This window comes from Comamonas sp. GB3 AK4-5, from assembly GCF_041320665.1.
In the GTDB taxonomy this organism is placed as follows: Bacteria; Pseudomonadota; Gammaproteobacteria; order Burkholderiales; family Burkholderiaceae_C; genus Comamonas.
Window position 1 is genome coordinate 228,997 of sequence record NZ_CP166730.1, and the last position, 55,337, is coordinate 284,333.

Below are 55,337 nucleotides of genomic sequence, written 5' to 3' on the forward strand. Positions count from 1 at the left end.
AGGCCGTTCCCTGCTGCGCCGCATTGCACACGCCATCGGCTTTGAAGGCGGTATTGCCGCCATGCTGATCCCGCTGATGGCCTGGTGGTTCGATATTTCGCTGTGGGAAGCCACGGTGCTGGAAGCCGGCCTGCTGGTGTTCTTCATGCTCTACACCTTTGTCTTCAACTGGGCGTTTGACCGCATCTTTGGCCTGCCGGCGTCGGCCCAGAACCTGCAGCCCTGATGCGCAGGCCGACCGCCGGGCATCTGCACGCATTCCCCGCGCCGGCACATTCCGGCGGCACGCCGTAAAATTGCCGGCTTCGCCCCGAGGAGCGCTGCAGCGGGCCGGTGTGTACCTGCAGGTACACGATCGGCCGGTCAGGCTCGGGGTCCGCAGATGCCTGGCCCCGCCCGCCTCTGCCCGCTCTTGCAACGGCGCTCACCTGTCTTCGATTCTGCTTTTTGGTTTTACACAGGTGAGCTGATGTCTGTTGCTGCTGCTTCTTCCATTGCCATTCCCCCCATGCGCCTGTCGGGCCTGGAGCCCGTGTTCATCGGCGAGGGCACGCTGTTCGTCAACGTGGGCGAGCGCACCAACGTCACCGGCTCCAAGGCCTTTGCCCGCCTGATCCTGAACGAGCAGTACGAGGAAGCCCTGGCCGTGGCGCGCCAGCAGGTGGAAAACGGGGCGCAAATCATCGACGTGAACATGGACGAGGCCATGCTGGACAGCAAGGCCGCCATGGTGCGCTTTCTGAACCTGATTGCCTCCGAGCCCGACATCGCCAAGGTGCCGGTGATGGTGGACAGCTCCAAGTGGGAAGTGATCGAGGCCGGCCTGCAATGCCTGCAGGGCAAGGGCATCGTGAACTCCATCTCCATGAAGGAAGGGCTGGAGAAGTTCAAGCATGAGGCCAAGCTCATCCAGCGCTATGGCGCGGCCGCCGTGGTCATGGCCTTTGATGAAAAAGGCCAGGCCGACACCTACGCGCGCAAGATCGAAATCTGCGAGCGTGCCTACCGCGTGCTGGTGGATGAGGTGGGTTTTGCGCCCGAGGACATCATCTTCGACCCGAATATCTTTGCCGTGGCCACCGGCATTGAAGAGCACAACAACTACGCCGTCGACTTCATCGAGGCCGTGCGCTGGATCAAGCAGAACCTGCCCGGCGCCAAGATCAGCGGCGGCGTTTCGAACGTGAGCTTCTCCTTCCGCGGCAACGACCCGGTGCGCGAGGCTATACACACCGTCTTCCTCTACCACGCGATTGCGGCCGGCATGGACATGGGCATCGTCAACGCTGGCATGGTGGGCGTGTACGACGATCTGGAGCCGGATCTGCGCGAGCGCGTGGAGGACGTGGTACTCAACCGCCGCCCCGACGCGGCCGAGCGCCTGCTGGAGATCGCCGACAGCGCCAAGGGCGCTGCCAAGGACGAGAGCAAGAAGCTGGAATGGCGCGGCACGCCCGAGCATCCCAAGACCGTGGGCGAGCGCCTCTCGCATGCCCTGGTGCACGGCATCACCGACTTCATCACCGAGGACACGGAAGAGGCCTACCAGCAGATCGTGGTGCAGGGCGGGGGTCGCCCGCTGCATGTGATCGAAGGCCCGCTCATGGACGGCATGAACGTGGTGGGCGACCTGTTTGGCGCCGGCAAGATGTTCCTGCCCCAGGTGGTGAAGTCCGCCCGCGTGATGAAGCAGGCCGTGGCCCATCTGGTGCCCTATATCGAAGAGGAAAAGCGCCAGCAGGAAGCGGCCGGCCTGGACGTGTCCAGCAAGGGCAAGATCGTCATTGCCACCGTCAAGGGCGATGTGCATGACATCGGCAAGAACATCGTCACCGTGGTGCTTCAGTGCAACAACTTCGAGGTCATCAACATGGGCGTGATGGTGCCCTGCCACGAGATCCTGGCCCGTGCCAAGGCCGAGGGCGCGGACATCATCGGCCTGTCCGGCCTGATCACGCCCAGCCTGGAGGAGATGCAGTACGTGGCCGGCGAGATGCACAAGGACGACTACTTCCGCATCAAGAAGATTCCGCTCTTGATTGGTGGCGCCACCTGCTCGCGTGTGCACACGGCCGTGAAGATCGCGCCCAAGTACGAGGGCCCGGTGGTCTATGTGCCCGATGCCTCGCGCAGCGTGAGCGTGGCGCAAAGCCTGCTGGGCGAGAACAAGGACCAGTACCTGGCCGGGGTGCAGGCCGACTACGACAAGGTGCGTACCCAGCACGCCAACAAAAAGGCCACGCCGCTGTGGCCGCTGGACAAGGCCCGCGCCAATGCCACGCCGGTGGACTTTGCCCACCATGCGCCCGTGGTGCCGCGTGTGCTGGGCCGGCGCGTGTTCAAGAACTTCGACCTTGGCGAGCTGGCCCAGTACATCGACTGGGGCCCGTTCTTCCAGACCTGGGATCTGGCCGGACCCTACCCCGCCATCCTCGACGACGAAATCGTGGGCGAGCAGGCGCGCAAGGTGCAGGCCGATGCCAAGGCCATGCTCAAGAAAATCGTCGAAGGCCGCTGGCTGCAGGCCAATGGCGTGATGGGCCTGTTCCCTGCCAACCGCGTGGGCGATGACATCGTGTTCTACACCGATGAATCGCGTACCCAGGTACTGAGCACCTGGTATGGCATGCGCCAGCAGACCGAAAAGCAAATCATCGATGGCGTCATGCGCCCCAGCCGCTGCCTGTCCGACTTTGTGGCCACCCAGGACAGCGGCATCGCGGACTACGCCGGCATGTTTGCCGTCACCGCAGGCATTGGAGCCGAGAAGAAGGACAAGGAATTCGAAGCCGCGCTGGACGACTACAACGGCATCATGTTCAAGGCTCTGGCCGACCGCCTGGCCGAGGCCTTTGCCGAATGCCTGCACCAGCGCGTGCGCCAGGATCTGTGGGGCTATGCCGAGGACGAGCAGCTCTCCAACGAGCAGTTGATCAAAGAGGAATACAAGGGTGTTCGCCCGGCGCCCGGTTATCCGGCCTGTCCGGACCACACGGCCAAGACCGATCTGTTCAAGGTGTTGAACGCGGCCGACATCGGCATGCACCTGACGGAAAGTCTGGCCATGTTTCCGGCCTCCAGCGTCAGCGGCTTCTATCTGGGCCACCTCGAAGCCGTCTACTTCAACGTGGGCCAGATTGGTGAAGACCAGCTGGCCGATATGGCCGAACGCCGTGGCATGGACATCGAAGAACTGCGCCGCGCCTTGGCGCCGAACCTGGGGTGATGCGCTCCTGCGCAGACCCCACCCTGGCAAAGAGAGAGCCCTATGGCTGCCCCCACTTTCAGATCTGCCGTTCCTGAAGACGCGGCCATGTGCATTGAGATTCGTGGCCTGACGCGCGAAAACGCCTTCTCTACAGAAGCGCTGCAGGCCCTGGGCATTACGGTGGACACCTGGAGCGCAGGCATCCGGGACGGTAGCTGCCCCGGTGTTGTGGCCTGCGTGGACGGACAGATGGCGGGTTACTGCTTTGGCGACCGGCACAGCGGCGAGATCGTGGTGCTGGCGCTGCGGCCGGAGCATGAAGGCAAGGGCCTTGGCAAGGCCTTGCTGCAACGCGTCGTCGAGGATTTTCGGCGCCTTGGAATGCAACGACTGTTTCTGGGCTGCTCCAGCGACCCCGGCGTGCGCTCCCATGGCTTTTACCGCCATCTGGGCTGGCGGCCCACGGGAGAGGTGGACGACCTGGGCGACGAGGTGCTGGAGCTGAGATTGGCCTGAATGGCCCGGCGCGGTCTTGTTGCGGCTTTGTAGCCGTAACTATCTATTCATTTTTTGCGTTGAATCGATTCATCTCCCACCCATTAAACCCGCTAGTGCTTTGAATTTATTGGGTTTTTGTGCTTGAATATCTATTCATAAATCTATTCATAAATTTATTCAGCACCTTGCCCCATGGACCATCTCACACTGAGCGCTGAGTCGCTGTTGCAGCACATGCGCCTCCAGGGCCGCCCGGTGCGCAGTACGGACTTGCAGCAGGTGTTTGGTGTCAGCCAACCCACCATGTCACGCGCGCTGGCAGCCCTGGTGCAAGCAGGGCAGGTGTGCAAGCTGGGCGCTGCGCGCCAGCAGCATTACGGCCTGCCGCGCGCTATTGCTGGCGTGGGGCAGCGCATACCTGTGGCCATGGTGGATGTGCAAGGCAGCTTCCAGCCTTGGGGCGTGCTGCATGCACTGGCAGGCGATGGTTTCTGGGTGGAAGGCGTTGTGGTGCAGCAGATGCTGGGCGCTGAGGCCTACCACCCAGGCTTGCCCTGGCTGATTCAGGACATGCGCCCCCAGGGTTTTCTGGGGCGCAGCTTTGCCAAGCTGCACATGGAACAAGCGCTTTCGCCAGACCCGCGCCAGTGGAGTGACGACGATGTGCTGCGCGCTATCACACGGTTCGGTGATGATTTGCCAGGCAATCTGGTGGTGGGGGAGGCCGCTTTGCAGCGCCTGCAGGCGCAAGCCGGAACGCCCTTGCCCGTGGCCGAGCCACAGGACTATCCCCGGCTGGCCGCTGCCGCTATGGCGGGGGCCATGCCTGGCTCCAGTGCAGGGGGCGAGCAGCCCAAATTTTGCTGTCTGGATGCAGCGGGCAGCAGCTGGATCGTGAAGTTCTCGCCCGCCGATGCCAATCCAGTGGCTGACCGCGTGCGTGCCCTGCTGCGCTGCGAACACTTGGCGTTGCAGCTGCTGCGCGAAGCGGGCCTGCCTGCGGCCCACACCCGTTGCTACGAAGGGGAGGGGCGAGTCTTTATGGCTGCCGAGCGGTTTGACCGCACCGTACCGGACTTATCGGGACAGAGACCTGGACGCATCGCCATGGTGTCTTTGGCGTCTTTCAATGCGGAATTCGCGGGCCCGGTGGATGGCTGGGTCCAGACGGCACAGCGTTTGCAAGGCCTAGGGCTGATGACGGCGAATGAGGTCCGTACGCTGCAGCTATGGGAGGCTGTTGGCCAGCTGATTGCCAACACCGATCGGCACTATGGCAATGTGTCCCTGTTGTGGAATGGCCGGCGCTGGGCCCTGGCGCCTTGCTACGACATGCTGCCCATGCGCTTTATGCCGGTGCAGGGCGAGGTGCCGCCGTGGGAATGGGAGATGGACGCCGTCCAACCCACAGCAGCGTTGCTGCCGGTATGGTCCGAAGCGCAGGCGCTGGCGCGCAGTTTCTGGGCCGAGGCCGCGCAGCACATGGCATAGCCCAGGTCATTGGCGCCCACAAAAAAGCCAAGGCATGGCCTTGGCTTTGAGGGAGGCAGCGGCCGCATACAGCGGCTGGGCGCTCAGGCTTTCTTGGCAGCCTGACTGCGCTTGCTCTTGCTGCCTTTGGTTTTGGTGGCCTTGTGGCCGGCCTTGGCGTGGATGGCCGTGCCCTGGCTGGTGGCGCTGGGGCTGGCCGAAGGGGCCAATGTGGCGCTGTGGGCGGCGGTGATGCTGGCGGCAGCCAGACCCAGGGCGATGAGCATGCTTTTCATGTGTTTTCTCCAGTGGTTTTTGCACAAAAGCGGGTGAACGCTTGCATTGTGTGCCTGCCATTTCGAGGCAGCAACAAGCAGAAAACAGCTTGCCCACAGGGCGTTGTGGTCGCGCGTCATCGAGGACAACGCATGGGAAAAGTCATATCCCGTTCAGCTTGGACTGCTATCTGGACCCCCGTGGTCTGGGGCCTGCAGGCCCGAGTGCGCTAGTGCGCAATATTGATATTCGCCTTGTCTTCGTTGTTGCCGCTGGTGCTCAGCAGGCGGCGGCCCTGGTCGTCGACCACGACGAATTGCATGGGGTCCTTGGGGTCACGCTTGGCGGTGACATTGATCTGCTGCACGCGCTGCCCCACGATGATGACGGCCGTGGCGTTGGGGCGATGGGGCGGGAAGATCAGGCAGGAGTGACCGGCGAGCTCGCCCTGGGAGCACTGCTCTGTGCCATACAACTTGCCTGACTTGCCCTGATATTGGACGGGGGTGCCAGGGGCGAAGTACAGGGTCTCGGGCAGCATGTCGTCGTGCTGGCAGCCGCTCAACATGCAGGCGGCAGCCAGAAGCAGGCCGCAGCGGATGGTGGGCATGTGTTTTCTCCGGAACACGTGTTTTTGAAATGGCACACCATGGACTGGCGCCTGTGCGCCGCAGGGCTGCAAAGGTGTTTTCAGATGAACGGTGGTGAGTGCTGGCGGCGAAGGTTAGCGTGTGCCGCTGCATTGGTGGATTGAAAAAATCTTTGCATTTGGGAAGTCAGTTCAATGTTTATGTAGGACTGCTTCCATTAGGTTTGTCGTTGCACGCCTGCTGAATGGGCTGAGAAAGCCATTGCAGCCAATGCCCTCATGCATCAGTTGCTACTTAATTGGTAGCATCGAACGGTGGAGGCGGCGCGCAGGCAGCCATCCGGACATTTTTCGCGCGGCAGCGCTTGTGCATCGCTGTGGGTCGGCGCAGCATGGCGGCAGCCGCGCGAGGGCGCGGCATTTTCTCCACCAGGAGTGCACCTATGCGCAACACATGGAAAATTTGGCTGCTCTCGGCCCTGATGGGCAGCACGGCAGCCTGGGCCGCCGGCACCAGCGCCGCAGCACCGGCTGCGGCTCCCGCGGCAGCCCCTGCCGCCATGCAGACCTTTGTCTGTAAGGACGGCACCTCGGTCAGTGCCGCTACCTCCAAGGGGGCCTGCAAGGGCCACAAGGGCATAGACAAATCGGCCCCTGCACCGGCCGCAGCTGCACCGGCTCCCGTCGCTGCCGCGCCTGCCAAGGCAACCGCTGTTGCAGCCCCTGCCAAGGCTGCTCCTGCCCAGGCGGTTGCCACCAAGGCGGGCGCCACGCCAGCCCCTGGCGGCGGCCCCGGCCAGGTCTGGGTGAACGAAACCAGCAAGGTCTACCACTGCCAGGGTGACCGCTATTACGGCACCACCAAGAACGGCAAATACATGACGGAGGCCAATGCCAAGGCCGCGGGCATGCATGGCGCCAGGAACAAGTCCTGCACCTGAGCCTGGTACCCAGAGCGCCAACGCAACGCCTGCACGGTGCAAGCCGGCAGGCGTTTTTTTATGCCAAAGATTCCGATGATGCAGGCTGGATCTGCAGATGTGGCTATGTATTCGGGAGTGAGGGTCTTGCCTGGGGGTAGATGGCCTGCACACAGTCCAGCCAGGCGCGGGCGGCGCGCGACAGATAGCCGGGGCGCCACATCAGCACCACATCCCAGGCCATTTCCGGCGCCACCAGCGGACGGCTGGCCACCAGGGCAGGATCGTATTTGGCGATCACATGCTCGAACATCACGGCCACGCCCACATCCTGGGCCACCAGGTCGCCGATGAAGTCCCAATAACGGCTTTGCAGCAGCACGCGGGGGGTGAAGCCGGCATCGGCGCAGTGCTGCAGCACTGCCTCGTGCAGGGCGAAGTCGCTGGTGTAGAGCAAAAACGGCAGCGCGGCCAACTCGTCCCAGCGCACGGGGGCCTGCGGGTCGCTCACGCGGTGCTGGGCAAAGGCCACGCGGGTTTTCTGGTGGGCGATGGTGTAGCTGGCCAGCTGTGCGTCGGCCGCATCGAACAGGCCCAGGGCCATGTCCAGCTTGCCCTCCAGCACCAGCTGGCGCTGGGCGCGGGCGCCTTGCTCGTTGACCTGCAGATCCACGCCGGGGTAGAGGGCGTGAAAGTGCGCCACCACCGGCGCCATATAGTGGCCGGCCGTAGGCATGATGCCCACGCTCAGCTGGCCGCGCGCCATGCCGTCCACCTCGGCCACCTCCTGGCGCAGCAACTGGGATTGGGCCAGCAGCTGCTGGCCCCGGTCGTAGACCACCTGGCCGGCATCGGTCAGCTGCACGCCCCGGCCCTCGCGCAGCAGCAGCGGGCCGCCCAGTTCGTCCTCCAGCGCCTTGACCATCTTGCTGATGGTGGGCTGGGTCACATGCAGGCTGTCGGCCGCGCGGGTGAAGCCGTTCAGACGCACCACCTCGATGAAGTAGCGCAGGGCACGCAGATCCATGGGATTCCTTTAGGGCATTTCTTTCATGGGAATTATTCATTTTACGAATACAAGGGTAAACCCTAGACTTGCTGCCATGTCCAAGATGTCGTCCGTGTTTTCGCCATTCCGCAGCGCCCGCGCGGGTCAGGCCCTGTGGAGGTCTCTGTGGCACGGGGCCAAAGTGGTGCTGCAGGTGGGTCTGCTCAGTGCCATCTGGGTGGCCATGGATGCGGCGCGCCAGCATTTCGGCTGGAGCATGCCGGCCGGCCTGATCGGCTTCGGTCTGCTGGCCGTGGGCCTGTTCACCGGCCTGGTCAAGGTGCAGTGGCTGCAGGGCGGCACCAACTGGTTGCTGGCCGAGATGCTGCTGTTCTTTGTGCCTGCGATGTTGGTGGTGACCGAATACACCGACTTGATCCGCAGCGAAGGCCTGCGCATTCTGGCCGTCATCGTGGCCAGCACCGCCTGCGTCATGGCCGTGACCGCGCTGGCGGTGGACCGGGTGTACCGCTTCGAGCTCTGGCTGGCGCGGCGCAAATCCTCCCGAGAAGCCCGCAGCGAAGCCGCCGCCCCTGCCGCACAGGACCAGGAATAAGCCATGTTGTCGAATGAAGTGATTGGCCTGCTGTCGCTGCTGGCCACGGTGGTCTGCTACGGCATGAACAAGCGCCTGTACCGCAAGCTCCCCCACCCGCTGCTGATGCCCATTGTGGCCACGCCCATGATGCTCATAGGCCTGGCCATGCTCACCCATGTCAGCTATCCGCAGTACATCGCCCAGACGCACTGGCTGGTGTGGCTGCTGGGCCCCACCACGGTGGCCTTTGCCCTGCCGCTGTATGAGCACCGCAGCCTGCTGCGCAAACACTGGATGTCGATTGGCACCGGCGTGCTCGTGGCTAGCGTGGTATCGATTTCCACCAGCCTGGCATTTGCCGATGCCTTTGGCCTGTCCGAAGCGCTGCAAAAAGGCCTGGTGGTGCGCTCCATCACCACGCCTTTTGCCATTGAGGCCGAGAAGGTGCTGGGCGGCCCCACCGACCTGGCCGCACTGTTTGTGCTGCTGACCGGGGTCAGCGCCATGCTGTTGGGCGAAACCGTGCTGCGCCTGCTGCCGCGCATTCGCAGCAAGCTGGCCACCGGTGCCAGCTGGGGCGGCGCCGCCCACGGCAGCGGCGTGGCCCGCGCCCGCCAGGCCGGCGAGGTGCAGGCCGTGATGGCCTCGCTGGTGATGATGATTGCCGGCGCCCTCAATGTGCTGGCGGCGCCCTGGGTGCGGACGCTGCTGTTTTGAACACTCCCCTGAGTCGCCTGTGGCGCCTTCCCCCCGCTCTTCGCTCGCTGCGCTCGCGGGCAGGGGGACGCTGCCAGCGCGGCGGGGCGGCCCTTGCGCGGCAGCTCTGGCAGGGGCCGCGTGCAGTGCTCAGCGCACCGGAATGGCAATCGGCCGCAGCGGTGCGGCGTCGCCGCCGCGGATCTTGAGTGGGCCGCCGATGAAGGCGAACTCATAGACCTTGTCGCGCGAGAGCGCGTCCAGGGCCACCAGCTCCATGATGGGAATGCCTTGCTGGGCCAGCAGATAGCTGTGCAGCGGCACGTAGTCGTCGTCCACCTCGGAGGGGAAGGTTTCCAGGCTCAGGTTGTCGGCGCCGACGATCATGGCGCCGCCGTCCTCGGCCAGAAAACGTGCGGCATCCAGACCCAGCCCGGGGGGCTTGGCCATATAGGCCTGGGGCTGGCCGTAGAGCTGCATGCGGCCCGTGCGGATCAGCACGATGTCGCCCTGCTGCAGCGTCACGTTCTGGCGCTCCAGCGCGTCCTTGAGGTCCTGGCGCGTGATGCGGTACTGGTCGGGCAGCATGTCCACGCCCTTGGCGGCAGCCACATCGATCAGCACGCCGCGCGCCACCAGTGGCGGGAATTTCTCTATGCCCGTGCGTTGCCAGCCGCGGTCGCCCAGGTGTTCGTCGGCGCTGAAACCGTTCCAGATCCTGCCGCGTATGCCGAAGTGGTTGAGCGCGTCGATGTGGGTGCCCGTGTGGCTGTACATGGAGAAGGCCGTGCCCGTGTAGCTGCGCGTGGCGTTCATGTCTTTGCCCATGTTCATGGGGTCGTCCACCACGGTGCCGCGCGGTGTGTGCGTCATCCAGAACTGGTAGTGCGGGTCGCCGGCGTCTTGCCAGCTGGGCATGCCCACGTAGTACTCGGTGGCCAGGTCATAGACCTGACCGCCCGTGATGCGCTGCAGGATGGCGGCGCGCGAGGCGGGCGTGATCAGGTTCAGCCGGCCGATCTCGTCGCCCGGGCCCCAGGGGCTGGTGCCCACGTCCTGGCGTGCGCCGGCCGGAGGCTCGTGGCCGCCGTGGGCATGGGTGAGGCCGGAGAAGGCGGCGGCCATGGCGAGCAGCAAAGCGGAGAGACCCTGCAAACGGGCGCGGGGGGAGGATGTCATGGATTTTCCTTGGAAGCGGTACGCCTTGCGGCGCGGGAATGAAAGCGCGAGAGACGCGAGAGGAAGAAGTGATCAGCCCAGCAGGCCACGCAGCCGCTCACGCAGTGCGGCCAGGGGTTGGGTTTGCTGCGGCGGCAGGCCCGGGGCGATCAAGGTGGGAATGGCATGCAGGCCCATGCGCTGGGCCAGTGCGCGGTCTTGGTGGACCAGATGCAGTGCCTCGGGGCTTTCCATGCAACGTGCAAAAGCATTGCGTTCAAAGCCGGTGCGGGTGGCAATGTCCAGCAGCACCTCGGCGTCGCCAATGTTGCGGTGGGCGCTCAGATGGGCGTGCTGTATGGCGTCGAACAGATCCCAGTGGGCCGCGTCGCCCTCCAGAATCTGGGCGGCCTGGCAGGCCAACGCACCGGCCATGCCGCTGGGGTATTCAAAGCTTTCGCGGCGCATGCCTGCAATGTCGATGCGCTGCGCGTCGTCATGCCGGGCGCAGGCCTCCCAGTGGCCCAGAATGGTGTGCTTGGCCTGCTCCATGGAGCCAAACGTCGCCACCATCTCGGCGCGCGAGGCCTGCAGCACAAAGCTGCGCTGGCGCACACGCAGGCCCAGCTCGCTTGCCACCTGGCGCAGGCGGGGCGACATCACATAGCACCAGCCGCAGACCACGTCATGGAAGAAATCGATGGTGGGGGCGCTCTGTGCTGCCGCAGGCAGGGCCGTGGTGGAGGCAGGTTGGGCGGCGCTTTGTGCTGGGGTTTGCGCGGGCAAAGCGCAGGCGAAATCATGGCATTGCGTCATGCTTGTGTCCTTCATGGCTGATGGACCGCAAGCGTAGGGCGCAGGCCCTGTGCGAGTAAGAGGCCTGTGCTTGAGAAACTCTTAACCCAGCGTCAAGAATCCCCGCCCATGGCAGCTGGCAGCTCCTCGGCCAGAAAGTCCACAAAGGCCCGCACCTTGGGCAGCAGGTGGCGCTGCGTGGGATAGACCGCGTAGACATGGCGTGCCGGCGTGGATTGGCCCGGAAAATCCAGTGCCACAAGCTGGCCTGCCGCTATCGCCGGCTGGGCGAGAAAGGACGGCAACGCACCAATGCCCAGGCCGGCCACCAGCAGCTCGCGCAGCATCAGGCTGTTGTTGACGCTGGCACGCGCTTCGGTCGGGGCTTCCAGGCCATCGTCGGCCTGTGCCAGGCTGTAGTGCAGCAGGGCGTGCTCACGCAGCGCGGCCACGCTGCTCGGGCGGCCGCGCTGCTGCAAATAGGCAGGCGATGCGCACAGCATTTGCGACAGCGAGGCCAGGCGCCGCGCAATCAGTGAGGAGTCGGCCAGCTCAGCGCTCAGGCGTATGGAGACATCAAAGCCCTGGCCCACGGCGTCCACCAGCCGGTCTTCCATGGACAGATCGATTTGCAACTGCGGATGGCGCTGCATAAAGCGCGCCAGCAGCGGCGCCAGCGTGCTCAGCGCAAACGACAGCGGGGCGTTCACGCGCAGCCGCCCCGCCACCTGCTGCGACTGGGCGCGCACCGATTGTTCCAGCGCGTCAAAGCCATCCAGCAGCCGGCAGCATTCGGCGTAATAGGCCTGACCGGTATCGGTCAGGCTCATGCGGCGCGTGGTGCGCTGGATCAGCACGGCGCCCAGCTGGGCTTCCAGCGCGCGCAGCTGTTTGCTGAGCGCGGCCGAGGACAGGTCCAGTGCATCGGCCGCCTTGGCAATGCTGCCCAGTTCAACAATGCGCCGAAAGGCGCGCAAAGGGGTGAGCGTATCCATGCGAGAGAAAAGCAAAAACGTGGCCCGCAGCGTAGCAGCTTGCGCAGTGGGGCCGACGCGGCCCGGGCGTATGCGCTTTGCTTCTGAAAAATGAGCTGCTCAAGCGTTTGCAGCTTGCTTGAGCGGCCCAAAACACCATGCATACGCGCCCAGCGTGTACGCCGTCTTGACCGTGGTGTAGAACTCTTGGGCATAGCGGCCTTGCTCGCGCGGGCCGTAGCTGGAGCCCTTGCGGCCGCCAAAGGGAACGTGGTAGTCCACGCCTGCCGTGGGCAGGTTCACCATCACCATGCCGGCCTGGCTGTGGCGTTTGAAGTGGGTGGCGTATTTCAGGCTGGTGGTGGCAATGCCGGCGGACAGACCGAACTCGGTGTCATTGGCCATGTGCAGGGCTTCTTCGTAGTCCCGCACGCGGACCACGCTGGCCACCGGGCCAAACACTTCTTCGCGGTTGATGCGCATCTCGGCGGTGCTGTCCACCAGCAGTGCGGGCTGCATGAAGAACCCCAGCTTGCCGCTGCCCGTGTGGCAGCCCACGCGGGTCCCGCCAGCAGCGAGCACCGCGCCCTCGGCCTGGGCAATGTCCACAGAGTGCAGGTCTTGCTCCAGCTGGGCCTGGCTCACCACGGGGCCGATGTCGGTGTTGGCGGCACGTGCATCACCGACGCGGAGGTTGGCCATGCGCGCTTGCAATGCCTGCACAAAAGCGGGGTAGATCTGATCGGTCACGATGAGGCGGCTGGAGGCCGTGCAGCGCTGGCCGGTGGAATAAAAACAGCTTTGCGCCGCTAGCTCCACGGCCTGGGGCAGATCGGCGTCGTCCAGCACCAGCTGCGGGTTTTTTCCGCCCATTTCCAGTTGCACCTTTTTGCCGTTTGCGGCGCAGGCCTTGGCAATGCCTCGGCCCACGCCGACCGAACCGGTAAAGCTGATGGCCGCGATACCCGGGTGGTGGACCAAGGCCTCGCCAATCACCCGGCCCGTTCCCATGACCAGGTTGAATACGCCGGCGGGAATGCCGCTGCGCTGGATGATGTCGGCCAGCGCCCAGGCGCTGCCGGGCACCAGCTCGGCAGGCTTGAGCACCACGCAATTGCCAAAGGCCAGGGCGGGTGCAATCTTCCAGGCCGGGATGGCCATGGGGAAGTTCCACGGCGTGATCAGGCCCACCACGCCCAGGGGCTCGCGGCTGATTTCCACCCCAACGCCGGGGCGCAGCGACGGAATCGACTCGCCCGCCAGGCGCAGGCATTCCCCGGCAAAGAACTGGAAGATCTGGCCGGCGCGCCCGACTTCGCCTATGGCCTCGGCCAGGGTCTTGCCCTCTTCGCGGGCCAGCAGATCGCCCAGTTCGGCCTTGCGGGCCAGGAGCTCGTTGCCAATCTTCAGCAGGGCGTCGTGGCGGGCCTGTATGCCCGAGAGGCTCCAGGCCGGAAAGGCCGCAGTGGCTGCGGCCACGGCGGTTTGCACATCCTCGGCCGTGCCCTGGGCGTATTCACCGACCACATCGGCCAGATCGCTGGGGTTGGTATTGGCCTGGTAGCTGGCAGCGGCCGTCCATTGGCCGTTGATGAGGTTGTCGTAGCGGGGCATCGGGGACTCCGTGAAAGAAGAAGGTCGGAAGGACAGCGTTCGGGCCGCAGCCCGCTCAGTGACGCGGCCTGGCTGTACCAAGGAGGTGCCCGCAAGGCTTTCCCTGGCGGGGAAGGCGCGCAGCAGCACAGGGCTTCATCTCGCCATGCAGGGTCGCTTGGGATCAAAGCTCCAGCCGGGGATGAGGTGTTGCATGGCCATGGCATCGTCGCGGGCGCCCAGGCCATGCTCCAGGTACAGGGCGTTGGCGCGCAGCAGGGCGGCGCGGTCCACGGTCACGCCCAGGCCCGGGGTCTTGGGCACTTCGACAAAGCCGCCCTGGATCTGCAGCGGGTTCTGCGTCAGGTATTGGCCGTCCTGCCAGATCCAGTGGGTGTCGATGGCCGTGACCTTGCCGGGAACGGCGGCCGCCACATGGGTGAACATGGCCAGCGAGATATCGAAGTGGTTGTTGGAGTGCGAGCCCCAGGTCAGCCCCCAGTCGCGGCAGGTCTGGCCCACGCGCACGGCGCCGGCCATGGTCCAGAAATGGGGGTCGGCCAGCGGGATGTCCACCGATTGCAGCGACAGCGCATGCACCATCTGGCGCCAGTCGGTGGCCACCATATTGGTGGCCGTGGGCAGGCCGGTGGCGCGGCGGAATTCCGCCATCACCTCCCGGCCAGAAAAACCGCCCTCGGCCCCGCAGGGGTCTTCGGCATAGGCCAGAGTGCCGCGCATATCGCGCATCAGGCGGATGGCGTCTTTCAGCAGCCAGCCCCCGTTGGGGTCCAGCGTGATGCGGGCCTGGGGAAAGCGCTGGGCCAGTGCGGTGACGGCTTCGATCTCCTGCTCGCCCGGCAGCACGCCACCCTTGAGCTTGAAGTCATTGAAGCCGTAGCGTGCGTAGGCGGCCTCGGCCTGGCGCACGATGGCATCGGGCGTCATGGCGGTCTGGTGGCGCACCTGTGCCCAGTCGCCCAGGTCCCATGGGTCCTGGCCAGGTTGGAGGTAGGGCAGCCGGGTCTGCGTGCTGGGGCCGACAAAGAACAGATAGCCCAGCATTTCCACGCGCTCGCGCTGCTGGCCTTCGCCCAGCAGCGCGGCTATGGGCACGCCCAGACGCTGTCCCAGCAGGTCCAGCAGCGCGCATTCGATGGCGGTGACCGCATGCACGGCGACGCGCAGGTCAAAGGTCTGCAGGCCACGCCCTGCGCTGTCACGGCCGGCCAGAAAGGCTTGCAGCCGTTGCAGCAGCTGCAGGTGCTGCCCTATGGGCTGGCCGATCAACAGCTGCTTGCTGTCTTCCAATGCCCGGCGAATAGCGTCGCCTCCCGGCACTTCGCCGACGCCGGTGTGTCCGCTGCTGTCGTGCAGCAGCACCACGTTGCGCGTGAAATAAGGCGCATGGGCACCGCTGAGGTTCATCAGCATGCCGTCGCGTCCGGCAACGGGAATGATCTCGATCTCGGTGATGGTGGGCGTGTGGTGCATGGTGGTGTGCAGCAAAGGCAAAAACATCGGGAGTGATGGGGCTGCGCCGGTGTCTGGGAGCACTGGTGAAGCCATGGCGCACCAAGGGCGGTGGGCGCCTGGGCCTTAATTGGCCGTGATCTTGCGCAGCTGGATGAGCTGCTTCCAGCGCTCGGACTCCTGGGCTTGAAAACGGGCGAACGCCGTCGGGCTGTTGCCAATGATTTCGAAGCCCTGGGCGATGAAGCGCTCCTGTACCTCGGGCAGTCGCATGGCGGAAATGGCCGCCTGGGCCAGCTTGGCCTTGATGTCGGCAGGCAGGCCCTTGGGGGCCACCATGCCCTGCCATGAATAGACTTCGGCACCCTTCACACCTGACTCGGCCAGCGTGGGCACATAAGGCAGGGCGGGAATGCGGTGACTGCCCGTGACGGCCAGGGCGACCAGCTTGCCGTTGCGCAGATGGGGGAGCACGGCATTGATGTTCTGGAAGGCATAGTCCACCTGGCCCCCCAGCAGATCGGTGATGGCCGGGGCACCGCCCTTGTAGGGCACATGGATGCCGGTGGTGCCGGTCTGCTGCCAGAACAGCTCGGCCGAGAGATGGTCGGACGAGCCGTTGCCAGAGCTGGCAAAGCTGCGCTGGCCAGGCTGGGCCTTCAGCTCTTCGATCACATCGGCCACGCTGCGCGCCTTGTGCCTGGCATTGGTCACCAGCACATTGGGCGCCTGCACGGCCATGGTGATGTAGTCAAAGTCCTGTTGTGCGTCGTAGGCGAGGTTCTTCACCAAATGGGGGGTGATCACCAAAGGCCCCAGCGAGGTCACCAGCAAGGTGTAGCCATCGGCGGGCGCGCGCTTGACGGCGCCCGCGCCCAGCGTGCCGGTTGCCCCGGGGCGGTTTTCCACCACAAAGGGCTTGCCCAGGTGCTCGCCCATGTGCAGGGCCATGGTGCGGGCCACGGTATCCGTGGAGCCGCCAGCAGGAAAGGGGACCACCACGGTCACCGCCCTTTCGGGCCAGGGCGCAGCATGTCCGGCAAGTGCCAGCGCGGCGGCCCAGGTCAGCCATATTTTTTTCATGTGTGCCTTTTTGCGTGGGCGGTGGTGGGCTTATTTCTCGACCTTGTCGATCAAGGCGGCCAGCATGTCCAGCTCTTCGGGCTGCAGCTCGGCCAGGGGCGTGCGCACCGGGCCTGCATCGTGGCCGACCAGCTTGGCGCCTGCTTTCACGATGGACACGGCATAGCCTTCGCTGCGGTTGCGGATCTGCAGATAGGGCATGAAGAAATCCCGGAGCAGCTGCTGCTGTGTCGCGTGGTCATCGGTTCTCACCGCCTCATAAAAGCGCATGGCGGTGCGGGGGATGAAGTTGAAGACGGCGGAGGAATACACCGGTGTGCCCAGCGCCTTGTAGGCTGCGGCATAGACCTCTGCCGTAGGCAGGCCGCCCAGATAAGCCAGGCGGTCCCCCATGGTCAGGTACATGGCGGTCATGGCCTCGACGTCACCCACGCCGTCCTTGAAGCCCACCAGATTCGGGTTGCGTTCGCACAGCCGGGCCACGGTCTCCGGCTTGAAACGGCTGACGCCGCGGTTGTAGATGACGACGCCGAATTGCACGTTGCGGCACACGGCTTCCACATGGGCCGCGAGACCTTGCTGGCTGGCCTCGGTCATGTAGTGGGGCATCAGCAAGATGCCATGGGCGCCTGCCGCTTCTGCCGCCTGTGCGCACTGGATGGCAAAGCGCGTGGGGCCGCCCGCGCCGGCAATGATGGGCACCTTGCCTTTGCAGGTGTTCACCGCTGTCTGGATGATCTGCGGATATTCCTCGGCAGTCAGCGAGAAAAACTCCCCCGTGCCGCCGGCCGCGAACAGTGCACTGGCGCCATAGGGGGCCAGCCATTCCAGGCGCTTTGCATAGCCCTTGGGATTGAAATGTCCGTGATGGTCAAAGTCCGTCACCGGGAACGACAACAAACCGGAACGCATGACATGTTTGACTTCTTGGGGGCTCATGGGACTCCTTGAATGAAGGGGGACAGAAAACAGCGGCAAGCGCCAGCCATGCCGAAAAGGGCTTGGGGCCTATTTTGATATCAGTCATCATACAAGTTGAGTTCTTCTGATTCCACGCAAAGAAGCTAGGGGGAAACGCGAGGCTGTGTGTCTCCTTGTTGCAGCGTGCGTGCTGCGGCGGCCTCGTGATGAGGGCGGAAAAAGGCGTGCAGAGGGCGCTGCGCCATGGCGGCGCAGGATGGCCGGGTTCGGTTCAGTCGCTGCTGCTGTCGCCGGCCTGGCGGGCCAGGCGCAGGCGTTCGCGTGAGTTTGTCAGGTGGATGCGCATGGCGGCGCGGGCCGAGTCGGCGTCTTGCCGCTCGATGGCGGCGTAAATCTCTTCGTGCTCGCGGTTCACGCGGCGCAGGTAGTCGGGGTCGCGCGCGGGCCTGTCGATGGAAGCGATGCGGTTGCGCGGAATCAGCATGCTGCCGAAGTGCTGCAGGATCTCCTGGAAATAGCGATTGCCCGTGGCCTGGGCAATGCTGAGGTGAAAGGCCAGGTCGTGGCTGACGGTCTCCTTGCCCTGTGCGAAATGGTGCTCAAAAGCCTGGAGTGCATCGCGCATGGACTGCAGGTGCTCACTTTTTCTGCGTTGTGCGGCCAGGCTGGCCGCCTCGGTTTCCAGGCTGATGCGCAGCTCCAGTATGGCCAGCACATCCATGGCCTCGTGCAGCTCATGGGCGCTGAGCACCAGGCTGGAGGCCGGGCGTGCCGAGAGCACAAAAGTGCCTATGCCGTGGCGGGTTTCCACCAGGCCGGCGGCCTGGAGTTTGGACAGCGCCTCGCGCACCACGGTGCGACTGACGTCGTAGCTGCGCACCAGGTCGGATTCGGTGGGCAGCTTGTCGCCTTCCTTGAGCTGGCCCTGGCGAATCTTGGCCTCGAACTCTTCCGACAGCAGATTGGCGAGGTTGCGGCTGCCGCGACCGGATCGGCTGCGCAGTGCGCTGCCTTCTGGGGTGGCGGACGTGGCGGCAGACTCGGGTAACTCCGAGGGTGGCGGGCTGATGGTCATGATAATAATTGCGCTATGTTGTATGACAACGTATCACTATACGTACAAAACAGATGTTTGCAAGATACAAATTTCACCGATTATTGTTGACGGGCGCTGCCGGTGGATTGGGGCGGGTGCTGCGCGAGCGCCTGCGCCCTTTTGCAGAGGTGATGCGGCTGTCGGATGTGGCCGAGATGGCGCCGGCCCAAGGCAGCTTTGAAGAGCTCATGGCATGCGACCTGTCGGACAAAAGCGCGGTGCATGCGCTGGTGGCCGGCTGTGATGCCATCGTGCACATGGGCGGTATCTCGGTGGAGCGGCCTTTTGAAGAGGTGCTGCAGGCCAATATTGCCGGCGTCGTCAATGTGTACGAAGCCGCGCGCTGCCATGGCGTGCGGCGGGTGGTGTTTGCCAGCTCCAACCATGTGATCGGTTTTTACAAGCAGACCGAAAAGATCGACGCCCATGTGCGCCGCCGCCCCGACAGCTTTTATGGCCTGTCCAAGTCCTTTGGCGAGGATGTCGCGAACTTTTACTTTGACCGCTACGGGATAGAGACCGTGAGCATGCGCATCGGTACGTCGGTGCCCGCGCCCAAAGACCGCCGCATGCTGAGTACCTGGCTCAGCTATGACGATCTGGTACAGCTCATCAGCAAAGGCCTGTTCACGCCGAATGTGGGCCATACGGTGGTGTATGGGGCGTCGGCCAACCGGGACGGCTGGTGGGACAACCATGCGGCCGCCCATCTGGGCTTTGCACCACAGGACAGCTCGGAGCCCTGGCGGACCGAGATCGAAGCCCTGGCGGCCCCGGCTGCCAACGACCCAGTTGCCCTCTACCAGGGCGGCGTCTTTACGGCCTATGGCCCGTTTGGTGACGAGGCCGGAGACGTTGCATGAGTGCCGCCGAGCTGGTCCTGGATGTGCACAATGCCACGGGAGAAAGCCCCGTCTGGCAGGCGGCCGAACAGGCGCTGTATTGGGCCGACATTCCACATGGGGTGCTGCACCGCTGGCAGGCGGAACTTGCCCAGCATATGCGCTGGAAATTGCCGCAGATGCTGGCCTGCATGGCCCCCTACCAGGGTGATCCCCAGCGGTGGATTGCGGGCCTGGAAGACGGGTTGTATGAGGTGACGCTGGATGAGGGCTATGGCCGCGCAAGCGTGCAGGCGCTGGCCAGGGTGGAGCACCCCATGCCGGGCATGCGCTTCAACGATGGCCGCTGCGATCGCCAGGGGCGCTTCATTGCCGGGACCATGCTGATGGACATGGCGGCCGCCCGGCCGGTGGGGCAGGTGTACCGGCTGGGCGCGCAGGAGCTGCACAGCGGGAGCGCCACCGATTTACGGCTCGGGCCGCTGCTGACCCCGAATGGCCTGGCCTTCAGCCCGGACGGCAAAACCATGTACCTGTCGGACTCGCATCCGCTGTCGCAAACCATCTGGGCCTTTGATTACGACATCGACACCGGAACGCCCAGCAAGCGCCGAGTGTGGGTCGATATGCAGCCCCTGCCCGGCCGGCCCGATGGGGCAGCCATGGATGTGGACGGGGGTTACTGGATTTGCGGCAACGACGCCGGCCTGGTGCACCGCTTCACCCCGGCCGGAAAACTGGACCGCTCCCTGGTCGTACCCGTCAAGAAACCGGCCATGTGCGCCTTTGGCGGGCGTGATCTGGACACCTTGTTCGTCACATCCATACGCCCGCAAGGCGTGGACCTGGCGGACCAACCCCTGGCGGGAGGTGTTTTCGCGCTGCAGCCCGGTGTGCAAGGGCTGGCCGAAACCGCTTTCAAGGGGGAATGAAGACGAAGACAGCGCAACGCAGGCACGGCGAGGGCACATGGCCTGCACCCACTTTCTCCACACAAAAGGTAGATCTATGCGATTCAAGAAACTGTGGACGGCCCTGGCCGTCAGTTTGGTGTCGATGGCGGCGAGCGCCACGGAATTTCGCGCCTCCGACATCCAGCCCGAAGACTATCCCACCGTGCTCGCCATCCACTTCATGGGCGAGCGCCTGAAGACCCTGTCAGGGGGCAAGCACAGCATCCGGCTGTATCCCAGCGGCTCGCTGGGGGGCGAGAAGGAAACCATAGAGCAGGCCAAGATCGGTGCGCTGGCCATGGTGCGTGTGAATGTGGGCGCCATGAACAATGTGTGCAGGGAAACCATTGTGCCCACCATGCCGTTTCTGTTCCGGTCGACGGCGCATATGCACAAGGTGCTCGATGGCCCCATAGGCGAGGAGATCTTGAAGGCCTGCGAAAAGCAAGGCTTCATCGGGCTGGCGTTTTATGACAGCGGTGCGCGCTCTATGTTCACTGCCAAGAAACCGATCAGAAGCTTTGCCGACATGAAGGGCATGAAGGTGCGCGTGCAGCAGTCCGACCTGTGGGTGAGCATGCTCGAAGCCATGGGCGCCAACGCCACGCCCATGCCCATGGGCGAGGTTTACACCGGCCTGAAAACCAGCCTCATCGATGCGGCAGAAAACAACTACCCCACCTATGAAAGCTCGCGCGCCTTCGAGGTGGCCAAGTACTTCACCAAGACCGAGCATTCCATGGCCCCCGAAATCGTGCTGTTCAGCAAGCGCGTGTTCGACAAGCTCTCACCGCAGGAGCAAGCCTGGGTGCGCCAGGCAGCCAAGGAGTCGGTGCCCTATATGCGCCGTCAATGGGCCGAGCGCGAGGCCAAGTCGCTGGCGCTGGTGAAGGCCGGCGGTGCGGAAATCATCGAGATCGACAAGGCGCCGTTCCAGGCCGCGATGCGACCGGTCTATGACAAGTTCATCACCGACGCCAAGTTGAAAGACCTGGTCAAGCGCGTGCAGGACACCCAGTAAAGCGCGGTTGGCAAAAAGAAAGCCTGCCCCGCATCGCATGGCATCGATGCGGGGAATTTAAAAACGATAGCTACTTGTGCTTATGGATAAAGCGTGAGCGGCCTGTTTGGATCAAACATGTATACCAAGATGAGTAGAGCCTTGTCCGCTCTGTGTCTGTGGCTGGGCGTGGTGGGGTTGATGGGATTGATTGCAGCCGTGAGCTGGCAGGTGTTTGGGCGTTATGTGCTGAACAACACCCCCACCTGGGCCGAGAGCCTGGCGTTGCTGATGGTGCTGTATGTGACCATGTTTGGCGTGGCCGTGGGCGTGCGCAATGCCGGTCACATCGGGCTGGAGTCCTTGTTGGTGCTGGCGCCCGACTGGCTGCGCATACGGATGGAATATGTGATCCATCTGTTCGTGCTGCTCTTCGGCGCAGCCATGGCCTGCAGCTGCGCATCGTTGGCGGAATCGGTGTGGGCCTATCGGCTGCCCACCCTGGGCATCTCCGAGGGGTGGAAATACATCCCGGCCGTGATCTGCGGCTGCCTGATCGTGCTGTTTTCCATCGAACACATCCTGGCGCTGGCGCAGGGACGTGAGATCGAAGTCATGTAAGGAGACGCACGATGACCATCCCCTTGCTGATTCTGTGTCTGTCGTTTACCTCGCTGCTGCTGCTGGGCGTGCCCGTGGCCTTCTCCATCGGCCTGTCGGCGCTGGCGACCTTGCTGTATGAGGGTCTGCCGCTGGCGGTGGGCTTTCAGCAAATGACATCGGGCATGAGCGTGTTCTCGTTCCTGGCCATTCCCTTCTTCATCTTTGCCGGCGAGCTGATGCTGCATGGCGGCATTGCCGATCGCATCGTCAACTTTGCACGGGCCCTGGTGGGCCATGTACGCGGTGGCCTGGGCATGTCCAATGTGGTGGCCTGCACTTTGTTTGGCGGGGTGTCGGGCTCGCCGGTGGCCGATGTGTCGGCCATGGGCGCGGTGATGATCCCGATGATGAAGAAAGAGGGCTACCACGCGGACTACGCCGTCAATGTGACCACGCATGCGGCCCTGGTGGGGGCGCTGATGCCCACCAGCCACAACATCATCATCTATGCCCTGGCAGCTGGCGGCAAGGTGTCGATTGCGGCGCTGATTCTGGCCTGCCTAGTGCCCGCGCTGCTGCTGACGGTGAGCAACCTGATCGCCGCCTATATGGTGGCGCGCCGCCGTGGGTACCCGGCGGGCAGCTTTCCGGGCTGGGGCATGGTGGGGCGCTGTTTTGCCGCCGCATTGCCGGGGCTGTTCGTGATCGTGCTGATTCTGGGCGGCATTTTGTCGGGCGTGTTCACCGCCTCCGAATCGGCCGTGGTGGCCGTGCTCTATGCCCTGGTGCTGACGGCGTTTCTCTACCGCAGCCTGCGCTGGAGCCACTTCCTCCAGGCCGCCACCAAGGCGGTGCGCAACACCGGCATCATCTTGCTGCTCATCGGCATCTCCAGCAGCTTTGGCTACCTCATCAGCCTGTATGGCGTGGCCGAGCTGACCGGGCAGATGCTGTCCCAGGTGAGCTCCACGCCATGGGTGATTTTTCTGCTGATCAACATCATCTTGTTCGTGCTGGGCACCTTTCTCGACATGGCCGCCACCATCTTGCTGTGCACACCCATTTTCTTGCCGATTGCGCAGCACTACGGCATGAGCTCGGTGCAGTTCGGGGTGGTGATGCTCATCAACTGTGCCCTGGGGCTGAACACCCCGCCGGTGGGCAGCACGCAGTTCATAGGCTGCGCGATTGGAGAGGTATCGGTGGGCAAGGTGATGCGCACCATCTGGCCCTTCTACGGCGCGTTGATCTTTGCATTGGCCCTGGTGACCTTTGTGCCCGCATTTGCCAGCTGGTTGCCCAACTGGTTTATGGCTGCCTAGTGCTGCGGTTGGCAGGAGTGGTTCAGTTCCTGCCTTGGGGCCGCAGATTGCGGCCCTTTTTTTGTCCAGGCATATCGCATGGGACTTGGCTCAGGGTTGACCCGCAAAGCGCGGTGACGGGCACTGCCGGTCTGTCATCTGGGTTACGCAAAATAATGGGTGTTTGCCCTGTGTGTTCTGCAATGCAGAACAGCCTTCTTGTTGTTGCCAGCCTCCTTGGCTGAGTATGGACGCCGTTCGGTGCTTTTGCGGCACCGGTGGCTTACGCAACAAGGAGTGCAATATGCGCGGTGACAGCAAGCGTCCGGCCCGCTGGAAAGCGGCGGGCGGTGGGCAGGGAGGTCGTTGACATGGACGCCTTTCTGCAACAAGTGCTCAATGGGCTGACCCTGGGTGGCATCTACGGCCTGGTGGCCCTGGGGCTGACCTTGGTGTACGGCATCTTGCACGTGCCCAATTTCGCGCATGGCGGTTTCTACATGATCGGCGCCTTTGTGGCCCTGCATGCCATGGTGGCCTGGAGCTGGGGCTACTGGGCGGCCATGCTGATGGCGGCGGTGACAGTGGCCGTTCTGGGCATGCTCAGCGAGCGCCTGGTGTTCAACCCGTTGCGCAATGCATCGCCGCTGCACCCCAAGATCGCCTCCATCGGCCTGCTGCTGTTTCTGGAGGCCGGTGCCCAGGTGCTGTGGGGTGCGGACTTCCAGCGCATGCCCACGCCCTACACCAGCATCGTGGAAATGGGCGGCATCACCGTGCCGCTGCAGCGTTTGCTGATCGTGGTGGCGGCGTTTGCGCTGATGGTGGCGCTGCACCTGTTTCTGACGCGCACCACCACGGGCTCGACCATCATCGCCATGGCCCAGAACCGCGAAGGCGCGTCCATGGTGGGCATCGATGCCAACCGCGTGGCCATGATGACGTTTGCCATCTCCGGCGCCCTGGCGGCCGTGGCGGCGGCGCTGTATGCGCCCATCAACCTGGTCTATCCGGCCATGGGCCATCTGGTCATCACCAAGGCCTTTGTGATCATCATCCTGGGCGGCATGGGCAGCATCCCCGGCGCCGTGGCCGGGGGGCTGATCCTGGGCTTTGCCGAGAGCTTTGGCGCCTACTACCTCTCCACCGACTACAAGGACATCATCGCCTTTGTGCTGCTGGTGGTGATTCTGTCCCTGCGTCCTCAGGGCCTGTTTGCACCCAGGGGGCGCGCATGAAGAGCTTTATCGACAGCAAACTGGCCTGGGCATTGCTGCTGGCTGCCGGTATCGCCTTTCCCTGGTTCGCCGGCAACGACTACCACCTCACGGTGATGAGCACGGCCTATATCTTTGCCATTGCCACGCTGGGCCTGAACCTGATCACGGGCTACACCGGCCAGCTGAATCTGGCCCATGCCGGCTTTATGGCCGTGGGGGCCTACACCGTGGGCATTCTCACCGTGGACCATGGCTGGACCTTCTGGGCCGGCCTGGCCATGTCCGGCCTGGTGTGCGTGGTGCTGGGCTATGTGATCGGCATCATCTCTCTGCGCCTCAAGGGCCATTACTTCTCGATCTTCACGCTGTGCGTGGGCTACATCATGTTTTTGCTGATCGAGAAATGGGAAGACCTGACCCACGGCACCGTGGGCATCATGGGCATCCCCGAGCCCGAGGCCATTGGCGCGCTGAGCTTCGACACACCGCTGCGCATGTACTACTTTGTGCTGTGTTTTCTGGTGCTGCTGGTGTGGGTGATGCGCCGCATCGTCAAGTCGCTGCTGGGCCGCACCTTCATCGCCATCCGCAACAGCGACGAGCTGGCCGAGGCCCTGGGCATCAACCTGATGCGCAACAAGGTGCTGGCCTTCATGCTCAGCGTGTTCTATGCCGGCATTGCCGGTGGCCTGTACGCGGGGTTTGTGCGCTTCATCGGCCCTGATATGGCCGGCGTGCACCACACCTTCGACATGATGATTTTCGCCATGGTGGGCGGCCTGGGCACGGTGTTCGGCCCGCTCTTGGGCGCCATCGGCATGCCCTGGATCACCCAGTACCTGCAGTTTTTGCAGGAGTACCGCTTCATCGTGTTTGGCCCCATCTTGGTGATGCTGGTGATCTTCATGCCCTATGGCGTGGTGGGCAGCTTCACCGCCTGGCGCGCACGCCGGGCAGCCAAGCAAGCCAAAGCGGCCAAGGAGGGAGCGCGCCATGCTGAAAATTGAACATCTGACGAAAAAATTCGGTGGCCTGGCGGCGGTGAACGACGTCAGCACCACCATCGAGGCCGGCAAGGTCAACGCCATCATCGGCCCCAACGGGGCGGGCAAGACGACGTTCTTCAACCTCATCAGCTCCACCCACCAGCCCACCAGCGGCACCATCACCTTCAATGGCCAGGATGTGACTTCGCTGCGCCCCGACCAGGTGGCCAGGCTGGGCATTGCCCGCACCTTTCAGACCACGGCGTTGTTCGACCGCGCCACGGTGCTGGACAACCTCATCGTGGGCCACCGGCTGCGCACCCAGTCCGGTCTGTGGGATGTGCTGCGCGGCTCCAGCCGCTTGCGCGAAGAGGAGCGCGTGTGCCGCGAAAAGGCCCGCGACGCCCTGGACTTTGTGGGCCTGTCGCATGTGGCCCAGCGCATGGCGGGCGACATCTCACAGGAGGAGCGCAAGCGCGTGGCCTTTGCGCTGGCGCTGGCCACCGACCCCAAGCTGATGCTGCTGGACGAACCCGCCGGCGGCGTGAACCCCGAGGAAACCGAGGGCCTGGCGGAGCTGATCCGCAAGCTGGTGCGCCACGGCATCACGGTGGCGCTGATCGAACACAAGATGGGCATGATCATGAGCTTGGCCGACAAGATTCTGGTGCTGAGCTATGGCGAAAAAATCGCCGAAGGCACGCCCGATGAAGTGCGCCGCAACCCGGCCGTGATCGATGCCTACCTGGGGAGCGAGCATGCTGAAATTTGAGAATCTCTCGCTGAAATACGGCAGCTTTCTGGCCCTGGATCAGGTCAATCTGCATGCAGGCCAGGGCGAGCTGGTGGTGCTGCTGGGCGCCAATGGCGCGGGCAAGAGCTCGATGTTTTTGACGGCCAGTGGCATCCACAAGGCGGCCGGTGGCTCCATTACCTGGCAAGGGCAGGAGCTGCTGGGCAAAAAGCCTTCGGCCATTGTGCAAAGCGGCCTGGTGCAATGCCCCGAAGGGCGCAAGCTGTTTGCGCAGATGAGCGTGCGCAAAAACCTGGAGCTGGGGGCCTATGTGCACCGTCGCGACCCGGCGCCCAGCCAGAAGACACTGGAAGAGGTCTTCACCCTGTTCCCCATATTGCGCGACAAGCAGCATGACCCGGCGGGCTCGCTCTCGGGTGGCCAGCAGCAGATGGTGGCCATTGGCCGCGCCATGATGGGCCGGCCCAAGGTGCTGCTGCTCGATGAACCCTCGCTGGGCCTGGCGCCGCTGGTGATCAAGCAGATGTTCGAGGTGATACAGCGCATCAACCAGGCCGGCACCACGGTGCTGCTGGCCGAGCAAAACGCCTATGCGGCGCTGAAGATTGCCCACCGCGCCTATGTGCTGGAAAACGGCCGCATCGTGCGCGAAGGCCTGCCGGCCGAGCTGCTGGCGGATGACTTTATCCGGCGCGCTTACATCGGCGCATAAATATGAAGCACCCCCTGAGGCGCTGCGCGCCTTCCCCCTCTCTTCGCGCTACGCGCGGGAGGGGGACGACAGCCTCGCTGCGGGGCGGCCCTTGCTCGCTGTCTCTGGCGAAAGAGGTCTCGGCAGGCAGCAGGGGGTTGGCGTGATACCCGATAAGTGTGGCCATGGGGCCTGAGTTTTTTGTGCATTCCTATACCAACCAAGGAGACAACCATGCATGCTTTTTCTCGATTCAATCGTCGCCAGCTGACGGCGCTGGCCCTGGCCTGCGCGGCGGTGGCGGCCGGCCCGGCCATGGCGCAGGAGGTGGTCAAGATCGGTTATTCCGGCCCGCTGTCGGGCGGCGCGGCGCAGTATGGCAAGAACGCGCTCGATGGCATGCAGATGGCGGTGGCCGAGATCAATGCAGGCAACCCGGAGATTGCAGGCAAAAAGGTCAAGTTCGAGATCGTGCCGCTGGACGACAAATACAACCCCTCAGAAACCGCCATCAACGCCCAGCGCCTGGTGCAGCAGCACAAGACGGCGGCCATTCTGGTGCCGCACTCGGGCGGCATTTACGCCCTGCAGGCCATCAACGAGCGCAGCGGCTTCATCGTGCTGGCCTATAGCTCGGTGCCGCAGATCACCGATCGCGGCAACAAGCTGACGCTGCGCATTCCGCCGGTGTTCACCAGCTATATCGAGCCCTTCTCCAAATACGAGATGCAGCGCTATGGCAAAAAAGTGGCCATGGTGGGTGCCGACCATGACTACGCCAAGGCCTGGGCGGCGGCCTTCAAGCCCGGCTGGGAAAAGCTGGGTGGCACCGTGGTGGCCGAAAACCCCATGAGCTACAACCGCGCTACCGATTTCTATAGCGGCGTGAGCAAGGCCCTGGCGGCCAAGCCCGATGTGATGTTTGTGGGCGGGGCCTCCGAGCCCACGGCCCTGGTGGTCAAGCAGGCGCGGGAGCTGGGCTTCAAGGGCGGCTTCATCGTTATGGACCAGGCCAAGCTCGACGAGATGGCGCGCGTGGTGGGTGGCTATGCCACCTTGGAAGGCTCCATCGGCGTGATGCCCGTGTCCGAAGACAGCAAGCCCGCCAACCAGGCCTTTGTGCAACGCTTTGGCAAGATGTACCCCAACCGCGTACCGGGCTCGGAAGCACAGTGGAACTACACCGCCGTGCACGCCACGGCCAAGGCCATGCAGCTGGCAGGAACCTATAGCGACGCCAAGGCCATCCACACCAAGCTGGACGCGGCCTACAAGGCCCTGGCCCCCGATGTGAACCCCGGCGGCGTGCTGGGCGTGGACGCACAAGGCGGCACCCTGACCCACGAGCGCGGCGCCGCGGTCAAGGACGGCAAGATCGAGGCGATTTCGACCGTCAATTGACCCTGCCACCCGCTGGCTTGAGCCTCCTGAAACGCAGCTTTGGCTGCGTTTTTTGCTGGGGAGGTGCTACGCAAAACAGGAGCTGTTGGTGCAGATGCAGCAAGGACTGCAACGGCTTTTGTGACTACGCTGCAAGCCACATCAGCAGATCAAGCTCCTGAATCGGGAGTGCCGTGGCAAGCGTCCGGGGCGGCCCCTCACCCCCACCCTCTCCCCCGAGGGGCGAGGGAGTAAAGCCAGGGCCCAATTCAAGGCATGACGCACAAAACCGGCACAGCCCAGCTCAGAGACAGCGAGCAAGGGCCTACGCCGGCCGCGCTGCCCCGCAGCGATGCGAGAGCGAAGGAGGACACGAGGTGCCCAGGGGAGGCGCTTGTATATCACTCCGCCTCACACCAGACCCTGGTGCATAAGACCGGCGCGGCCTAGCCCAGAGACACCGCGCAAGGGCCGCCCCGCCGCGCCGGTGTCGTCCCCCTGGGGGGAAGGCGCCGCAGGCGACTCAGGGGGGGGTTAAACCAAACTCGACCCACCATCCAGCACCAGCGCCTGGCCGGTCATATGCCGCGAAGCGTCCGAGGCCAGATAGGCCACGGTGCCCTTCAGATCTTCTTCATTGCCGATGCGGCGCAGCGGCGCGCGGGCGATGAGTGCGTCGCCCAGCTTGTCGATCAGGCCGCTGGCCAGCTTGCTGGGGAAAAAGCCCGGGCAGATGGAATTCACACGGATGCCGTAGGGTCCCCACTCGGAGGCCAGCACGCGCGCCAGGTGGACGGCGGCGGCCTTGGAGGTGTTGTAGGCCACGGTGTTCATGCCGGTGGGCGTGCCCTTGAAAGCGGCCACCGAGGCGGTGATGATCACATTGCCATGGCCCTGGGGAATCATCACGCGCTTGCCCACTTCGCGGGTCAGAAAAAACGGCGCGTTGACGTTCAGGTTCATCACCTTGTGCCAGGCCTCGTCGGGGTAGTCCTCGGCCTTGGCACCCCAGGTGGCGCCGGCGTTGTTGATCAGAATGTCTATGCCTTTGCAGCGCGCCAGCACATCGTCCACCAGGCCGGGAATGCGGTCGAACTGCTGCAGGTCGTTGGTGAAGGTTTCCACCTGGTAGCCCAGGCCCTGCAGATGGGCGCGGGCCTGCTCCAGCTCGTCGGCCTTGCGGGCGGTGATGGCCAGCTTGGCGCCCATCTCGCCCAGGGCCTCGGCCATTTGCAGGCCCAGGCCGCGCGAGCCGCCGGTGATCAGGGCCGTCTTGCCCGTCAGGTCAAACAATGCTTTCACGCTCATGTGCAGCTCTCCTTGGAGGAATGGGGTGGGGTGCAGAAATGCGAAAGCCCATGCTAGGGCGCAGGCCGGTGCGGCGCTGTCTTCTAAGTAACTGGGCGTCTCATGCGTGACGCGACAGCGGCAGCGATGGCGGCGTCTTCAGCGGCGGAAGGGATGCGCTGGGTCAGGCCCGGTAAATGGCCTGCTGCAGCCGCTGCACCAGGCGCAGCAGCTCGGGCTGGGCGCGTTGCAACAGCATTTCGGGCGAGACCAGACGGGACGGGCCGCCGCAGCTGATGGCCATCAGCGGCAGCCCACGGCCGGGCTGAAAGGCCAGGGCGATGGCATTCACATGGGGCTGCCAATCGCCAAAGGAGCAGCTCAGCCAGGGTTGGACCCGGTCATGGGCCCGGGGCCACAGCGGCAGCTGGGCCTGGGCCACGGCCCATTGCTCGGGGGCATGGGCCTGCAGATAGTCCAGGGCCTGCTGCCGGTCGGTCGCCGTGGCGGCGGCCAGCCAGGCCCGGCCCATGGCCGTGGTGGCCAGGGGCAGGCGCGTGCCCATGTCCAGGTTGGAGACTATGGGCTGGGGGCAGGGGCAGTGCTCGATGTAGAGCATGTTGTGCCGGTCGCGTGTGCCCAAGGCAATCTCGGCCTGGGCCAGCTCGGCCAGGCGCTGCATCAGCGGCCGGGCCAGCTGGCGCACATCCAGGCCGGTGAGCATGGCGCTGCCCAGGGCCAGCGTGGCCGTGCCCAGGCGGTATTTGCCGGCCTCGGGCACATGGATGAGATAGCCCAGCTGGGTCAGGGTGCGCGTGAGCCGCGAGACCGTGGATTTGGGCAGGCCGCAGCGCTGGGCAATCTCCTGGTTGCCCAGCAGCTTCTCACCGGAGCGAAAGCAGGACAGCACGTCCAGCCCGCGCGCCAGCGCCGTCACAAAGTGGCGGTCTTCAGCGGGTGCGGGCGGGGGTGCAAGGGGCGGCATGCGAGAGGGCATCGGCCCACGATAGGCCATGGCCGCCCGCCTGGCTGTCACCTCGGTGTGCGGTGCTTTTTCTCGGCGCCAGGCCCATGAAAAAGGCCTGCGCAAGGCAGGCCTTTGGTGTGGCGTGAAAGCGGTTTTACTTTTCCACGAAGGCGCGTTCGATCACGAAGTCGCCCGGGGTGCTGGTATTGCCTTCCTTGAAACCGCGCTCTTCCATCATCTCCTTGAGCTCGGCCAGCATGGCGGGGCTGCCGCACAGCATGACGCGGTCGGTTTCCGGGTTCAGCGCGGGCAGGCCCAGGCATTGGGGGAAGGTGCCGGCCTTGATCTGGTCCGAGATACGGCCCTGGTTGCGGAAGGGCTCGCGCGTCACGGTGGGGAAGTAGTGCAGCTTGCCGGCCACGATTTCACCCAGGAATTCATGCTCGGGCAGCTCTTTCTCGAACAGCTCCTGGTAGGCCAGTTCCTTGACCTCGCGCACGCCGTGCACCACGACCACATTGTCGAAGCGCTCGTAGGTTTCGGGGTCGCGGGCCACGGCCAGCCAGGGCGCCATGCCGGTGCCGGTGCCCAGTAGGTACAGGTTTTTGCCAGGCAGCAGATAGTCGATCAGCAGCGTGCCCGTGGGCTTTTTGCCGACGATGATGGTGTCACCCACCTGGATGTTCTGCAGCTTGGAGGTCAGGGGGCCGTCGGGCACCTTGATGGACAAGAACTCCAGATGTTCCTCGTAATTGGGGCTGGCAATGGAGTAGGCCCGCAGCAGCGGCTTGCCGTCCACCTTCAGGCCAATCATGGTGAAGTGGCCGTTGGAAAAGCGCAGCGCAGTGTCACGGGTGGTGGTGAAAGAGAAAAGGCGGTCGGTCCAGTGGTGCACAGACAGCACGCGTTCTTCAAGAAAAGCACTCATGATGGCAATGGAGAGTCAAACAGAAAGAACCAGGGCGGCAGGCATGCCGCGCCGGCGTAAAGCCGCTTTCGGTGGCGAAAAACGTCTGTTTGCAATGCCAGCGAGGGCGAAGGCGAGGCGTTTCATGGCGGCCGGGCGGTCCATGTTGGCAATGCGGTATTGTCCGGCAATTGGCTGCCCACAGGTACATTTCAGGGCCTAGCCTTGATATGGATTAGTGATAAGGAGAATGACAATGCCGGTTTCCCCCCTGTTGACGCGCCTGCGTTGGACCTTGCCATTGTGCATATGGGCGGCGACGCCGGCCTGGTCCCAAGGCGTGCTCAAGATCGGCGAAATCAACAGCTACAAGGCCATGCCGGCCTTTCTGGAGCCCTATAAAAAAGGCATGGAGCTGGCCGTGGCCCAGGTGAATGCCAGCGGCGGCCTGCTGGGCAAGCAGGTGCAGCTGGTGGTGCGCGACGACAACGGCAACCCGGGCGATGCCGTGCGTGCGGCCGAGGAGCTCTACACCCGCGAGAAGATCGATGTGCTCACCGGCAGCTTTCTGTCGCCCGTAGGCATGGCGCTGACCGATTACGCGGGGCAGAAAAAGCGTTTCTTTCTGGCCAGCGAAACCCTGACCGACAAAGTGGTCTGGGCCAATGGCAACCGCTACACCTTCCGCCTGCGCGGCTCCACCTATATGCAGACCGCCATGCTGGTGGAAGAGGCGCTGAAGCTGAAGAAAAAGCGCTGGGCCATCGTCTACCCGAACTACGAATACGGCCAATCGGCCGTGGCCACCTTCAAGACGCTGATGAAGCAGGCCCAGCCCGACATCGAGTTCGTGGCCGAACAGGCTCCGGCCCTGGGCAAGATCGATGCCGGCTCGGTGGTGCAGGCCCTGGCCGACGCCAAGCCCGACGCTATCTTCAACGTGCTGTTCTCGGTAGACCTGGGCAAGTTTGTGCGCGAGGGCAATACCCGCGGCCTGTTCAAGGACCGCCAGGTGGTGGGCCTGCTTTCCGGCGAGCCCGAGTACCTGGATGCCTTGCGCAACGAGGCACCCGAGGGCTGGACCGTCACCGGCTACCCCTGGTATGCCATCAAGACGCCGGAGCACGAAGCCTTTCTCAAGGCCTATCAGGGTCGCTACAAGGACTACCCGCGCCTGGGCACCATCGTGGGCTACAACGCCATACAGTCGCTGGCCGCCGGCATCAAAAAGGCCGGCAGCACCGACACCGAAAAGCTGATTGCCGCCTTCCGTGGCCTGCCCGTGGCTACGCCCTGGGGCACCATCAGCTACCGCGCCCAGGACCACCAGTCCACCATGGGCGCCTTTGTGGGCAAGACCACGTTCAGCAAGGAAATGAACCGCGGCGTGATGACGGACTTCCGCTATGCCGATGGCAAGGACTACCAGCCTTCGGATGAGGCGGTGAAAAAACTACGCCCCGCTTCGGCACAGTGAGCGCATCCGCATCGCGCGCGAGGACAAGCCACCGCTTTGGTGGCTTTTTCGCAGCGGTGCCATGCGCATCGGCCTTGCAAAAAATAGGAGCGGGCCATGCCCGTATGACAAGGCTTTCAACCGTGTTTCGCGCTGAAATAAAATACCTATAAGCACAAGACGCTATGCATATAAAAAGAGGGAGCGCAGGGGAATGAGTGCATCCGGCCTGCTGGCCCAGTTGCTCAACGGCCTGGCCAGCGCATCGTCGCTGTTCCTGGTGTCCGTGGGGCTGTCGCTGATTTTTGGCGTCACCCGCACCATCAACTTTGCCCATGGCTCGTTCTACATGCTGGGTGCCTTCATGGCCTTCACCAGCGTGGAGCAACTGGCGCCGGTGCTGGGTTTCTGGCCTGCCCTGCTGCTGGCGCCGCTGGCCTGCGGCCTGCTGGGCGCGCTGGTGGAAATGCTGCTGCTGCGCCGCATCTATGCCGCGCCGGAGCTGTTCCAGCTGCTGGCCACGTTTGCGCTGGTGCTGGTCATCAAGGATGCGGCCCTGTGGCTGTGGGGGCCGGAAGAGCTCTTCGGCCCGCGCGCGGCAGGCTTTGAGGGAGCGGTGGACATTCTGGGCCGCCAGTTCCCCCGCTACGACCTGCTGCTGATGGCCGTGGGCCCGCTGGTGTTGCTGGGGCTGACGCTGCTGCTCACCCGAACCCGCTTTGGCACCTTGGTGCGCGCCGCCACCCAGGACAGGGAAATGGTGGGCGCCCTGGGCGTCAACCAGGCCTGGCTGTTCACGGCGGTATTTGCCCTGGGCACGCTGCTGGCCGGCCTGGGCGGTGCGCTGCAGCTGCCGCGCGAACCCGCCAGCCTGGAGATGGACATGCTCTCCATAGGCAGCGCCTTTGTGGTGGTGGTGGTGGGCGGCATGGGCAGTATCCCCGGCGCCTTTTTGGCCGCGCTGCTGGTGGCCGAACTGAAAGCGCTGTGCATCTGGCTGGGCGTGCAAGAGGTGGCGGGCGTGGAAATTTCATTTTCCAAGCTCACGCTGGTGGTGGAGTTTGTGGTCATGGCTGCCGTGCTGATCTGGCGCCCCTGGGGCCTGCTGGGCAAGCCCCAGTCCCTGGCACGCAGCAGCGCACCCGAGCAGCCGCTGCGCGCCGCAGGCCGGGGCAGCACCGCAGCCTGGCTGGGCCTGCTGGCGGGCCTGGTGCTGCTGCCGGTGGCCACCGGTGAGGCCATGGGCGCGGCCGGCAGCTATGCCAGCGTGCTGTTGACCGACATCTTTGTGACCGCGTTGTTTGCCGCCAGCCTGCACTTCATCCTCGGCCCCGGTGGCATGCATTCCTTTGGCCATGCGGCCTATTTCGGCCTGGGCGCTTATGGCGCGGCCCTGCTGGTGCGCCTGGCCGGCCTGCCCATGGAGGCGGCCCTGCTGCTGGGCCCGCTGCTGGCCGTGGCCGGTGCGCTGCTGTATGGCTGGTTCTGCGTGCGGCTGTCGGGCGTGTACCTGACCATGCTGACCCTGGCCTTTGCCCAGATCAGCTGGGCCATCGTTTTTCAGTGGGACGGCCTCACCGGCGGCAGCAACGGCCTCACCGGCGTCTGGCCGCCAGAGTGGGCATCGCAGGGTGCGGCCTTTTACTGGCTGGCGCTGGCGCTGTGCGCGGCTGGTATTTATCTGCTGCGCCGCCTGTTGTTCTCGCCCCTGGGCTATGCGCTACGTGCCTCCCGCGACTCGGCGCTGCGCGCCGACGCCATCGGCATAGACGTACGCCGCGTGCAGTGGACGGCCCTGGTGATTTCCGCCCTGTTTGCCGGCCTGGCCGGGGCGCTGTTTGCCTTCAGCAAGGGCGGTGTGGCGCCGGACGCCATGTCGGTCACCAAGTCGGTGGACGGCCTGGTCATGGTGCTGCTGGGCGGGGTGCAAACCCTGGCCGGCCCCGTGGTGGGGGCCGCCGCCTTCACCTGGCTGCACGACACCGTGGCACGCAACACCGAATACTGGCGCGCCCTGCTGGGCGCCACCATGCTGCTGCTAGTGCTGCTGTTTCCACAGGGAATTTCCGGTTTTGCGCAGCAGCTGTACGCACGTCTAGCTCCCAAAAGCAGAGCGGAGGCCAGGCCATGACGCTGCTGCAAGTCGATGCCATCAGCAAGGCTTTTGGCGGTGTGCAGGCCGTGCAAAAGGTCTCGTTCAGCCTGCAGGCCGGCGAGCTGCTGGCGCTGATAGGCCCCAACGGAGCGGGCAAGAGCACCACCTTCAACATGGTGGGCGGCCAGCTGGTGCCCGACAGCGGCCGCGTGCGGCTGGCGGGGCAGGACATCACCGGCCTGGCGCCACGCGCCATCTGGCGGCGCGGCGTGGGCCGTACCTTTCAGATCGCCCAGACCTTTGCCTCGCTGACCGTGGTGGAGAACGTGCAACTGGCCCTGCTGTCGGCCGACCGGCGCATTTTTGCCTGGTGGCCACGCGCCGCCAACCACCGCCGTGGTGACGCCCTGGCCCTGCTGGCGCAGGTGGACATGCAGGCCCAGGCCGACCGCCCCTGCAGCGCTCTGGCCTATGGCGATGTGAAGCGCGTGGAACTGGCTATGGCCCTGGCCCATGACCCGCGCCTGCTGTTGATGGACGAGCCAACGGCCGGCATGGCGCCGGGCGAGCGCGTGGCGCTGATGCAGCTGACGCGCCGCATCGCCCGGGAGCGCGGCATGGGCGTGCTGTTCACCGAGCACAGCATGGACGTGGTCTTCGGCCAGGCCGACCGCGTGGCCGTGCTGGTGCGCGGCCAGTTGCTGGCCCAAGGCACGCCCCAGCAAATGCGGGACGATCCACGCGTGCAGCAGGCTTATCTGGGCACGGGATTGGTGCTGGAGTCGCAGCAATGAATCAAACCAATAGCAGCCAGCGCATGTCCAGCAAGCTTGAAGCGCCGAAAACACCTGAAACTCCTCTGCTGCAGGTGGAGCAGTTGAACGCCTGGTATGGCGCGGCGCATATCCTGCATGGCGTGTCGCTCACCGTGGGCAGGGGCGAGGTGGTGGCGCTGATGGGGCGCAATGGTGCGGGTAAATCCACCACGCTCAAAAGCATTGCCGCCCTGGTGCCGCGTCGCGAAGGAAAAGTTTTTTTCATGGGCGCGGACATTGGCCGCCAGGCCCCGCACCAGATTGCCCGGCGCGGTCTGGGCTATGTGCCTGAAGACCGCCGCATCTTCACCGAGCTGACGGTGAGCGAAAACCTGGAAGTGGGGCGGCAGGCCGCGCGCCACTGGCCCGATGGCGCGGCCCTGCCGCACTGGACGCCTGAAAAGCTTTTTTCACTTTTCCCCAATCTGGGGGAAATGCCGCAGCGCCTGGGGGGGCGCATGAGTGGTGGCGAGCAGCAAATGCTGGCCGTGGCCCGCACGCTGATGGGCCAGCCCTATCTGGTGCTGCTGGATGAGCCCTCGGAGGGCGTGGCCCCCGTGATCGTGGAGCAGATGGCGCGCACCATCCTGGCGCTCAAGGCCCAGGGCATGGGCATTTTGCTGTGCGAGCAAAACCTGCCCTTTGCCCAGGTGGTGGCCGACCGCGCCTATGTGCTGGAAAAAGGCCAGATCGTGCACCAGGGCCCCATGGCCGCACTGGCGGGTGATGCGGCCGTGCGCCAGCAGTACCTGGGTGTGTAGCGGTCAGGGCGCTGGCGCCACGCTCAGCAGCGGTGTCAGCGGCTGCAGCTGGGGCGCGCGCAGCAGGCCGCTGGGCAGCAGGTAGCGGCCGTTGAGCAAGGGCAGGGTCACCTCGGTGAAGGCCGCATCCAGCGGCACACCGGCTTGCTGCCAGGCTTGCCAGGCCAGTGTGGTGCAGTAAACGCCATGGCCGCTATCGAGCAAGTCAAAGGCGCGGCCCTGCTGGGCCAGTGCCCAGTCCACGGCCTGCTGGCGGGCCTGGTCGCTGGCCTGCACGCGGTACAGCTGGTAGCTGCGGCTGCGTTGGGGGGCCAGGTAAAAGTCCAGGCTGTCCAGCACCACGGCGTCGGGCTGGCCGGGCTTTTCGGAGGGCGTGGCGTGCAACACCTGCCATTGGCCTGGTGCACCGGGCTGGGCCACCAGCAGGCCCACATGGCTGAACTCGCCACGGTCCACGGCACGCACCAGCTGGCTGACGCTTTCCGTGCCCTGGCGAAAAATCAGGTCACCCGCAGCGGCCTGTGCAGGCAGTTGCGGCGCGGCGAACAGCGTGGAGCAGCCCAGCCAGAGCATGGCAGCGGCGCAGTGCCGCCCCAGCGTCACAGCTGGACTTTCCAGACGCCGTTTTCCTGGCACAAATTGATGCGCTCGCGGCGGGTGCTGCCGTCGCGGTAGGTGACCAGCACCCAGACCTTGGTGACCTGGGTTTCCTCGGAGAACGCTCGCTCCACCACTTCCACTTGCTGCAATCCGCCATTGGAGTCGATTTTTCTTTTGGCACCCGTCAGCAGGCGACGCAGCTTGTCTTCAAAGCTGGCCAGCTTTTCCGGTGCAATGGTGCGTGCGGAGACCAAGCGGATGCTGTTGTCGAAATCGCCGGCCGCCACCAACTGGTAAAAGCGCTGGACCAGGGCGTCCTGGCTTTCCGTGGCGGAGGGGGCGGTGGCGCAGGCCGCAAGGCCCAGTGCGGAGAACATGGTGAAGCAGGCCAGCAGACAGTGGCGACGGGACATCGGGGCAGAAACAGACACAGCCATCCAAGGGGAATAGAGAGCGCGCCAGTGTAGTGGCGCGCTGCGCCCTGGGCGCCGAGTTTCAGGCGAAGGCCGTGGCCGCCAGATGGGGGTGGCGCGCCATGCCCTGCAGCCATTGGCACAGCAGCGGATGCTGGGCGGGGGTGATGGTGCCGGGCAGGCGAAAGTTCACATACTCGGCGGCCACGGCCACCACCAGCTGGTCCAGCGTGCAGCTGGCGCCCAGCGGGGCGGGCAGGGTTTTTTCGAGCTGGGCCAGGTCACGCTGCATGGCGGCGAGGCGGCGCTGGCCCATGATGGTGTGGTCGGCCGCCGCATCGTGCTTGCGCGCAATCATGGTGTTGAATGCCGCCTCCATCAGCCCATAGCCCACGCCGACCTGGGCCAGCGTGGCGGCCATGGTGGTGCCGGGCAGCAGCGGTGCACCGCGGCCCTGGGCGTCCAGGTACTGCGCAATCAGCAGCGACTCGGACAGGGCATGGCCGTCTGCCGTGACCAGCACCGGGATGCGGCCCTGGGGGTGTACGGCCAGCAGGGCCGCATCATTGGCCCAGGGATCGCACCAGACCAGCTCCACATCCAGCCCTTTTTCCAGGGCAATGACGCGCGCCAGGCGTGCAAACGGGGACGTGGCATTCAAAAACAAACGCATGGAAGATCTTATTCAAAAAAAGAGCAGCTGATGCTTATGCAGACTGGGTTTTGACTGGTTTGGCCTTGGAAAAAACTACCAGCAGCACGCCCAGGGACAGGGCCGCACAGCCCAGCGCAAACAGTGGCCGGTAACTGCCGGTGTGGGCGTAGAGAAAGGCCATGGAATAGCCGGACAGCGCCTGCAGCAAGGCAAAGGCTGCGGTGGCGTAGCCCCACATCTGCTTGTGCCGACCCGGGCCTATCAGCTGCATCAGATAACCCGAGGTGATGGCCGCCAGGCCGGGTGACAAGGCACCCACCAGAAAGCCCGACAGCGCATGGCTGCCAAAACTGGCCCAGAGCAGGGGCATGCCAATGGCCGCAGCCTTGATGGTATAGGCCCCGCAGGTCGTGCCCCACCAGCCCCAGCGCGTGGCGCAGTAGGCGGCGCACAGCGGGCCGGCAATGGCACCCAGGCCAAAAAATGCCCATTGGCTGGCGGCATAGGCTGCGCCCAACTGCAGCTCGCGGTCCAGATAGTCCACCCAGAACACGGTGTGGGGCACAAAGCCGAAGGCGTCGGTGCCGTAGGCCAGCATCACCAGCACCACGGCGGCCGTCCACAGCGGCGTGCTTGGCAGCGGCGCGGCGCTGGGGTGGATGGCAATGGGCGCCGGCGCCGTTACCCGCCGTGCACTGCGCCAGCCCACGGCCAGGGCCAGCAGGCACAGCGCGCTCAGTGCCCACCACACGGCGCCCAGGCTGCTGCGTGCAAACACCGGCCCCAGCGTGGCAGCCAGCAGCGCACCCACGCCAATGCCGCAGAACATCAGCGGGCCCAAGGTGGCGCGGCGCTCGGGCGCGGCGGCCGACATGGCCATGGAAGGGCCCAGCACCATCAAGGTGGCACCGGCCACGCCGGAGACCAGGCGCCAGACAAAGAACACCGCCATGGGCTGGGGCTGGCTGCAGGCTGCAAAGCTCAGTGCCACGGCCATCCAGCAGGCCACCAGCACGCGCACGGGGCCCAGGCGTTCGGCCAGTGGCGCGGCGGCCAGTGCGCCGATCAGATAGCCCAGCAGATTGGCCGCGCCCAGATAGGCCACCTGCTCGCCGCTGAACCAGCCGGCGTGGACCATTTGCGGCATCAGCGCGGTATAGGCAAAGCGGGCCAGGCCTACGCCGCTGAGCGTGGCCATGAAGCCGGTGAGAAACAGAGGCAGTTCGTTGCGGTGGAGCACGGTGGGCAGGCCAGGCAGATAGATGGGCCACAGCGTAAGCGGCTTGAGTCGATCATGTCCAATGATTCAAAATGATGGATTGCATCGTTTTTGGAGATGGTCTATGCAGCTCAAATCCCTGCGCATGTTCGATGCGGTCTGCGACTGCGGCAGCTTTGGGGCCGCCGCCCAGCGCCTGCACACCGTGCAATCGAATGTGACGGCCCACATCAAGAAGCTGGAGGACGAGGTGGGCGTGCAGTTGCTGGAGCGTGCTGCGCCGGTGTTCCCCACGCCGGCAGGGCGTGTGCTGCGCCGCTATGCCCAGCAGATGTTGCAGGCCCACGACGCGGCCCTGGCCGCGCTGCAGGGCCGCCAGGCCGCCCCCGGCGCCTTGCGCATAGGCAGCATGGAGACCACGGCCGCGCTGCGCCTGCCGCCGCTGCTGGCCCAGCTGATGCAGCGCCACCCCGGCATGCAGCTGGAGTTGCGCACCGGCCCCACGGCCAGCCAGCTCAGCGAGTTGCTGGCCGGCCAGGTGGACTGTGCTTTTGTCTCGGGCATGCCGCCCCAGCCTCAGCTGTCGGGCTGGCCGGTGTTCAGAGAAGAGCTGGTGCTGGTCAGCGCCCAGCCGCTGGCGGCCTTTCCCACACCGCTTGCGCTGTGCAGCACACCGTTTCTGGCCTTTCGCCAGGGCTGCAGCTACCGCCAGCGCATCGAGCTGCTGCTGGCCAACCAGGGGATCACAGCCGTGCACATCATGGAACTGGGCACGCTGGACGCCATCCTGGGCTGCGTCGCCGCCGGCATGGGCTATGCGCTGCTGCCCCAGGCCGTGGTGGTGTCTCAACAGCACCGCTTTGGCGTGCACTGGTGCCCGCTGCCCGCACCCTTGCAGCCCAATATCGCCCGGGTGGATACCTGCTTTGTGACTGGCGCGCAGACCGGGTGGTCGCCCGCGCTGCGGGCTTTTGCACAGCTGTTGGGCGTGGTGCCGGCAGAAGCAGAGGACGGGGCCGAGGCGCTGGAAGCCGCCGTGTTTTTGACGTGAAGGCCAAAAGCCAGGGCTTGCCTGGTGCAGCGAAGTTGCCGCTGGGTAATAATTGTTTGCTTGTGTATCTACGTCAGAAGGGGCTGAGGCCCACGGGCGAAAGATTCAATCCCTCACCATGTTTTCTGGATAACCCCAGGTGTTTTTGAGCGTGCGTGAATTGAAAAGAAGGCAGAGAAGGTCAGCATAAAAATGCAGAAATATTCTGGGTATGGGAAGTTTGTTTCAGTCAATATTATTGCGGCGGCTCTGATCTCTTTACGGTATTTTAATTTCTTGCCCGAGCTTCCAGATACCTTGATTGGCTGGATCTTCATGGTGACGGCAACCTATTCGCAAATGGCCCTGCTGGGGATTGCGGCCGCCATTGTGCTGCTGCCGGCATTGTGGTTGAGAAATTCTTGGCGCCATCTCATCCTCTCCGCCGCAGCGACCTTGGTCATCGGTCTTCTGGTGGTGGACACCATTGTCTTTTCACAATACCGATTCCATATCAATTCCGTGGTGCTGGAGTTGTTGATGGCTGGGCAGGTGGTGGATTTCCCCCTGGCCATGTGGCTGATGCTGGCCGTGGCGGTGGCCTTGCTGTGGGTTGTTGAATATGCCTTGCTGCGGGTGTTGGAAAGCAAAGAGCCATTGCGCCGACTGAAGTCGACGCGGTGGATGGCAGCCGCTGCACTCGCCGCCTTGCTTGCCACCAATGGCATTCATGTCTGGGCCGCAGCCCATGCTTTTCAGCCGGTGACACAACTCAAGCGCTATTTGCCCCTGTTTTATCCCGCCACCTCCAACAGCACCATGCGCAAATATGGCTGGGTGAACGAGCAGGCCTTGGAGCAGCAAAAGCTATTGACCGAGCACAAGCAACGCAGTGACTTGCGCTATCCCGTGCATCCGCTGCAGACAGGGCCTGTTGAAAAGCCCGTCAATATCGTGATCTTGGCGATAGACTCGTGGCGAGCGCACACTTTCAATGCGGAGAACACGCCCAATCTCTGGTCTTTTGCGCAATCGGGCATGGTGCTGAACCAGCATATGTCCACAGGCAATGCGACCCGCGTGGGAATCTTTGGCATGTTCTACAGCCTTCCTGGCTCGTACTGGCACAGTGTGCTGAACAACCGGGCCAGTCCCGTATTGCTGGACAGGCTGCAGGCACTGGATTATCAACTGGGCATTTTTGCTTCTGCACAGCTGAACAATCCGGAGTTTGATCAGACGGTTTTTTCAAAGGTCAAACCACTGCGTACCGGTTCCCAAGGCGCCACGGCGGTAGACCGTGATACCAACATCACGGAGGAATGGGTGCAGTGGTTCAAGCAGCGTGAAAAGGGACGCCCGTCGTTCTCATTCCTTTTCTACGATGCCCCCCATAGTTATGAATCTCCAAAGCAATATGCCCATCGCTATGAGCCCATGCTGGAGAACCCGGACTATTTGCAGCGTGGGCCCAAAACCGATACCTTGCCCTGGTTGAATATGTATAAAACCAGTGTGCATTTTGTGGACAGTTTGGCCAAGCAGGTCATTGACCAGCTCAAGGCATCCGGTGAAATGGACAACACCATTGTGATCATCACCGGTGACCATGCCGAGGAAATCAATGACAACGGGCTGAATTACTGGGGGCATAACAGCAATTTCTCGGATGCCCAGGTGCATGTGCCTTTTGCCATGGTCGGGGGCGGGATTCGGCCGGCGCATGATTGGGGGTCTGCATTCACCAGCCATGCCGATGTTGTGCCTACGCTGATGAAGCAGTATCTGCAGGTGGAAAACGACCCCGGCGATTACGCCATCGGTGTGAATTTACTGGACAAACCGGTAGACCGGCCATGGCTGCTGATTTCCGGCTACAGCCAATATGCCGTGGTCACCGCCAACGACATTCTGGAAGTGGGGTCTCTGGGGCAATACCAGCTTGTGGACAAGCACTACAAGCCGCTGAAGACCTCGCCCAATTTTGCCTATGTGCAGCAGGCCATGGAGCAGATGCGGCGCTTCAGCCAGTAAGGGGCGCAAGGGGAGATAGGGGCCTTCCCCTGGGAATAAGCAGGTCGTGCCCACCGGATTTCGGTGCCGCTGCAGAACCTGCTTGTGCCTCAGTCGCACAAAGCTGGCGTAGCCCAGGCCAGAGACACCGCGCAAGGGCCGCCCCGCCGCGCTGGTGTCGTCCCCCTGCCCGCGAGCGCAGCTCGCGAAGAGCGGGGGGAAGGCGCGCAGCGCCTCAGGGAGCCTCTACTTCACCCCTCGCCGATACTGCAGCGCTTCGGCCACATGGGCGGCCTGCACGGTCTCGCTGTCTGCCAGGTCTGCAATGGTGCGCGCCACCTTCAGTGCCCGGTGGGTGGCGCGGGCGGACCAGGCCAGGCGTTCGGCCGCTTTGTGCACCAGGGCCTGGGCGGCATCGTCCAGCTGCAGATGCTGCTGCAACGCGCTGGGCAGCAACCACTGGTTGGCATGGCCTTGTCGCTGCAAGGCGCGCTGGCGGGCCTGGATGACACGGGCCTGCACCGTGGCACTGGGCTCGCTTTGCACGGGTTGCAGCAGCTCTGCGGGAGGCAGGGCCGGTACCTCCACCTGCAGGTCGATGCGGTCCAGCAGCGGGCCGCTGAGCCGGGCCTGGTAGCGCGTCACCTGGTCGGGCGTGCAGCGGCAGCGGCTGCTGCCCCGCAGGCCGCAGGGGCAGGGATTCATGGCGGCAACCAGTTGAAAGCGCGCAGGAAATTCCGCATGTTGGGCGGCGCGGGCAATCTGTATGCGCCCGGTTTCCAGCGGCTCTCGCAGCGCCTCCAGCGCGCTGCGGGCGAATTCGGGAAATTCATCCAAAAACAAAATACCCTGGTGGGCCCGTGAGATGGCCCCAGGCCTGGGGGGCGAGCCTCCACCCACCAGGGCCACGGCGCTGGCCGTGTGGTGGGGCGCTACCGTGTGGCGCTGGCCCCAGGTGGCGGCGTCGAAGTCGCCGGTGAGGCTGGCGATGGCGGCGGCTTCCAGCGCCTCCTGCGGGGTTTGCGGGGGCAGCAGGCCGGCCAGGCGCTGGGCCAGCATGGACTTGCCGCTGCCGGGTGGGCCGATCAGCAGCAGCCCGTGGGCGCCGGCCGCGGCAATCTCCAGCGCGCGCTTGGCGGCCGCCTGGCCCTGTACCTCGGCCAGATCGGGAGGGGCCTCTGCTGGGGCATGGGGCGTGGCCATGGCGGGCGCCAGGGGCTCGCCCCCCTGGGGCAGCAGGGCACGCACCACATCCAGCAGATGCGTTGCGCCATAGACGGTGCTGCCGGGCACCAGGGCGGCCTCGCTGGCACTTTCCTGGGGCAGTACCAGAGGCAGGGCATCGCCTTGCAGCTGCAGGGCCAGCGCGGTGGCCAGGGCGCCGCGCACGGGGCGCAGCGCGCCGGACAGCGACAGCTCGCCGGCAAATTCATAGCGCGAAAGCTGTGTGGCGTCGATTTGCCCGCTGGCCGCCAGAATGCCCAGGGCAATCGGCAGGTCGAAGCGGCCCGAGTCCTTGGGCAGATCGGCCGGGGCCAGGTTGACGGTGATGCGCCGGCTGTGCGGGAACTCCAGCCCCGCATTGGCGATGGCGCTGCGCACGCGCTCGCGTGCTTCCTTGACCTCGGTATCCGCCAGACCGACAAGGGTCAGACAGGGCAGGCCGTTAGCCAGGTGGACTTCCACCGTCACGCGCGGTGCATGCAGGCCCAGCAGGGCACGGCTGGGGACCAGGGCCAAACCCATGGGCGACTCCCTTTTCGCAGTCAACAGTGCGGCCCAGTATGGCCTGCAGCGTCTTGCGCGCCGCGGTGGTGCGACGGCCGTGCATGGGCAGGCCGAGGGAGGGCTGCGCCCTTCCATCGGAAATTTCGCACCATCTTGGTGCTTTTTATATGGCCGATGCGTAGGTGCAAGGGGCGCAGGGAGGACTGCACAAAGCAGGTGCACGCGGACTGTGCGGTGCAGGTAGCCGGGTTCACGGCCCGTGGGGCGCAAGCTGGCACGGTCCCTGCTTTAACAGAGCTCCATTTCACCACCCAAGCGGAGGATCTGTATGAAACGCGTGTGCTGCAAGACCCTGGCTTTGACAGCGCTGGTCGCTGCGCCCCTGTGGGCCCAGGCGGAATTGACCGCCAATATCGCTTTGACGAGCAACTACAAATTCCGTGGCCAGGACCAAGACACGGGCCGCAGCAGCACCATCAAGCCGGCCTTGCAAGGCGGTTTCGATTACAGCTTCGGGGACAGCGGCTTTTACGTGGGCAACTGGAACTCCTCCGTCAACTGGCTGCCTGGCAACTCGCTGGAGACCGACTTTTACGGCGGCTATAAGTTCAAGGGGGCGGGCGTGGACTGGGATGTGGGCGCGCTGACCTATCTCTACTCCGGCAACAGCCGCGGCACCACCACCGAGCTGTACGGCGCAGGCAGCTATGGACCGTTCACGGCCAAGTATTCGCACACCGTCTCCAAGGACTATTTCAACTGGGCGGGCGCTAAGGATGGCTCCGGGCTGAAGGGCCGCAACACCGGCTATTTCCAGCTGGCCTACAGCCAGGAGCTGGTGAAGAGCGTGACCCTCAAGGCCTCCGTGGGCTACACGCGCTTTTCCAGCGACATCAAAAGCCTTGGCGTGCCCAACTATGTCGACTACAGCGTGGGAGCAGCCTATGACTTCGGCGGCGGTCTGAGTCTGACCGGGGCAGTGGCCGGCGCCAATAAAAAAGCGTACTTCGGCGATGTGAACAAGGCCCGTCTGATCGTGACGCTGGCCAAGACTTTGTGAACCTCAAGGAGCTCACGTCATGAAAATGATTTCCGCCATCATCAAACCCTTCAAGCTCGACGAGGTGCGCGAAGCGCTCTCGCTGATCGGCGTGCAGGGCATCACCGTGACCGAGGTGAAAGGCTTTGGCCGGCAAAAAGGCCATACCGAGCTGTACCGCGGCGCGGAGTACGTGGTTGATTTTCTGCCCAAGGTCAAGGTCGAGGCCGCCGTCAGCGACGAGGTGCTGGAGCAGGCGCTGGAGGCCATTGAAAGCGCGGCCCGCACCGGAAAAATCGGTGACGGCAAGGTCTTCGTCTACGACCTGGAACAGGTGGTGCGTATACGCACCGGCGAAACCGGCAAGGACGCCCTCTGAACCCCCAACCATTGCGAGAAACCGACATGAAAAAAACACTTCCCGCACTTTCATTGGGTCTGGGCATGCTGGCCGCCACGGCCGGTGCCTGGGCCCAGGAAGCGGCACCTGCTGTGGCGGCGGCCGTGACCGAAGCCACAGCGCCTGTGGTGGCCGCAGCTGTTGAAGCCGCACCTACGCTCAGCGCAGGCGACACCGCCTGGATGCTGACCTCCACCATGCTGGTGATTCTGATGGTCATCCCCGGTCTGGCGCTGTTCTACGGCGGCCTGGTGCGCTCCAAGAACATGCTGTCCGTGCTGGCGCAGGTGTTCGTGATTTTTTCGCTGATCACCGTGCTGTGGGGCATTTACGGCTTCTCGCTGGCCTTCGGCGGTGAGGGGCGTTTCTTCGGCGGTTTCGACAAGCTGTTCCTGGCGGGGATTGCGCCCGACACCTTGTCGTCCGCGTTGAAGACCATTCCCGAATATGTGTTCGTGGCCTTCCAGTCCACCTTTGCGGCCATCACCGTGGCGCTGATCGTGGGTGCCTTTGCCGAGCGCATCAAGTTCGCGGCCGTGCTGCTGTTCTCCGTGCTGTGGTTCACCTTCAGCTACATCCCCATGGCCCATATGGTCTGGGGCGGTGGTCTGCTGGCGGCCGATGGCGCGCTGGACTTTGCCGGCGGCACCGTGGTGCACATCAACGCCGCCGTGGCCGGCCTGGTGGGCGCCTATATGGTGGGCAAGCGCATAGGCTTCGGCAAGGAAGCCCTGCCGCCCCACAGCCTGACGCTGACCATGGTGGGCGCCTCGCTGCTGTGGGTGGGCTGGTTCGGCTTCAACGCCGGCTCCGCCGGTGCGGCCAACGGCATTGCCGGCCTGGCCTTTATCAACACCATCTTCGCCACCGCAGCGGCGGCCATGTCCTGGATCGTGGCCGAGGCGCTGTGCAAGGGCAAGGCCTCCATGCTGGGTGCGGCTTCCGGCGCCGTGGCCGGTCTGGTGACCATCACCCCCGCCGCAGGCTTTGTCGGCCCCATGGGCTCCATCGTCATGGGCCTGATCGCCGGCCCTCTGTGCCTGTGGGGGGTGTCCGGGCTGAAGCATATGCTGAAGGTGGACGACACTTGCGACGTGTTCGGCGTGCACGGTGTGGGCGGCATCTTGGGTGCCATCCTGACCGGTGTGTTCTGCGCCTCCAGCCTGGGGGGCATGGAGCCCGCCAACTACGACATGGCCCACCAGGTGTGGGTGCAGCTCAAGAGCGTGCTGGTGACCCTGGTGCTGTCGGGTGTGGTGGCCGCCGTGGCCTTCACCATCTGCAGGTTCACCGTGGGTTTGCGCGTCTCGGAAGAGGCCGAGCGCGAAGGTTTGGACATCACCAGCCACGGCGAATCTGCCTACCAGCGTTGAAGCTTTGGCGGGCCGGACCTGGGGCCGGCCTGTGTCCCATTGCGAGAGTCCCGTATTCCACAGCCCGCCTCTGGCGGGATTTTTTTGCGCGTGCGACTCTGTTTTTGAGAGCGGCTTGTGCAGCATCCATCAGCATCACAGCGGAAACAAAGGACATGCAGTCAAGCCGCTTCACAGCGGCTGTTCAAAAAAATCACAAAGGTCGCTGCAGCTTGCAGCAGGGGCAGCCGCTACCATCCCAGCCCATGGAACCAGCATTGAGCCAGATCATCGAGCGCGTGCGCGCTGCCGTGTCCGACCAGCAAGCCCTGCGTATCCAGGGCGGAGGAAGCAAAAGCTTTCTGGGCCGCGCGCTGCGCGGCGAGCTGCTCGATATGCGTGCCCTGCAAGGCATCGTCGACTATGAACCCAGCGAACTGGTGGTGACGGTGCGTGCCGGCACGCCGCTGGCGCAGCTGGAGCAGGCCCTGGCCGAAAAAGGCCAGTCCCTGGCCTTCGAGCCGCCGCACTTTGCCAGCCAGGGCCAGCAGGCCACGGTAGGCGGCATGGTGGCGGCCGGCCTGTCCGGCCCGGCCCGCGCCAGCGTGGGCGCGGTGCGCGACTATGTGCTGGGCATAGAAATCATCAACGGCCGGGCAGAGCAGCTGCGCTTTGGTGGCCAGGTCATGAAGAACGTGGCGGGCTATGACGTGTCACGCCTGATGGCGGGCAGCTGGGGCAGCTTGGGCGTGATCACCGAGGTCAGCCTGAAGGTGCTGCCCGTGGCGCCGGCCGAGGCCACGCTGCGCTTTGATGGCATCAGCCAGGCCGATGCGCTCCAGCAACTGAATCGCTGGGGCGGCCAGCCCCTGCCGCTGAACGCCAGCTGCTGGATGCAGGACCAGGGCCGTGACACGCTGTATGTGCGCCTGCGCGGCGCCACGGCCGCGGTGGAGGCCGCCTGCCGCAGCATGGGCGGCACGCACCTGGACCAGGCCAGCACGGCGGCCGACTGGGCCGCCTGCCGCGAGCAGCAACTGCCCTGGTTCACGCAGCGCGCGGCAGACCACTGCCTGTGGCGGCTGTCCGTGCCGCAGACCGCACCGGTGCTGGCGCTGCCCGCAGGCATTGCGGCCCCGTTGGTGGAATGGCATGGCGGCCTGCGCTGGGTGCAGGCACCGCGCAATGCGGGCCCGGCCTTGCAGGCCCTGGCCCGCTCCGTGGGCGGCGATGCACTGCTTTTCAGAGCAGAAGACGCAGACAGCATCAGCGGCGCGCCGCTGTTTGATCCACAAAACGCGGCGGTGCAGCGCATTCACCGCCAGCTGCAGCAGGCCTTTGACCCGGCCGGCATCTTCAATCCCGGGCGTGCCATGGGCGCGGCCTGCGCTTAAGGCAGTGCGCAGGCTGCTGCTGCTCACCACCCGCCAGCGCACCGGTGCATCCAACCGGGCGCTGGGCTATCTGATGGCCTTCAACGCGGGTGCCATCAATGCAGGGGGCTTTTTGGTGCTGCATTTGTACACCTCGCATATGACGGGTTTTCTGTCCATGTTGGCTGACAACCTGGTGCTGGGCAACACGGCCCTGGTGCTGGCGGCCCTGGGGGCCTTGCTGTCCTTTTTGTGCGGTGCCACGGTGTCGGCCCTGTTGGTCAACCGGGCGCACCAGCTGCATTTGCGCAGCATTTATGCCCTGCCCTTGCTGCTGGAGTCCGGGTTGATGCTGGTCTTTGGCCTGCTGGGCGCGGTCACGCTGGTGTGGCACACGCCCTTCACCGTGCCGCTGACGGTGCTGCTGGTGGCCTTCACCATGGGGGTGCAGAACGCCACGCTGACCAAGATGTCCAGCGCCACCATACGCACCACGCACATGACGGGGGTGCTGACAGACCTGGGCATAGAGCTGGGCAAGATGCTGTTCTGGAACCGGGTGGGCCGGCAGGACCCGCACTATGTGCAGGCCAACTGGGCGCGCGTGCGCCTGTTTTGCGGCCTGCTGTGCATGTTTGTGGGCGGCGGCATTGCCGGGGCCCTGGGCTTCAAGCACCTGGGCTTTATCTGCGTGCTGCCCCTGGCACTGCTGTTGCTGGCAGTGTCGCTTCCTCCCCTGTGGGCTGATTGGCGCTATGGCCGTCTTTCGCCCGCCGATCCCGACCTGAATGAGACCGGGCATTGAGCCCGGCCGTGACCACGAGACCACACCATGCAGACCAACCTCGCCCCCGAATACCGCAGCACGCCCGAAGGCCTGGAGGCCGAAGCCATTTTGCGCAAATGCGTGCACTGCGGTTTTTGCACGGCCACCTGCCCCACCTACCAGCAGCTGGGCGATGAGCTGGACGGCCCGCGCGGCCGCATCTACCTGATCAAGCAGGTGTTGGAGGGCGCCACGCCCTCCCGTGCCACGCAGCAGCATCTGGACCGCTGCCTGACCTGCCGCAACTGCGAATCCACCTGCCCCAGCGGCGTGCAATACGGCCATCTGGTGGACATAGGCCGCAAGGTGGTGGATGCGCAAGTGCCGCGCCCGCTGGGCGAGCGCGTCAAGCGCTGGGCATTGAAGGAGGGCATCAGCTCGCCGCTGTTTGCGCCCGCCATGAAGCTGGGCCAGGCCGTGCGCCCCTTGCTGCCCGAGGCCCTTCAGGCCAAGGTGCCGCCCAAGAGCGCGCATGGCGTCTGGCCCACGCGTGAGCATGTGCGCAAGGTGCTGCTGCTGGCCGGCTGTGTCCAGCCCTCCATGCTGCCCAATATCAACTACGCCACGGCGCGGGTGCTGGATGCCGTGGGCATTCAGACCGTGATTGCCGACAAGGCTGGCTGCTGTGGCGCGGTCAAGTTCCACCTCAACGACCAGGACGCGGCCAAAGACCAGATGCGCGCCAATATCGACGCCTGGTGGCCCATGGTGGAGGCCGGGCAGGTGGAGGCCGTTGTCAGCAATGCCTCGGGCTGCGGTGCCATGGTCAAGGACTATGCCCATGCGCTGCGGGATGACGCGGCCTACGCGGCCAAGGCCCAGCGCGTCAGCACCCTGGCACGCGATCTGAGCGAGCTGCTGCCAGCCCTGCTGCCCGAGCTGGCCGACAAGCTGGCTGGCCGCGCCCAGGTGCCCCGGCAGCCCATGGCCTACCACCCGCCCTGCACGCTGCAGCATGCGCAAAAGATCAAGGGTGTGGTCGAGGCCAATCTGGGCAAGCTGGGCTTTCAGCTGCGCACGGCGCGCACCGAGTCGCACCTGTGCTGTGGCTCGGCCGGCACCTATTCCATCTTGCAGTCCGACATGGCCCAGCAGCTGCGCACGCGCAAGCTGGATGCGCTGGACGAGGCGTTTGAAGGTGGTGCACCCGCTGCCATTCTCTCGGCCAATATCGGTTGCATCACCCATTTGCAGGCCGGCACGGCCATCCCGGTGAAACACTGGGTGGAGGTGCTGGATGAAGCATTAACACCCCCCTGAGTCGCTGCGCGCCTTCCCCCCGCTCTTCGCTCGCTGCGCTCGCGGGCGTGGGGACGCTGCCAGCGCGGCGGTGCGGCCCTTGCGCGGCAGCCCTGATCTGGGCCGTGCCGGTTTTGTACAGTGTGTGCGGTGTGCAGCAATGTGGAAAAACGGTGCGAGGCTAGAGTGGTATCCCCGCGCTGCCGGCCAGCACCTCAGCCGTCTCTGCCCGCTGCCGCGCCAATGCTGGCATGATGGCGGGCTTGTTTTTTGTCGCCAATGGCCTGCCCATGACCGAACCCGTGTCCTCTCTTCCCGAAACCCCGGCCTCCGACGCCGTTGCCGCACAGCCCGTACCCGTCGTACAGGCCGAAGCAGGTGCCCGTCGCCGCAACCGGCGTGGCGGGCGGGGACGTGCCGCCGCACCGGCCGGCGCTGCCACGGCTGCCGCGCAGCCCGCTGCCAGCGCTCGCACTGCGCGCCCTCCCCATCCCGTGCTGCTGCAACTGGCGCAGCAGTACCCGGCCCTGTTCGGTGACAGCCCCAAGCCGCTCAAGCGCGGTGTGTTCCAGGATCTGCAAGCCGCATTGGGCGAAGCGCTGGAAAAAGACGGGCTGAAGCAGGCGCTGGCGCTGCATACCCGCTCCACCCGCTACCTGAACGCCGTGGCCTCCGGCATGGCCCGCCATGATCTGCAAGGTGTGGAAGTGGAAGCCATGGCGCCCGAGCATGTGCTGCATGCGCTGATGGAAGTCTTCCGCCGCAAAAAGCCGCGCGAGGGCGAAGACCTGCAGGCCAAGCTGGCCCGCCGCATCGGTCTGGCCTTTGTGGACAGCGGCCTTTCACGCGATGCCTATCTGGAAAAAGTGCAGCTGCGTGACCCCGACGCCCAGGCGATGGTGGAAGCCGCCCTGGCCGAAGTGGCTGCGCAAGACGCTCGCGCCGAGGCCGTGCTGCGTGCCTTTGAAGGCAGCGGTGCGGATACGGTGGAGGCGTTTGCCGATATGTATGGCATGAATATTCACCAGGTTCAGCGCCAGCTCCAACGCGCCAAACAACTGAAAGCCTGATGCTTTCCTGAGATGGACGTCCTTGCTGGAGGGCGTCCATACAGCGCCTCATGCTTTGTTGTGCGCCCTTGCCGTGCGAGAGCACTGTCTGCGGGCACACGTCGCGCCTGAGACGCTGTCTGGCCGTTGTGGGGATGGATTAGCGCCAGTTGGGCCTGTTCGGCCCGCTCCGGCAAACCAATGCCTTGTGCTCAGGCGGCAGCGGTTTGCGCCAGCGCCTGGGCAATGTCATCGCCCAGCGTCACCGGCGCATCCTGGGGCGCATAGCGGCGGATGACCTGCCCGTCGCGCCCGACCAGGAATTTGGTGAAGTTCCACTTGATGGCCTTGCTGCCCAGCAGGCCGGGTGCCTGCTGCTTCAGCCAGACGAACAGCGGGGCGGCGGCGTCGCCGTTGACCTCGATCTTGGCCATCATCGGAAACTCCACACCGTAGTTCTTCTGGCAGAAGGCGGCAATATCGCTGTTGTGCGCAGGGTCCTGGTGGCCGAACTGGTTGCAGGGAAAGCCCAGCACCACCAGCCCCTGGGCGCCAAAGCGCTCGTAGAGCTGTTGCAGGCCTGCCAGCTGGGGGGTGAAGCCGCAGGCACTGGCCGTGTTCACCACCAGCACCACCTGGCCTGCGTACTGGGACAGATCCAGCTCGTCGCCGGCGATGGTGCGAACCTGGAAATCATGGAGCGTGGTCATGGTGCCTCCTTGGATGGGCGCCATCTTGCCATGCACTGCCAAGCCACTTCAAGCCTTGCGGCGGCGCCCCTGCAAGGTGGCAAGCAAGGCCCCGCTGATGATCAGGGCTCCTCCCAGCAACATGCGCGGGGTGAGCTCCGTGGCGCCCAGCAACCAGGCCGAGGCGGTGGCGAACAGCACTTCGGACAGCATGATCAGCGAGGTGGTGGCCGTGGGCAGGCGGGCCGCGCCAAATTGCAGCGCCCAGTTGCCCACCGATACCAGTAGCGCCATGCCCACGGCGCACAGCACCCAGGTGGTCTGCAGCGCGGGCAGGCCGGGCAGCATGCCCAATTGGTAGCCCGCAGTGGCGGTTGCCAGGCCCATGAGGGTGCAGCCCAGGAACATGGCCAGCATGCGCGAGGTGCCAGGCACCTCATTGGTGCGGCGCAGGATGACATTGGTCACGGCAAAGCAAAAGCCACCCAACAGGGCCAGGTAGTCGGGCAGTGCGATATCGGCCGTCAGGCTGTCCCAGTTGGCGCCGGCAGGCACGATGACCAGGCCCATGCCGCCAAAGGCCAGTGCCAGGCGCAGCAGGCCTTGGGGCGTGGGGCGCTCGCCCAGAAAGCGCCAGGCCAGCAGCACTGCCCAGGCGGGCATGAGATAGAAGAGCAAGATCACCCGCACCACATCGCCGGTGGAGCTGGCGGTGTTGAAGGCCACATTCGTCAGCCCGGACGACAGGGCCAGCAGCCACAGCGCCGGCTGGGCCAGCAACACCTTCCAGGCGCGCGGCACCAGCAGCGTGGTGCTCAGCACCAGGGCGCTGTAGATCAGCGAGGTGGCCCAGGGCGCGGCCAGGCCGGCCGCGTGCATGGTTTTGAAGGGCCACCAGGACAGGCCCCAGACCATGGCGTTGAACAGCAGGGCGAAATACGGTGCGGAAGCAGGCATGGGTAAAAACGAATCCGGCGCAGGTGGTGCCTGCGCCGGATGCTATGAAAACAAGAGTTTGGCGACGAGGCGGAGGTCAGTGGTGGTCGTGGCGGGCAATGGTCAGCAGCCGGCGCACTTCGCCGCCGTGATGGCGGCAGTTGTACACATACCAGCGGCCGATCAGCCACATGGTGACGGCCACGATCAGGCCAAAGCCGGTGATGGCGCCATAGGCCGAAACGCCCAGCATGGTGGCCAGCGCATACAGCCCGCCCAGGCCCAGTATGCAGGCCTGCTCGTTGAAATTCTGCACCGCGATCGAGCGGCCTGCACCCATGAGGTCATGGCCGCGGTGCTGCAGCAGGGCATTCATGGGCACCACCAGAAAGCCGCCCAGGGCCCCCAGCAGCACCAGGAAGGGAATCGCAATCCACAGCTGGCCGATGAAGTTCATGCAGATCACCAGCAGGCCCATGGCAATGCCCATGGGAATCACCCGCGTGGCGTGCTGCAGGCGCATGCGCATGGAAGCCAGCACCGCGCCGGCAGCCGTGCCGATGGCCACCACGCCCACCAGGGCCGATGCCTGGGTGGTGCCATAGCCCAGGGCCACGGCGGCCCAGGCCAGCACGATGTAACGCAGATTACCGGACACGCCCCAGAACAAGGTGGTGGTGGACAGCGAGATCTGGCCTAACTTATCGCGCCACAGGCGGCGGTTGCAATCCCAGAAATCGGGCAGCAGCGCCAGCGTGGCCTTGGCCAGGCTTTGTTCCGGGTGCTGGCGCATGGGCACCAGCGCGGCGCTGGTGCGGGGGATGCGCAGATTGAAGATGGCGGCCAGGGCGTAGACAAAGATCAGCAGGGCAATGGCGGCCTCGGCGGGGTTGTCCACAAAGGGCAGATTCAGTGCCAGCAGATAGGGCGCCACCATGGGGCCTACCAGCTGCCCGCCCAGCAGCACGCCCAGGATGATGGAGGTGATGGTCAGCCCCTCGATCCAGCCATTGGCCTTGACCAGCTGGGAGGGCGGCAGCAGCTCGGTGAGGATGCCGTACTTGGCCGGCGAATATGCGGCGGCGCCCAGGCCCACCACGGCATAGGCCAGCAGCGGGTGGTGGCCTATCAGCATCATCAAGCAGCCCGCCACCTTGATGGCATTGCTGATGAACATCACCCGGCCCTTGGGCAAGGCATCGGCAAAAGCGCCCACAAAGGGCGCCAAGATCACATAGAACAGGGCGAACATGGGCACCAGGGCCGCACGTTGCCATTCGGGGGCGCCGGAAGTGCGCAGGAGTTCGACCGCGGTGACAAACAGGGCATTGTCGGCCAGCGAGCTGAAGAACTGCGCCGACATGATGGTGTAGAAACCGCGCTTCATGGAGGGGGAGATCGCTATTAGAAGAGCTAATGACAGCGCTATTCTGAACCTGGGGCAAAGTGACTGGCGGTTATATCACGCAGCCCTGCGCAGGGAGTGCCAGAATTCCGTACTTCTTTTCCCTAGCTCTGACTTCTGCCATGCCACGTCCCATACAGGCCACCATCCACTTGCAAGCCCTGCGCCACAACCTGGAGCGCGCACGCCAGGCCGCCCCTGATGCGCGGCTGTGGGCGGTGGTCAAGGCCAATGCCTACGGCCATGGCATAGAGCATGTGTTCGATGGTCTGCGCGCCACCGACGGCTTCGCCCTGCTGGAGCTGTCCGAGGCCGAGCGCATACGCCGCCTGGGCTGGCGTGGTCCGATCCTGTTGCTGGAAGGGGTATTCGAGGCCCGTGACCTGGAGCTGTGCTCGCGCCTGGGCGTGTGGCATTCGGTGCACTGCGACCAGCAGATCGACTGGCTGGCTGCCCACAAGACGCAGATGCCCCACCGCGTGTTTTTGAAGATGAACAGCGGCATGAACCGCCTGGGCTTTACCCCCGAGCGCTTTCGCAGCGCCTATGCCCGGCTGAATGCGCTGACCCAGGTGGAAGAAATCTCCTTCATCACCCACTTCAGCGATGCGGACGGCCCGCGTGGCATTGCCCAGCAGCTGGATGCTTTTTTGCACGCCACGCAGGACCTGCCGGGCGAGCGCAGCGTGTGCAACAGCGCCGCCACCTTGCTGCATGGCATGGAGGCCCGCACGCGCAATGACTGGGTGCGCCCCGGCATCGTGCTGTATGGCAGCGCACCCGACTACCCCACCCACAGCGCGGCCGACTGGGGCTTGCAGCCGGCCATGACCCTGTCCACCCAGGTGATTGGCGTGCAGGAGCTGGCGGCCGGCGACACCGTGGGCTATGGCTCCACCTTCACCGCCGACGGCCCCATGCGCACCGGCATCATCGCCTGCGGCTATGCCGACGGTTACCCGCGCCACTGCGGCACCGGCACGCCGGTGCTGGTGAACGGCGTGCGCACCCGCGTGC

The 55,337-nt window shown here is 64.6% G+C and carries 53 protein-coding genes and 1 riboswitch (2 of these 54 only partly in view); of the genes, 31 read left to right on the forward strand and 22 right to left on the reverse strand.

Features of this window, described 5'->3' with window-relative positions; translation table 11 throughout:
* The 4 genes from ACA027_RS00945 to yjjJ all read left to right on the forward strand — a co-directional run.
* Window positions 1-226 carry the 3' end of a PACE efflux transporter gene (locus ACA027_RS00945; RefSeq protein ID WP_370680547.1) on the forward strand. 305 nt of this gene lie to the left of the window's left edge, so the window shows 226 of its 531 coding nt (coding positions 306-531); its start codon lies off the left edge, out of view; the stop codon is at window positions 224-226.
* An 80-nt stretch (window positions 227-306) separates the two neighbouring features.
* Window positions 307-433, forward strand: a riboswitch (S-adenosyl-L-homocysteine riboswitch).
* A gap of 36 nt (window positions 434-469) precedes the next feature.
* A complete protein-coding gene (gene metH, locus ACA027_RS00950; protein WP_370680548.1) occupies window positions 470-3,226 on the forward strand; it encodes a methionine synthase in 2,757 nt (918 codons plus the stop codon).
* A 42-nt stretch (window positions 3,227-3,268) separates the two neighbouring features.
* Window positions 3,269-3,724, forward strand: coding sequence for an N-acetyltransferase family protein (locus tag ACA027_RS00955; RefSeq protein WP_370680549.1), 456 nt, complete (start codon window positions 3,269-3,271; stop codon window positions 3,722-3,724).
* Between the two features lie 174 nt (window positions 3,725-3,898).
* Window positions 3,899-5,197: a type II toxin-antitoxin system HipA family toxin YjjJ gene (gene yjjJ / locus ACA027_RS00960; RefSeq protein ID WP_370680550.1), complete on the forward strand. Its 1,299-nt coding sequence runs from the start codon at window positions 3,899-3,901 to the stop codon at window positions 5,195-5,197.
* An 83-nt stretch (window positions 5,198-5,280) separates the two neighbouring features.
* Here the strand turns inward: yjjJ and ACA027_RS00965 are convergent, their stop codons facing one another.
* Together ACA027_RS00965 and ACA027_RS00970 are read right to left on the reverse strand one after the other, a co-directional pair.
* The gene (locus tag ACA027_RS00965; protein ID WP_370680551.1) at window positions 5,281-5,472 is read right to left on the reverse strand and encodes a hypothetical protein; all 192 of its coding nucleotides are present in this window, start codon (window positions 5,470-5,472) and stop codon (window positions 5,281-5,283) included.
* A 209-nt stretch (window positions 5,473-5,681) separates the two neighbouring features.
* Window positions 5,682-6,062, reverse strand: coding sequence for a hypothetical protein (locus tag ACA027_RS00970; RefSeq protein WP_370680552.1), 381 nt, complete (start codon window positions 6,060-6,062; stop codon window positions 5,682-5,684).
* Window positions 6,063-6,484: 422 nt separating this feature from the next.
* Here ACA027_RS00970 and ACA027_RS00975 point away from each other — a divergent pair, with 422 nt between their 5' ends.
* Window positions 6,485-6,982: a hypothetical protein gene (locus tag ACA027_RS00975; protein ID WP_370680553.1), complete on the forward strand. Its 498-nt coding sequence runs from the start codon at window positions 6,485-6,487 to the stop codon at window positions 6,980-6,982.
* A gap of 103 nt (window positions 6,983-7,085) precedes the next feature.
* Here the strand turns inward: ACA027_RS00975 and ACA027_RS00980 are convergent, their stop codons facing one another.
* Entirely contained in the window at window positions 7,086-7,988 is a 903-nt protein-coding gene (locus tag ACA027_RS00980) for a LysR substrate-binding domain-containing protein (protein WP_370680554.1), read from the reverse strand.
* A 76-nt stretch (window positions 7,989-8,064) separates the two neighbouring features.
* Here ACA027_RS00980 and ACA027_RS00985 point away from each other — a divergent pair, with 76 nt between their 5' ends.
* Together ACA027_RS00985 and ACA027_RS00990 are read left to right on the forward strand one after the other, a co-directional pair.
* Window positions 8,065-8,565, forward strand: coding sequence for a CidA/LrgA family protein (locus tag ACA027_RS00985; protein WP_370680555.1), 501 nt, complete (start codon window positions 8,065-8,067; stop codon window positions 8,563-8,565).
* 3 nt (window positions 8,566-8,568) lie between these two features.
* Window positions 8,569-9,264 (forward strand): LrgB family protein, encoded by a 696-nt coding sequence (locus ACA027_RS00990; protein ID WP_370680556.1) that lies wholly within the window; start codon window positions 8,569-8,571, stop codon window positions 9,262-9,264.
* A 129-nt stretch (window positions 9,265-9,393) separates the two neighbouring features.
* On the opposite strand, the gene ACA027_RS00995 is transcribed toward ACA027_RS00990, so the two are convergent.
* The 8 genes from ACA027_RS00995 to ACA027_RS01030 form a co-directional block, all read right to left on the reverse strand.
* On the reverse strand, window positions 9,394-10,422 hold the full coding sequence (locus tag ACA027_RS00995; RefSeq protein ID WP_370680557.1) for a cyclase family protein: 1,029 nt from the start codon (window positions 10,420-10,422) through the stop codon (window positions 9,394-9,396).
* Between the two features lie 72 nt (window positions 10,423-10,494).
* Window positions 10,495-11,217: a DsbA family protein gene (locus ACA027_RS01000; protein ID WP_370680558.1), complete on the reverse strand. Its 723-nt coding sequence runs from the start codon at window positions 11,215-11,217 to the stop codon at window positions 10,495-10,497.
* Between the two features lie 92 nt (window positions 11,218-11,309).
* Complete coding sequence (locus ACA027_RS01005) at window positions 11,310-12,191, reverse strand: LysR family transcriptional regulator (RefSeq protein WP_370680559.1); 882 nt, start codon at window positions 12,189-12,191, stop codon at window positions 11,310-11,312.
* Window positions 12,192-12,290: 99 nt separating this feature from the next.
* A complete protein-coding gene (locus ACA027_RS01010; RefSeq protein WP_370680560.1) occupies window positions 12,291-13,784 on the reverse strand; it encodes an aldehyde dehydrogenase family protein in 1,494 nt (497 codons plus the stop codon).
* 135 nt (window positions 13,785-13,919) lie between these two features.
* The gene (locus ACA027_RS01015) at window positions 13,920-15,257 is read right to left on the reverse strand and encodes an enolase C-terminal domain-like protein (RefSeq protein ID WP_370680561.1); all 1,338 of its coding nucleotides are present in this window, start codon (window positions 15,255-15,257) and stop codon (window positions 13,920-13,922) included.
* A 105-nt stretch (window positions 15,258-15,362) separates the two neighbouring features.
* Entirely contained in the window at window positions 15,363-16,319 is a 957-nt protein-coding gene (locus tag ACA027_RS01020) for a Bug family tripartite tricarboxylate transporter substrate binding protein (protein WP_370680562.1), read from the reverse strand.
* Window positions 16,320-16,349: 30 nt separating this feature from the next.
* Complete coding sequence (kdgD, locus tag ACA027_RS01025) at window positions 16,350-17,258, reverse strand: 5-dehydro-4-deoxyglucarate dehydratase (protein ID WP_370680563.1); 909 nt, start codon at window positions 17,256-17,258, stop codon at window positions 16,350-16,352.
* Between the two features lie 253 nt (window positions 17,259-17,511).
* Window positions 17,512-18,315 (reverse strand): FadR/GntR family transcriptional regulator, encoded by an 804-nt coding sequence (locus tag ACA027_RS01030; protein WP_370680564.1) that lies wholly within the window; start codon window positions 18,313-18,315, stop codon window positions 17,512-17,514.
* A gap of 53 nt (window positions 18,316-18,368) precedes the next feature.
* Between ACA027_RS01030 and ACA027_RS01035 the strand changes: the two genes are divergently transcribed.
* The 10 genes from ACA027_RS01035 to ACA027_RS01080 all read left to right on the forward strand — a co-directional run bounded on the left by ACA027_RS01035 (window position 18,369) and on the right by ACA027_RS01080 (window position 28,087).
* On the forward strand, window positions 18,369-19,199 hold the full coding sequence (locus ACA027_RS01035) for an NAD-dependent epimerase/dehydratase family protein (RefSeq protein ID WP_370680565.1): 831 nt from the start codon (window positions 18,369-18,371) through the stop codon (window positions 19,197-19,199).
* The gene (locus ACA027_RS01040; protein WP_370680566.1) at window positions 19,196-20,110 is read left to right on the forward strand and encodes an SMP-30/gluconolactonase/LRE family protein; all 915 of its coding nucleotides are present in this window, start codon (window positions 19,196-19,198) and stop codon (window positions 20,108-20,110) included. Before ACA027_RS01035 ends, ACA027_RS01040 begins: the two co-directional genes overlap by 4 nt.
* 76 nt (window positions 20,111-20,186) lie before the next feature.
* Entirely contained in the window at window positions 20,187-21,152 is a 966-nt protein-coding gene (locus ACA027_RS01045) for a TRAP transporter substrate-binding protein (protein WP_370680567.1), read from the forward strand.
* A gap of 117 nt (window positions 21,153-21,269) precedes the next feature.
* The gene (locus tag ACA027_RS01050) at window positions 21,270-21,752 is read left to right on the forward strand and encodes a TRAP transporter small permease (protein WP_370680568.1); all 483 of its coding nucleotides are present in this window, start codon (window positions 21,270-21,272) and stop codon (window positions 21,750-21,752) included.
* An 11-nt stretch (window positions 21,753-21,763) separates the two neighbouring features.
* Complete coding sequence (locus ACA027_RS01055) at window positions 21,764-23,056, forward strand: TRAP transporter large permease (RefSeq protein WP_370680569.1); 1,293 nt, start codon at window positions 21,764-21,766, stop codon at window positions 23,054-23,056.
* A gap of 350 nt (window positions 23,057-23,406) precedes the next feature.
* On the forward strand, window positions 23,407-24,273 hold the full coding sequence (locus ACA027_RS01060; RefSeq protein ID WP_370680570.1) for a branched-chain amino acid ABC transporter permease: 867 nt from the start codon (window positions 23,407-23,409) through the stop codon (window positions 24,271-24,273).
* Complete coding sequence (locus ACA027_RS01065; protein WP_370680571.1) at window positions 24,270-25,262, forward strand: branched-chain amino acid ABC transporter permease; 993 nt, start codon at window positions 24,270-24,272, stop codon at window positions 25,260-25,262. Before ACA027_RS01060 ends, ACA027_RS01065 begins: the two co-directional genes overlap by 4 nt.
* Window positions 25,249-26,013 carry an ABC transporter ATP-binding protein gene (locus tag ACA027_RS01070; protein WP_370680572.1) on the forward strand — a complete coding sequence of 255 codons (765 nt, stop codon included), beginning with the start codon at window positions 25,249-25,251 and terminating at the stop codon, window positions 26,011-26,013. The genes ACA027_RS01065 and ACA027_RS01070 overlap by 14 nt, the downstream gene beginning before the upstream one ends.
* Window positions 26,000-26,707, forward strand: coding sequence for an ABC transporter ATP-binding protein (locus ACA027_RS01075; protein ID WP_370680573.1), 708 nt, complete (start codon window positions 26,000-26,002; stop codon window positions 26,705-26,707). Before ACA027_RS01070 ends, ACA027_RS01075 begins: the two co-directional genes overlap by 14 nt.
* A gap of 213 nt (window positions 26,708-26,920) precedes the next feature.
* Entirely contained in the window at window positions 26,921-28,087 is a 1,167-nt protein-coding gene (locus ACA027_RS01080) for an ABC transporter substrate-binding protein (protein WP_370680574.1), read from the forward strand.
* Window positions 28,088-28,600: 513 nt separating this feature from the next.
* On the opposite strand, the gene ACA027_RS01085 is transcribed toward ACA027_RS01080, so the two are convergent.
* The 3 genes from ACA027_RS01085 to ACA027_RS01095 all read right to left on the reverse strand — a co-directional run bounded on the left by ACA027_RS01085 (window position 28,601) and on the right by ACA027_RS01095 (window position 31,248).
* A complete protein-coding gene (locus ACA027_RS01085) occupies window positions 28,601-29,374 on the reverse strand; it encodes an SDR family oxidoreductase (RefSeq protein WP_370680575.1) in 774 nt (257 codons plus the stop codon).
* A 163-nt stretch (window positions 29,375-29,537) separates the two neighbouring features.
* The gene (locus ACA027_RS01090; protein ID WP_370682483.1) at window positions 29,538-30,338 is read right to left on the reverse strand and encodes an IclR family transcriptional regulator; all 801 of its coding nucleotides are present in this window, start codon (window positions 30,336-30,338) and stop codon (window positions 29,538-29,540) included.
* A gap of 136 nt (window positions 30,339-30,474) precedes the next feature.
* Window positions 30,475-31,248, reverse strand: a complete 774-nt coding sequence (locus ACA027_RS01095; RefSeq protein ID WP_370680576.1) for a ferredoxin--NADP reductase — start codon at window positions 31,246-31,248, stop codon at window positions 30,475-30,477.
* A gap of 229 nt (window positions 31,249-31,477) precedes the next feature.
* Here ACA027_RS01095 and ACA027_RS01100 point away from each other — a divergent pair, with 229 nt between their 5' ends.
* The 4 genes from ACA027_RS01100 (at window position 31,478) to ACA027_RS01115 (ending at window position 36,354) form a co-directional block, all read left to right on the forward strand.
* On the forward strand, window positions 31,478-32,704 hold the full coding sequence (locus ACA027_RS01100; RefSeq protein WP_370680577.1) for an ABC transporter substrate-binding protein: 1,227 nt from the start codon (window positions 31,478-31,480) through the stop codon (window positions 32,702-32,704).
* 193 nt (window positions 32,705-32,897) lie between these two features.
* The gene (locus tag ACA027_RS01105; RefSeq protein WP_370680578.1) at window positions 32,898-34,814 is read left to right on the forward strand and encodes an ABC transporter permease; all 1,917 of its coding nucleotides are present in this window, start codon (window positions 32,898-32,900) and stop codon (window positions 34,812-34,814) included.
* Window positions 34,811-35,572: an ABC transporter ATP-binding protein gene (locus ACA027_RS01110; protein ID WP_370680579.1), complete on the forward strand. Its 762-nt coding sequence runs from the start codon at window positions 34,811-34,813 to the stop codon at window positions 35,570-35,572. The genes ACA027_RS01105 and ACA027_RS01110 overlap by 4 nt, the downstream gene beginning before the upstream one ends.
* Complete coding sequence (locus tag ACA027_RS01115; protein ID WP_370680580.1) at window positions 35,569-36,354, forward strand: ABC transporter ATP-binding protein; 786 nt, start codon at window positions 35,569-35,571, stop codon at window positions 36,352-36,354. The genes ACA027_RS01110 and ACA027_RS01115 overlap by 4 nt, the downstream gene beginning before the upstream one ends.
* Window positions 36,355-36,357: 3 nt before the next feature.
* Here the strand turns inward: ACA027_RS01115 and ACA027_RS01120 are convergent, their stop codons facing one another.
* From ACA027_RS01120 to ACA027_RS01135, 4 genes are all read right to left on the reverse strand, one after another.
* The gene (locus ACA027_RS01120; RefSeq protein WP_370680581.1) at window positions 36,358-36,927 is read right to left on the reverse strand and encodes a YiiX/YebB-like N1pC/P60 family cysteine hydrolase; all 570 of its coding nucleotides are present in this window, start codon (window positions 36,925-36,927) and stop codon (window positions 36,358-36,360) included.
* A 26-nt stretch (window positions 36,928-36,953) separates the two neighbouring features.
* Window positions 36,954-37,367 carry a DUF4878 domain-containing protein gene (locus ACA027_RS01125; protein WP_370680582.1) on the reverse strand — a complete coding sequence of 138 codons (414 nt, stop codon included), beginning with the start codon at window positions 37,365-37,367 and terminating at the stop codon, window positions 36,954-36,956.
* Window positions 37,368-37,449: 82 nt separating this feature from the next.
* The gene (locus ACA027_RS01130; protein ID WP_370680583.1) at window positions 37,450-38,040 is read right to left on the reverse strand and encodes a glutathione S-transferase family protein; all 591 of its coding nucleotides are present in this window, start codon (window positions 38,038-38,040) and stop codon (window positions 37,450-37,452) included.
* Window positions 38,041-38,074: 34 nt separating this feature from the next.
* Window positions 38,075-39,262 (reverse strand): YbfB/YjiJ family MFS transporter, encoded by a 1,188-nt coding sequence (locus ACA027_RS01135; RefSeq protein WP_370680584.1) that lies wholly within the window; start codon window positions 39,260-39,262, stop codon window positions 38,075-38,077.
* Window positions 39,263-39,365: 103 nt separating this feature from the next.
* Here ACA027_RS01135 and ACA027_RS01140 point away from each other — a divergent pair, with 103 nt between their 5' ends.
* Window positions 39,366-40,292, forward strand: a complete 927-nt coding sequence (locus ACA027_RS01140) for a LysR family transcriptional regulator (RefSeq protein ID WP_370680585.1) — start codon at window positions 39,366-39,368, stop codon at window positions 40,290-40,292.
* Window positions 40,293-40,484: 192 nt separating this feature from the next.
* The gene (locus tag ACA027_RS01145) at window positions 40,485-42,305 is read left to right on the forward strand and encodes a DUF3413 domain-containing protein (RefSeq protein ID WP_370680586.1); all 1,821 of its coding nucleotides are present in this window, start codon (window positions 40,485-40,487) and stop codon (window positions 42,303-42,305) included.
* Between the two features lie 225 nt (window positions 42,306-42,530).
* Here the strand turns inward: ACA027_RS01145 and ACA027_RS01150 are convergent, their stop codons facing one another.
* On the reverse strand, window positions 42,531-44,030 hold the full coding sequence (locus ACA027_RS01150; protein WP_370680587.1) for a YifB family Mg chelatase-like AAA ATPase: 1,500 nt from the start codon (window positions 44,028-44,030) through the stop codon (window positions 42,531-42,533).
* 310 nt (window positions 44,031-44,340) lie between these two features.
* Between ACA027_RS01150 and ACA027_RS01155 the strand changes: the two genes are divergently transcribed.
* The 7 genes from ACA027_RS01155 to ACA027_RS01185 all read left to right on the forward strand — a co-directional run bounded on the left by ACA027_RS01155 (window position 44,341) and on the right by ACA027_RS01185 (window position 51,311).
* The gene (locus ACA027_RS01155; protein WP_370680588.1) at window positions 44,341-45,072 is read left to right on the forward strand and encodes a TorF family putative porin; all 732 of its coding nucleotides are present in this window, start codon (window positions 44,341-44,343) and stop codon (window positions 45,070-45,072) included.
* Window positions 45,073-45,091: 19 nt separating this feature from the next.
* Entirely contained in the window at window positions 45,092-45,430 is a 339-nt protein-coding gene (locus ACA027_RS01160; protein ID WP_370680589.1) for a P-II family nitrogen regulator, read from the forward strand.
* Window positions 45,431-45,456: 26 nt separating this feature from the next.
* Window positions 45,457-46,824, forward strand: coding sequence for an ammonium transporter (locus tag ACA027_RS01165; protein WP_370680590.1), 1,368 nt, complete (start codon window positions 45,457-45,459; stop codon window positions 46,822-46,824).
* A 245-nt stretch (window positions 46,825-47,069) separates the two neighbouring features.
* Window positions 47,070-48,197, forward strand: a complete 1,128-nt coding sequence (glcE, locus tag ACA027_RS01170) for a glycolate oxidase subunit GlcE (RefSeq protein WP_370680591.1) — start codon at window positions 47,070-47,072, stop codon at window positions 48,195-48,197.
* A 4-nt stretch (window positions 48,198-48,201) separates the two neighbouring features.
* Window positions 48,202-48,981, forward strand: a complete 780-nt coding sequence (locus ACA027_RS01175; protein ID WP_370680592.1) for a YoaK family protein — start codon at window positions 48,202-48,204, stop codon at window positions 48,979-48,981.
* A gap of 27 nt (window positions 48,982-49,008) precedes the next feature.
* Window positions 49,009-50,262, forward strand: a complete 1,254-nt coding sequence (glcF, locus tag ACA027_RS01180) for a glycolate oxidase subunit GlcF (RefSeq protein ID WP_370680593.1) — start codon at window positions 49,009-49,011, stop codon at window positions 50,260-50,262.
* 269 nt (window positions 50,263-50,531) lie between these two features.
* Entirely contained in the window at window positions 50,532-51,311 is a 780-nt protein-coding gene (locus ACA027_RS01185; protein WP_370680594.1) for a ProQ/FINO family protein, read from the forward strand.
* Between the two features lie 191 nt (window positions 51,312-51,502).
* On the opposite strand, the gene ACA027_RS01190 is transcribed toward ACA027_RS01185, so the two are convergent.
* The 3 genes from ACA027_RS01190 to lplT form a co-directional block, all read right to left on the reverse strand.
* Window positions 51,503-52,000 (reverse strand): glutathione peroxidase, encoded by a 498-nt coding sequence (locus ACA027_RS01190; protein ID WP_370680595.1) that lies wholly within the window; start codon window positions 51,998-52,000, stop codon window positions 51,503-51,505.
* Between the two features lie 48 nt (window positions 52,001-52,048).
* On the reverse strand, window positions 52,049-52,936 hold the full coding sequence (locus tag ACA027_RS01195) for a DMT family transporter (RefSeq protein ID WP_370680596.1): 888 nt from the start codon (window positions 52,934-52,936) through the stop codon (window positions 52,049-52,051).
* Between the two features lie 76 nt (window positions 52,937-53,012).
* Window positions 53,013-54,302: a lysophospholipid transporter LplT gene (gene lplT, locus ACA027_RS01200; protein ID WP_370680597.1), complete on the reverse strand. Its 1,290-nt coding sequence runs from the start codon at window positions 54,300-54,302 to the stop codon at window positions 53,013-53,015.
* A gap of 140 nt (window positions 54,303-54,442) precedes the next feature.
* Between lplT and alr the strand changes: the two genes are divergently transcribed.
* A protein-coding gene (gene alr / locus ACA027_RS01205; RefSeq protein WP_370680598.1) for an alanine racemase crosses the window boundary here: on the forward strand, window positions 54,443-55,337 show its 5' portion. 203 nt of this gene lie beyond the right edge of the window; the window shows 895 of its 1,098 coding nt (coding positions 1-895); it begins with the start codon at window positions 54,443-54,445; the stop codon falls past the right edge of the window.

Excerpts from the sequence above, each read along its gene's own strand:
- ACA027_RS01035 (WP_370680565.1), top strand. The coding sequence starts at position 18,369 with ATGTTTGCAAGATACAAATTTCACCGATTATTGTTGACGGGCGCTGCC.
- ACA027_RS01040 (WP_370680566.1), top strand. The coding sequence starts at position 19,196 with ATGAGTGCCGCCGAGCTGGTCCTGGATGTGCACAATGCCACGGGAGAA.
- ACA027_RS01010 (WP_370680560.1), bottom strand. The coding sequence starts at position 13,784 with ATGCCCCGCTACGACAACCTCATCAACGGCCAATGGACGGCCGCTGCC.
- ACA027_RS01140 (WP_370680585.1), top strand. The coding sequence starts at position 39,366 with ATGCAGCTCAAATCCCTGCGCATGTTCGATGCGGTCTGCGACTGCGGC.
- ACA027_RS01185 (WP_370680594.1), top strand. The coding sequence starts at position 50,532 with ATGACCGAACCCGTGTCCTCTCTTCCCGAAACCCCGGCCTCCGACGCC.
- metH (WP_370680548.1), top strand. The coding sequence starts at position 470 with ATGTCTGTTGCTGCTGCTTCTTCCATTGCCATTCCCCCCATGCGCCTG.
- ACA027_RS00955 (WP_370680549.1), top strand. The coding sequence starts at position 3,269 with ATGGCTGCCCCCACTTTCAGATCTGCCGTTCCTGAAGACGCGGCCATG.
- ACA027_RS01030 (WP_370680564.1), bottom strand. The coding sequence starts at position 18,315 with ATGACCATCAGCCCGCCACCCTCGGAGTTACCCGAGTCTGCCGCCACG.
- ACA027_RS01080 (WP_370680574.1), top strand. The coding sequence starts at position 26,921 with ATGCATGCTTTTTCTCGATTCAATCGTCGCCAGCTGACGGCGCTGGCC.
- ACA027_RS01120 (WP_370680581.1), bottom strand. The coding sequence starts at position 36,927 with ATGCTCTGGCTGGGCTGCTCCACGCTGTTCGCCGCGCCGCAACTGCCT.
- ACA027_RS01075 (WP_370680573.1), top strand. The coding sequence starts at position 26,000 with ATGCTGAAATTTGAGAATCTCTCGCTGAAATACGGCAGCTTTCTGGCC.
- ACA027_RS01055 (WP_370680569.1), top strand. The coding sequence starts at position 21,764 with ATGACCATCCCCTTGCTGATTCTGTGTCTGTCGTTTACCTCGCTGCTG.
- ACA027_RS00980 (WP_370680554.1), bottom strand. The coding sequence starts at position 7,988 with ATGGATCTGCGTGCCCTGCGCTACTTCATCGAGGTGGTGCGTCTGAAC.
- ACA027_RS00975 (WP_370680553.1), top strand. The coding sequence starts at position 6,485 with ATGCGCAACACATGGAAAATTTGGCTGCTCTCGGCCCTGATGGGCAGC.
- ACA027_RS01160 (WP_370680589.1), top strand. The coding sequence starts at position 45,092 with ATGAAAATGATTTCCGCCATCATCAAACCCTTCAAGCTCGACGAGGTG.
- ACA027_RS01060 (WP_370680570.1), top strand. The coding sequence starts at position 23,407 with ATGGACGCCTTTCTGCAACAAGTGCTCAATGGGCTGACCCTGGGTGGC.
- ACA027_RS01145 (WP_370680586.1), top strand. The coding sequence starts at position 40,485 with ATGCAGAAATATTCTGGGTATGGGAAGTTTGTTTCAGTCAATATTATT.
- ACA027_RS00990 (WP_370680556.1), top strand. The coding sequence starts at position 8,569 with ATGTTGTCGAATGAAGTGATTGGCCTGCTGTCGCTGCTGGCCACGGTG.
- ACA027_RS01000 (WP_370680558.1), bottom strand. The coding sequence starts at position 11,217 with ATGACGCAATGCCATGATTTCGCCTGCGCTTTGCCCGCGCAAACCCCA.
- ACA027_RS00995 (WP_370680557.1), bottom strand. The coding sequence starts at position 10,422 with ATGACATCCTCCCCCCGCGCCCGTTTGCAGGGTCTCTCCGCTTTGCTG.
- ACA027_RS01195 (WP_370680596.1), bottom strand. The coding sequence starts at position 52,936 with ATGCCTGCTTCCGCACCGTATTTCGCCCTGCTGTTCAACGCCATGGTC.
- ACA027_RS01015 (WP_370680561.1), bottom strand. The coding sequence starts at position 15,257 with ATGCACCACACGCCCACCATCACCGAGATCGAGATCATTCCCGTTGCC.
- ACA027_RS01070 (WP_370680572.1), top strand. The coding sequence starts at position 25,249 with ATGCTGAAAATTGAACATCTGACGAAAAAATTCGGTGGCCTGGCGGCG.
- ACA027_RS01165 (WP_370680590.1), top strand. The coding sequence starts at position 45,457 with ATGAAAAAAACACTTCCCGCACTTTCATTGGGTCTGGGCATGCTGGCC.
- ACA027_RS00985 (WP_370680555.1), top strand. The coding sequence starts at position 8,065 with ATGTCCAAGATGTCGTCCGTGTTTTCGCCATTCCGCAGCGCCCGCGCG.
- ACA027_RS01090 (WP_370682483.1), bottom strand. The coding sequence starts at position 30,338 with ATGCCGCCCCTTGCACCCCCGCCCGCACCCGCTGAAGACCGCCACTTT.
- ACA027_RS01045 (WP_370680567.1), top strand. The coding sequence starts at position 20,187 with ATGCGATTCAAGAAACTGTGGACGGCCCTGGCCGTCAGTTTGGTGTCG.
- glcF (WP_370680593.1), top strand. The coding sequence starts at position 49,009 with ATGCAGACCAACCTCGCCCCCGAATACCGCAGCACGCCCGAAGGCCTG.
- ACA027_RS01110 (WP_370680579.1), top strand. The coding sequence starts at position 34,811 with ATGACGCTGCTGCAAGTCGATGCCATCAGCAAGGCTTTTGGCGGTGTG.
- ACA027_RS01155 (WP_370680588.1), top strand. The coding sequence starts at position 44,341 with ATGAAACGCGTGTGCTGCAAGACCCTGGCTTTGACAGCGCTGGTCGCT.
- ACA027_RS01150 (WP_370680587.1), bottom strand. The coding sequence starts at position 44,030 with ATGGGTTTGGCCCTGGTCCCCAGCCGTGCCCTGCTGGGCCTGCATGCA.
- ACA027_RS00970 (WP_370680552.1), bottom strand. The coding sequence starts at position 6,062 with ATGCCCACCATCCGCTGCGGCCTGCTTCTGGCTGCCGCCTGCATGTTG.
- ACA027_RS01115 (WP_370680580.1), top strand. The coding sequence starts at position 35,569 with ATGAATCAAACCAATAGCAGCCAGCGCATGTCCAGCAAGCTTGAAGCG.
- ACA027_RS00965 (WP_370680551.1), bottom strand. The coding sequence starts at position 5,472 with ATGAAAAGCATGCTCATCGCCCTGGGTCTGGCTGCCGCCAGCATCACC.
- ACA027_RS01100 (WP_370680577.1), top strand. The coding sequence starts at position 31,478 with ATGACAATGCCGGTTTCCCCCCTGTTGACGCGCCTGCGTTGGACCTTG.
- ACA027_RS01065 (WP_370680571.1), top strand. The coding sequence starts at position 24,270 with ATGAAGAGCTTTATCGACAGCAAACTGGCCTGGGCATTGCTGCTGGCT.
- ACA027_RS01085 (WP_370680575.1), bottom strand. The coding sequence starts at position 29,374 with ATGAGCGTGAAAGCATTGTTTGACCTGACGGGCAAGACGGCCCTGATC.
- ACA027_RS01130 (WP_370680583.1), bottom strand. The coding sequence starts at position 38,040 with ATGCGTTTGTTTTTGAATGCCACGTCCCCGTTTGCACGCCTGGCGCGC.
- yjjJ (WP_370680550.1), top strand. The coding sequence starts at position 3,899 with ATGGACCATCTCACACTGAGCGCTGAGTCGCTGTTGCAGCACATGCGC.
- ACA027_RS01050 (WP_370680568.1), top strand. The coding sequence starts at position 21,270 with ATGTATACCAAGATGAGTAGAGCCTTGTCCGCTCTGTGTCTGTGGCTG.
- ACA027_RS01020 (WP_370680562.1), bottom strand. The coding sequence starts at position 16,319 with ATGAAAAAAATATGGCTGACCTGGGCCGCCGCGCTGGCACTTGCCGGA.
- kdgD (WP_370680563.1), bottom strand. The coding sequence starts at position 17,258 with ATGAGCCCCCAAGAAGTCAAACATGTCATGCGTTCCGGTTTGTTGTCG.
- lplT (WP_370680597.1), bottom strand. The coding sequence starts at position 54,302 with ATGAAGCGCGGTTTCTACACCATCATGTCGGCGCAGTTCTTCAGCTCG.
- glcE (WP_370680591.1), top strand. The coding sequence starts at position 47,070 with ATGGAACCAGCATTGAGCCAGATCATCGAGCGCGTGCGCGCTGCCGTG.
- ACA027_RS01125 (WP_370680582.1), bottom strand. The coding sequence starts at position 37,367 with ATGTCCCGTCGCCACTGTCTGCTGGCCTGCTTCACCATGTTCTCCGCA.
- ACA027_RS01190 (WP_370680595.1), bottom strand. The coding sequence starts at position 52,000 with ATGACCACGCTCCATGATTTCCAGGTTCGCACCATCGCCGGCGACGAG.
- ACA027_RS01095 (WP_370680576.1), bottom strand. The coding sequence starts at position 31,248 with ATGAGTGCTTTTCTTGAAGAACGCGTGCTGTCTGTGCACCACTGGACC.
- ACA027_RS01005 (WP_370680559.1), bottom strand. The coding sequence starts at position 12,191 with ATGGATACGCTCACCCCTTTGCGCGCCTTTCGGCGCATTGTTGAACTG.
- ACA027_RS01105 (WP_370680578.1), top strand. The coding sequence starts at position 32,898 with ATGAGTGCATCCGGCCTGCTGGCCCAGTTGCTCAACGGCCTGGCCAGC.